Source organism: Corynebacterium variabile (assembly GCF_006539825.1).
Taxonomy (GTDB): Bacteria; Actinomycetota; Actinomycetes; order Mycobacteriales; family Mycobacteriaceae; genus Corynebacterium; species Corynebacterium variabile.
This window is the reverse complement of record NZ_BJNT01000009.1, coordinates 1-56329: the sequence shown is the minus strand read 5'-3', so window position 1 is coordinate 56329 and position 56329 is coordinate 1. Positions and strand designations below refer to the sequence as shown.

Below are 56329 nucleotides of genomic sequence, written 5' to 3'. Positions count from 1 at the left end.
TGTCACCGCCAGCATGAACGGTGAGGATCCCCTCGCTGCAGCCACTGGTGCGGCCCAGAGTTCCGCGGCAGAGTCCTACGGCTCACTGCCGGAAGCACCCTCCGGTGATGGGGAAGCCACCGGAACGCTTCCGGGGACGGGTGTCCAGCCCGGTGGCAGCGGCGATGTCTCCACTCCTGATGCCTCCGGCACCGCGTCCGAGAAGATCGAGCGGGTCATCGACCGCGGTATGAGCGCCCTCGGAACCCCGTACTCCTGGGGTGGAGGCAACGCTGACGGGCCCACGCTCGGTGTCCGGGACGGCGGTGTCGCTGACGCCTACGGCGACTACGCCAAGGTCGGTTACGACTGCTCTGGACTCATGGTCTTCGCCTTCGCCGCCGCCGGTGTGGAACTGCCGAAGTACTCGGGCTACCAGTACACCGCCGGCCCCCAGGTCCCGGTGGACCAGGCCCGCCGCGGCGACATGCTCTTCTGGGGCATCGGCGGCAGCAGCCACGTCGCGCTCTACCTGGGCGACGGCAAGATGCTGGAGGCCCCGCAGTCCGGAGACGTCGTCAAGGTCTCCGACGTACGGTGGAGCGGCGCCATGCCCTACGCCGTCCGGATGATCGAGTAAGAGCTCACCGCAACAATTCGCGCATCGCGTGGTCGACAGCCGTCGTCCGCGCGGTGCGCACTGCGCGTGACAGGGGGAGGATGCGCGGATCCAGTGAGGCGCCGGCCTCGGAGGTACGGGTCACCTCGATGATCGAGGCGACAACGTCGGCCCTGGCCATCAGCTTCGCGGCCCGTGGGCTGACCCCGACCGGTAGACCGGGCAAGCCGAAGTAGTCGCTGAGTGCCCCGACGGCCATCCGTGGCGCGCGGTGCCGGGCGGGCAACAGGCCGTCGGACTCGATGAGTCCGGCGGCCTGCTCCGTCGCCTCGGTGAGGAGCCGGTCCGCGTCCCCGGGCGAGTGGACGGCCAGCGCGGGGGCCCGTCCCTCTGTCCGGTACCAGGTCCACTGGACCATCGAACGGTCGAGCAGCTGCGGCACGAGGACGTGGAGCACCTCCGGGTCGGCGTCCGCCACGGTGATGCCGGCACCGGCAGCCGCCACCGCCGCAGCACCACGACTGCCGGCGGGGAGGGCCGGCACATCGCCGGGTCCGGCGAGGACGAGCCCGACCAACGGTCGGTCCGAGACGGAGACCGGGGCGTCAGCGGTGACGGCACGCACCGCGCGGAGCATGTCGACAAGGGAGGTGGGGCGTCCTGCGAACTCCCCGTCAAAGGGGTCGCCGGAGGCGACGTCCACCAGCAGGGTGTGCGCGGGGCCCTGGACCTCGGTGAAGGCGTCGATGACGTCGTCGGCGGACAGGAGGCCGTGCAGCCACCAGCCGAGCCACAGGGTGGAGTTCTGCACCGGGGACCAGAGCTGTTCGCGCAGCGAGGTGCCGAGTGCGGGCCTGGGTGTGGTCATTCGTCACAGCCTAGCGCTCTCCGCCTAGAATTCACGCCCATGGGTTACAGCGACAGATACGGACGGGACATTCTCGGCGGCTCGGGTAGTGCAGGAGGGGCCGGCGGACACCGGTCCCGGCGTACCGCCCCACCGGAGGTCCCGGCGACGCCCGGGCTGGTCGTGGAGACCGCGGACGGTGAGTGGGTGGGGGCGGTCACCGGCTTTGAGCGCACCTATGACGGTGACTTCGTACGGCTGGAGGACCGCCACGGCAGGGACCGGCTGTTCAAACTCCGTCCGGGGGCCTTCCGGCTGGAGGGACGCCCTGTCACGCTGGTGCGGCACGTGGAGAAGCGGGCACCCGAGCGCTCCAACTCCGGGTCCCGGAAGGTCGCGGACGTCCGGGCGAAGGTCGCCGCACCGTCCCGGATCTGGGTGGAGGGACTGCACGACGCCGCGATCGTGGAGCAGGTCTGGGGCCATGACCTGCGTGTCGAGGGTGTGGTCGTCGAGTTCATCGAGGGGCTCGACAATCTTCCGGAGATGCTCGCCGACTTCAACCCCGGTTCGGGACGCCGTGTCGGGGTGCTCGCCGACCACCTGGTGGAAGGTTCCAAGGAAACCCGTCTGATCGAGGGGCTCGACCGACGGGTCCGCGACCATGTCATGGTCACAGGTCACCCGTACATCGACATCTGGGAGGCGGTGAAGCCGGCGTCCGTCGGTATCCGGGAATGGCCGCGGGTGCCGCGTGGCGAGGACTGGAAGACCGGCGTGTGCCGGCGACTCGGCTGGGGGACGCCCAGGGACGGCTGGCACCGGGTGTACCCTTCGGTGAAGACCTTCCGTGATCTCGACGCCACCCTCATCGGCGCGGTGGAGCGGCTCGTCGACTTCGTCACCGAACCGGAGCACTGAGACGGCTGCCGGGACCGGTGGCGGTCAGACCAGCTCGGTGACCCGACGCAGCATGTGGACAGCCAGCGTCCACCCGGCCTGTTCCGCCTGCCAGCCGGCCGCGGCGAGCCGCTGGGACATGGCCTGCTTGGAAATGCCGACGTAGTCTGCCGCCTCGGTCTGGAGGTAGCCCTGACGCATGAGCGCCGTCGCCTCCCGACCTTCGGGGGTCCGCCGCGTCAGAACGTGGGCGAGAAGGGTGAAGGCGGCGGTGACATCGTCGGCGACATCCGCCGGTATGCCCGGGGCACGCACTCCGCCGGGACCGGGAAGCTCGACACGGGTCGTGACCGTCGCTGCCCGATGCTGGCGCCCGAAGGAGCGGGCGGCCGCCTCGAAGAGCTGGTCGTGCACGACCCCGGGATCCCCGACATCGTCCGGGTCGGCGACGACGGCGCCGATGCCCACCGCGAAATCACCTGCCTGCAGCAGGTTGAGAACCACGGTCGTGGCACCGTCGGCATCGGGGGAGACCACCGCGAACCCCTCAGCGCTGTAGATTCGGACGTCGGACACTGCACTGGTGGAGGCCAGCGCCTCGGCGACGTCTCGGATGTAGTCGGCCCGTCGTCTCGACCGACCGTGGTACAGGGCGTGGATGGCGAACATGGGTCCACGATACAACCATGGATGTCTACCCTGTCGACTTGACCCCTGCCCGGAGGAGCCGCATCTCCCGACCGGTGAGCAGGACGCCGAGGAGGATGACCACCACGCTGATCCCCAGTATCCAAGGGCTTCCGCCGCCCAGCAGTGCATCCGTGGCCAGTACCGTGGCCACCGTGTTTGGCGCCGAGCCGACGACAGTGGCGGCCAGGTAGGGGGCCAAGGGGATCTTCGTGACCGCGCAGGCGTAGTTGAGCAGACTGAACGGGACCGCCGGGATCATCCGCAGGCCCAGGACGCTGACCCAGCCACGCTGCGAGAGCATCTGCTGGAGTACCGCGAGTCGGGCGTGGTTGTCCGGGTCCGAGGTCCGTCTCACGGTCCGGGCACCGAGTCTGCGGACGAGCAGCAGTGAGACTGTCGCGGACACCGCCAGTGCGACCAGGGCCAGGACACTGCCGAGCAGGGCCCCGAACAGGGCTCCGGCGGAGATCGTCCAGACGGTCCGGGGGAACGGCAGCTGGGTACAGGCGACCATCAGCCCCAGCCAGGTCAGAGGCGCCCAGGCGCCCGTGGCGGAGACCGTGTCACGGACGCTGTCGGCGTCCGGCATCGGGACGACGACCATCATCGCGGCCAGGAGCACCAGGACCATGCCGAGGGCGGTGAGTCTGCGCCAGGGGAGCCCCCGGAGGTCGGAACGACGCATGTCAGGACACCTCTTTCCGTGACGCGGACCGATGATGAAAATGAGACAAGGCCCGCCATGCCGGCGGGCCTTGTCTCTTTCTGCGTGTCCGGAGGGGGACTTGAACCCCCACGTCCGTTAATAGGACACTAGCACCTCAAGCTAGCGCGTCTGCCATTCCGCCACCCGGACAGGGTAACTGCTGCACGGGCCATGGGAAGCGCCGTGCGGACTCGCATACTGTAGCCCGCGTGGTCAGAGGAGTCCAAATCGTCGTGGCACCTCCACCGGTTTGAGGCATACTGGAGCACATGAGCGTTCCAGAACAGAAGAACCACCAGCCCACGTACATCGATGACCGGTTCCCAGGCCCCGACCCCTACGGGCCACTGACAGACCTGCCGACCTTCACCGTCACCAGTGAGGACTTCACCGACGGTGGACGCCTTGCCGAGGGGCAGCTCGGCGGTCACGACATCTCCCCGCAGCTGTCCTGGTCCGGCGCTCCGGAGGGGACCGAGACCTATGCCGTGACCTGCTACGACCCGGATGCCCCGACCGGTGCCGGCTACTGGCACTGGGCCGTGTTCAACATCCCGGCCTCGGTGACATCCCTGGTCGCCGGCGCCGGCGACGATGAACTCGTCGGTCTGCCCGAAGGCGCTGTGGCCCTGCGCGGTGACAGTGATCGCCGCGGCTTCTACGGTGCCGAGCCGCCGGCCGGCCACGGTCCCCACCGTTACATCTACGCCGTCCACGCCGTCCCCCGGCGGCTGGATATCCCGGACCGGTCCACCCCGACCATCCTCGGGTTCAACCTGAACTTCAACGCCTCCGCCCGCGCCCTGCTGTGGGGTTGGGCGGAGAACTGACCGACCTCCGGGTCAGTCGATCCAGGGAAGCTCCGCGCCCACGGCCTCGGAGATACCCGCCAGTCCGTGACGACGCACCTGGTCGGCCAGACCCAGGTGGATGTCCCGGATCCAGTCCGGACCGCCGTAGATGAAGGCGGAGTAACCCTGCAGCAGCGTAGCACCGGCGCCGATGCGCTCCCACGCCTGCTGCGGGGTCTCGATGCCTCCCACACCGATGAGTACGAGTCGGTCGCCGGCCCGGCGGTGGATGCGCTGCAGTACCTCCAGGGCACGGGCGGCCACCGGGGCACCGGAGACGCCACCGGCACCGAGTTCACGGACACCGGGGGTGACCAGACCTTCCCGGCTGATCGTCGTATTGGTGGCGATGAGTCCGGTGACCCGCAGCTCCACCGCGAGATCGGTCACCGCGTCCACGTCCTCGTCGGAGAGGTCCGGGGCGATCTTCACGAACAGGGGACGCGCACTGACCTCACGCACGGCCTCGACGATGGGACGCAGCGACTCGACGGCCTGCAGGTCCCGCAGGCCGGGGGTGTTGGGAGAGGAGACGTTGATGACCAGGTAGTCGGCGACACCGTCGACGGCCTGCGCGGAGATGCGGTAGTCGTCTGCTGCCTTCTCCGCCGGGGTGACCTTGGTCTTCCCGAGGTTCACACCCAGCGGCTCCGGCTCGACACGGTCGCGCAGCCGCTCTGCGGCGGCCGCGGCCCCGTCGTTGTTGAAGCCCATGCGGTTGAGCAGCGCCCGGTCCGCCTTGAGCCGGAACAGCCGTGGGGTGGGGTTGCCGGGCTGGCCGGCGGCGGTGACGGTTCCGACCTCGGCGGAGCCGAAGCCCAGCGGGCCCCAGATGTCGGCCTCGGTGGCGTTCTTGTCGAAGCCTGCGGCCAGGCCCAGCGGGCGGGGGAAGTCGAGACCGGCGACGGTCTGGGCGAGCACCGGGTCATCGACGACCAGGAACCGACGCAGCAGTTTCCGGATCACCGGTACCTGGGACGCCAGGGACAGCCAGCGGTTCATCAGGACGTGGATCCGCTCCGGGCGGAGCCGGAACATGACCTTGAGGCTGGCGTCGTAGACGACACCGCGCACGGCACGGAACGAGGGGAGGGCAGACACGTCAGGAGTCCTTTTCTGGGGGAATTCTAGCAGGTTCTACTCGTGCTTCGGGCGTCACTTGCCGACGGGCAGGTCGGCGGCGTCGATGAGCTGGCGGGTGCCGTCCTCGCCGATGAGCAGCAGGTCGCCGTCGGGGTTGTCGGTGATCTGCCGGACATCGGCGACGGTGTCGACCTGACCGACCTCGACCGGGGTGCCGCTGGCGAGGCTGTAGCCGGTCAGCTTGTTGTCACCGGTGGTCGAGACCCACATGAGTTGACGCCCGGTGTCCCACTGGACCGCCCAGGGAGACGGGCCGGTGTGCACGGCCTGGGTGTGCCGGATGACGTCGGTGAGGGTGTAGACAAGTGCCTGGTCGGTCCGCGGGTCTGAGGCGACGAGCACTCCGTCGGGGTTCTGGCTCGCCGAAGCGGTACCCAGCCCCTGACCGACACGCAGGGCGGCGTTGTACTGCCGCTTGTCCATGTCGATGTCCGCCACCGAGGACTGCTGGGTGTCGAGGACGGCGACGCGCCACTGGGCGGTCCCGTCCTCGTCGGTGTTGCGATGGTTGCCGACCGGCACCATGCCCGAGGGGGTGGCGGTGGCGCTCTCTGAGTTCTTCTTGTCTCCCTCGGCGTCGTACCAGGTGACCTTGTCGGAGCCTTCAGTCGACACAGCCACCGTGCCGTCGGCGACCACGGCTGCGCCGGTGACGGTGGACCCGATGTCGAGACTGCGGGTCTCCTTGCCGGAGTCGTCGAGCACGCTGACGGTGTCGCCACAGGTGAGGATCACACCCTCGGGGGCGGAGACGACCCGGTCACACGTCGGGTCGACCGTGACTGTGTCGGCACTGCCGTCGGCGATCTCACTGAGGGTGCCCACCGCCAGCTCGCCGTCACCGAGGACGGCCACCGCGTCGGTGCCCGCGGCGTCCTCCCCGAGTCCGACACGGGCGAGGTCCGTGACGGTATCGCCCCTGGTCACCTCACCGACAGCGTCGCTGCCGGTTCCTGACGGGGAGGCTTCGGGGGTCGCGGCGACGCCGACGACGGTCTCACCGTCCCCGTCGTCGGAATCTCCGCCGCAGCCGGCGAGGGTGAGGGTGGCCGCGAGAGCGATCACCGAGGTACTGACGGTCTTGTGGGACAGGCGCTTCACCCGTCACACGCTACTACACCCTGTACCGGTAACCTCTCCACACATGACCCAGACTCTTCTCTCCGCCTCTGAGACGGCGACCACGGACATGGGATGGTTGCAGGTTGTCGTCCTGTCGATCGTCCAGGGACTCACCGAGTTCCTCCCGGTCTCGTCCTCCGGCCACCTCCGCATCGTCTCCGAGCTCTTCTGGGACGAGGACGCCGGCGCCTCCTTCACCGCCGTTGTCCAGCTCGGCACCGAGCTGGCCGTCCTCGTCTTCTTCGCCAAGGACATCTGGATGATCCTCACCGCGTGGTTCGCCGGGCTGTTCGACCGGCAGAAGCGCGACAACCTCAACTACCGGATGGGGTGGATGGTCATCGCGGGCACCATCCCGGTGGGGGTCCTCGGTTTCCTGTTCCAGGACGCCATCCGTGACGCACTGCGCAACCTGTGGATCACCGCGTCCGTCCTCATCCTGTTCTCCTTCGTGTTCATCGTCGCGGAGAAGGTCGGTACCAAGAAGCGCAGCTTCGATGAACTGACCATGAAGGACGCCCTTGTCATGGGCTTCGCCCAGTGCCTCTCCCTGATCCCGGGTGTCTCGCGGTCCGGCGGCACGGTCTCGGCGGGCCTGTTCCTCAACCTCGACCGTGAGGTCGCGACCCGGTTCTCCTTCCTGCTGGCGATTCCGGCCGTTCTGGCGTCGGGCCTGTTCAGCCTGCCGGACGCCTTCAACCCGTCCTCCGGCCAGGCTGCCAGCGGCCTGCAGCTGCTGGTCGGCACCGCCGTCGCCTTCCTCATCGGTTACGCCGCGATCGCCTGGCTGCTGAAGTTCGTCGCCAACCATTCCTTCGCCTGGTTCGCGGCCTGGCGTATCCCCGTCGGCCTGCTGGTCATGCTTCTGCTGGGTCTCGGCGTGATGGCCGCGTAACTCCGCGGGTAGTATCTGTGGCCATGCGTTCATGGCCTCTCCCTGAAGTCCCCACCCTGTCCGGGGACGGGGTTCCCCTGTCCCTGTACGACACCGCCGATGACGTCGTGCGGCCGGTCCGCACCGACTGGGCGTCCGGGGAGGTGGGGATCTACGTCTGCGGGATCACCCCCTATGACTCGACGCACCTCGGCCACGCGGCGACCTACGTGACCTTCGACCTGGTCCACCGGGCCCTGCTCGACAACGGGCACCGGGTCCACTTCGTGGAGAACATCACCGACGTCGACGATCCGTTGTTCGAACGCGCCGAGCGTGACGGCGTGGACTGGCGCGACCTGGGGACCTCCCAGATCGACCTCTTCCGCTCCGACATGGAGGCCCTGTCGGTCATCCCGCCGCGCGAGTACATCGGTGCGATGGAGTCCGTCGACGAGGTCATCGACCTCGTCAGCCGCCTGCTGGAGGTCGGTGCAGCGTACCGCCTCGACGGTGACGAGTTCCCCGACATCTACGTCGACCACACCTTCACCGAGCAGTTCGGCTACGAGTCCCGGTACACCGCCGACGAGATGGCTGAGTTCTTCGCCGAGCGCGGCGGCGACCCGGACCGTGCCGGCAAGAGGTACCCGCTCGACGCCCTCGTCTGGCGGGCCCGGCGCGACGGCGAGCCCTCCTGGGACGCCCCCTTCGGTGCCGGACGCCCCGGCTGGCACGTCGAGTGCTCGGCCATCGCCACCAACCGGCTCGGTGCGTCCTTCGCCGTCCAGGGCGGCGGCAGCGACCTGCGTTTCCCGCACCACGAGTTCTCCGCCGCCCACGCCGAGGCCGCCCACGGCTGCGACCGGATGGCCGACCACTACGTCCACACCGGCATGATCGGCCTGGACGGGGTGAAGATGAGCAAGTCCCTGGGCAACCTCGTCTTCGTCTCGAAGCTCACCGCCGACGGCCACGACGCCTCTGCGGTCCGGCTGGGGCTCTACGAGCAGCACTACCGCGCCGACCGCGACTGGTCGGACGCCGTGCTGGCCCGCGCCGAGGACCGCCTCGCCCGGTGGCGGGCTGCCGCGCAGACCGCTGCCTCCCGCCCGGCGTCTGCTGCGGCTCAGCTCGTCGCGGACGTCCGGGCGGCGCTGTCCGACGATCTCGACACCCCGCGCGTGCTGACGCTCATCGACTCCTGGTGCGCCCGGATCTCCGACACCGCCGCATCCGCCCCCTCCGACGCCACCGCGACCGTTCCCGCGGAGGGCGAGGACGCCGGGACCGTCCTGCGCACCGCCTGCGACGCCCTGCTGGGGGTCCGGCTGTGAGCAGTTCCGCCGACCTCATCGCCGAGTTACTGGACACGCTGAAGTCCTTGTCCACCGGCAGTTACCTCCGCGAGGAGGAGAGGGAGTTCTGGGAGCCCCCGTACCCGCCCGAGGTCGCCTCCGACGCCGCGGAGATCCTCCGACGGCTGACCGACGAGATCCGGCAGGAGCCGGCGGAGATGTCCCTGGCGGTCATCTCCGCCTACGGTGCGCTCAGTGCGCTGAGCGAACGTCACGGCGACGCGGTGTTCGAGGACGAGGAGCAGCAGGACTTCCGCGCCATCATCACCGAGCTGGCCTTCGAGCACGACCAGAACGCCGACGACGTCATCGACGACCTGGACCGGATCATCGAGCAGGACGACTAGAGCGGATTGATCATCAGCGCCTGGTTGCAGGTGCCGACCGGGCCTTCCTCGTCATAGAGCCGGGCCACGGTGAGTCCGACACCGTCGGGCCCGTAGTTGGCGTCCGCCACGATGCCGGTCCATTCACCGCGGGGGAGGCGGTGGAGACAGACGGTGATGTCGGTGTTCATGAACTGCCACTCCCGCGGGTTGAGGGTGGGGTTGGTGCCGTTGGCGGTGTCGGCGACGCCCATGAGCCGGACCCAGGGGGAGTCCGGGACACCCGCGACCACGGACATCGGGCTGCGCACCCAGGCCTGACCGGGGGCGGAGTAGACCTCGAGGGTGTCGATGTAGCCGGAGGCCCACATGCCGAGGAAGGATGTGGGGTCTTCAGGGTCCGAGACGGTGCACTCGTCGCGGGGAGTGACGGGATCAGCCACGGTCTTCTCCACGGCGGTGGTCTCGACGTGGTGGACCCACCAACCGGTGCCGCGGGCGACGTCGCGTCCTTCCGGATCGGTGACCACCGCCTCGACGAGACAGATACGACGTCCCGGACGGATGACCCGGGCGCTGGTGTGCAGCAGGCCCAGGGGGACCGCACCGAGCAGGTCGACACTCACCCGGGCGAGACGTCCGTCCGCGGGTGCGACGGACTCGAGCAGGTGGGTGACCAGGGCAGACGGGGGAGCGCCGTGCTGGAAACCGTGACCCCAGGGACTCTCGGTCTCCGGGGTGGCGGTGAAGTCGCGGTGCCGGGTGCCGTCGTCGTCGGTGGCTACGTCGCCCGGAAGGAAATACCCCTGTGTGATTTCTGTCATAGAGCCGAACTGTACCGGTGGTTCACCTGTCCGGAACCGTGGGGGCATGATGGGGAGTCATGAAGGCGATTCTCTGGGACATGGACGGCACGCTGGTCGACACCGAGCCGCGGTGGGGCGAGGCGACCTATGCGATGTGTGCGGAGATGGGCCGGGAACTCACCCCCGAGGTCCGCGAGACCACGGTCGGCGGTATCGCGGAGAACACCGTGCGGATCTGCGCTGACTGGGCCGGCCTGACGCTCGACGAGAAGTCGCTGTCCCGGTGGGTGGACCGGCTCTACGCCATCGTCTCCGGGCTCTTCTCCGCCGACCTGCCGTTCCGCCCGGGCATCCCGGAGCTCCTCACCGAGGGGACGGGGATGCTGCCGATGATGGTGGTGACGAACACCTACCGGTCCCTCACCGACCAGGCGCTGCAGACAATCGGTGCGGACCACTTCGTCGGCTCGGTGTGCGGTGACGAGGTCGACCACGGCAAGCCCGCCCCCGAGCCGTACCTCCGGGCCTGCCGGTACCTGGGCCTGGCCCCGGCCGACTGCCTGGTCGTGGAGGACTCGACCAACGGGATGCGCTCGGCGGTGGCGGCCGGATGCCGCGTCCTCGGCGTCCCGTCCCCGGGCAACGCCGTACCCGCCGGCGCAGTGGACATCGCCGATCTGCGTCCGGGACAGGGGAGCGATCTGCACGGCCTGACAATCGCGGACCTGCAGGACATGTGGGGTCGCATCACCGTGTCCACGGTTGATGTGCCACAATAAGTCCCGTGAAAAACTTCGACTCCCTGTTTGAGGAACTTGCCCAGCGTGCCGTCGACCGGCCCGAGGGCTCCGGCACTGTCAAGGCCCTGGACGGTGGACTGCATAACCTCGGCAAGAAGATCGCCGAGGAGGCGGGCGAGGTCTGGCTGGCCGCGGAGTACCAGTCCGACGACGAGCTCTCCGAGGAGATCTCCCAGCTCATCTACTGGCTGCAGGTCATCATGGTCAAGCGTGGCCTGACCCCCGCCGACGTCTACAAGTTCCTCTAGGAGTTCCGTCGTGAGTGCACCCGACGAGATGCTGCGCGTCGCCGTCCCCAACAAGGGTTCCCTGTCGGAGACGGCCACCGACATCCTCAGTGAAGCCGGCTACCGCGGGCGGGGGGACACGAAGTCCCTCACCGTCCGTGACGAGGCCAACGGCGTGGAGTTCTACTTCCTGCGCCCCAAGGACATCGCCATCTACGTGGCCAGCGGTCACCTGGACATGGGTATCACCGGGCGCGATCTGGCGGCCGACACCCGTGAGGAGACCGAGGAGCTCATGGAGCTCGGTTTCGGCTCCTCGACCTTCCGGTACGCCGCTCCGGCGGGGAAGAACTGGACCGTCGCCGACCTCGACGGCAAGCGCATCGCGACCTCGTACCCGAATCTGGTGCGTCGCGACCTTGAACAGCGTGGCTTTGACGCGAAGGTCGTCCGCCTCGACGGCGCGGTCGAGATCTCGATCCGTCTCGGTGTGGCGGACGCCATCGCCGATGTCGTCTCCACCGGCCGTACCCTGCGTCAGCAGGGCCTGGAACCGTTCGGTGAGCCGCTGATCTCCTCAACCGCCGTCGTCGTGGGTCGACGTGGCGCCGACGTCGACGAGCGGCAGCGCGTCTTCCTCAAGCGGCTCGAGGGCATCCTCCACGCCCGCAACTACGTCATGATCGAATACAACTGCCCCCGAAACATCCTGGAGCAGGTATCGTCGATCACGCCGGGCCTGTCCGGCCCCACCGTGTCGCCGCTGGCGCATGAGGACTGGGTGGCCGTCCGCGCGATGGTTCCGCGGAAGGACGCCAACTCCCTCATGGACAAGCTCTCGGCACTGGGAGCCAAGGCCATCCTGGCCAGCGACATCCGCATCGCCAGGATCTGACCCCACCCACCCGTCGTCTCCGGGCCCGGCGTTGATCCGAAAGGTCACGCAGTTCCGTGTCAGACACCCAGAACGATCCCCAGGTCGACCCGCACAACGACCCGAACGCCATGCCGACCGGGCGGACCTACCGACCGGTGACGTTGTCCACGGACATCATCACCTCTGCGGAGTCGATCTCCCGCCAGGCCCATTCCGCAGATTCCTTCCGTACCGAGGAGGATCTCCTCGGCACCATGGAGGTTCCGGCGGACGCCTACTACGGCATCCACGCGCTGCGTGCGGTGGACAACTTCCAGATCTCGCGGACGACCCTGAACCAGCTGCCGGAGTTCATCCGCGGCATGGTGCAGGTGAAGAAGGCCGCCGCGTTGGCGAACCGGCGGCTGCACACCCTGCCGGGGCACAAGGCTGACGCGATCATCTGGGCCTGTGACCAGATCCTCGACAGTCACCGGTGCATGGACCAGTTCCCGATCGACGTCTACCAGGGTGGCGCCGGTACCTCGACGAACATGAACGTCAACGAGGTGGTCGCCAACCTCGCCCTGGAGTACCTGGGGGAGGAGAAGGGGGCCTACGACGTCATCAACCCCAATGACGACGTCAACATGAGCCAGTCCACCAATGACGCCTACCCGACGGGTTTCCGGCTGGGTATCCACACCGCGTTCCAGGAGCTCATCAAGCACCTGGCGGCACTGGAGCGGTCCTTCGCCGCCAAGGGCGATGAGTTCCGGGACATCATCACCATGGGTCGCACCCAGCTGCAGGACGCGGTGCCGGTGAGCCTGGGTGAGGAGTTCACCGCCTTCGCCCGCAACCTGGCAGAGGAGCAGGCGCAGCTCGACCGGGCAGCGAACTTCATGCTCGAGGTCAACCTCGGCGGTACGGCGATCGGCACCGGGGTCAATGCCCCTGCCGGCTATCAGGCACAGGTCACTTCGGCACTGTCGGAGGTGACGGGGCTGGAGATCAAGCCGGCGCGGGACCTGCTGGAGGCGACCAGTGACACGGGCGCATACGTCAACGCGTCCTCGGTGGTTAAGCGTGCGGCGATGAAGCTGTCGAAGATCTGCAACGACCTGCGGCTGCTGTCGTCGGGGCCGCGGGCCGGGCTCAACGAGATCAATCTGCCGGAGCGGCAGGCGGGTTCGTCGATCATGCCGGCGAAGGTCAACCCGGTGATCCCCGAGGTCGTGAACCAGATCTGCTTCAAGGTCTTCGGCAATGACGTGACGATCTCGATGGCGGCGGAGGCCGGTCAGCTGCAGCTCAATGTCATGGAGCCGGTGATCTCGCAGTCCCTGTTCGAGTCGATCCGACTGCTGGCCCGGGCGTGCACCACGCTGCGCACCCTGTGTGTCGTTGACATCACCGCCAATCCGGAGGTCTGCCGCCGCTACGTCGACAACTCCATCGGCATCGTCACCTACCTCAACCCGCTCATCGGCCACCACAACGGCGACCTGGTGGGTAAGGAATGTGCACGGACCGGGAAGTCTGTGCCCGAGGTGGTGCTGGACATGGAGCTGCTGGACAAGGAGACCCTGGACAAGATGCTGAGCACCGAGAACCTGCTGCACCCGGTGTGGCACGGGGAGCTCTTCCTCGACTCCTAACTGGCCTGGTCGTCGGGCCTACAATAGACCGCATGGCTCTTCCTGATGCGGTCACTCTCGCCCACCGTTCCGCGTTGCGGTCCATTGCCCGGGTGGTCGAGGAGACCGGGACGCACTCTGATCCGGACGTCGCGCTGCGCTCGGTGGCGTCCCAGCTCCGACAGGGTGGCGTCCTCGTGATCACCGGGGCCGGGGTCTCCACGGACTCGGGGATCCCCGACTACCGGGGACCACAGGGCTCGCTGGGACGGCACCGGCCGATGACGTACCAGGAGTTCCGGCATGATCCGGCTGCGTCGCACCGGTACTGGGCGCGCTCCTTCGTCGGCTGGCGGGAGATGGCGTCGGCCCGGCCGAATGCGACGCACTACGCCGTCGCCGAGCTGGAGGACGCCGGCATGGTCAGCGGTGTCGTCACCCAGAATGTCGACGGTCTGCACGCCTCCGCAGGATCGCGGAATCTGCTGACCCTGCACGGCGATCTGGCCCGCGTGATCTGCCTGGAGTGCGGTCACACCGAAGACCGCCGTCTCTTCGATGCCCGCCTGGAGGCGGCCAACCCCGGGTATCTGGAGGAGATCCGCCTGGATCCCACGCAGGTCAACCCGGACGGCGACGTGACCCTGGACGCCGCCCACGTGGAGCAGTTCCGGATGGTCGGCTGTGAGGTCTGCGGTTCGGTTCTGCTGAAGCCGGACGTGGTCTACTTCGGGGAACCGGTTCCTGTCGCACGGCGTGAGCGGGCCGCAGAGATGGTGGAGAAGGCGTCCTCCGTGCTGGTGGCGGGTTCGTCACTGGCCGTGATGAGTGGTTACCGGCTGGTGCTCGCCGCCCAGCAGCAGGGTAAGCAGGTCAGCGTCATCAACGGGGGACCGGGGCGGGCGGATGCGAAGGTCGACGTCCTGTGGCGGACGTCGGTCGCGCCGGCGTTCCTGGATCTGCTCGATGAGTTGGGGCTGGAATGAAGACTCCCCGATCCTGCCCACCACGCTCCGGAACCGGCCCGTCTTGATACCGTGATGAGCATGCCCTCACCGAATGAGATGACCGCGCAGAACTACGACTAGTACCTGGAACTCCCGGGGTTCCGTGAGACCGGATACCACCTGACCAGGCAGAACCGGCTTGACCCGGAGGTTGCACTCGGCTGGTCCCTGTCGCTGCCCTATGAGCTCGGACCTGACCGCATCATCGACGGCCCCGGGCCCGCACCAGAGCCGAAGAAGGGCCTGAAGAAGCTCTTCGGCGGTGGCGGTGACGAGAGCCGCAACCGCCACATGCTCAACGGTTCCTGGAGCGTCACCGACGGGAAGGGGGCCCTGCAGACCGCGCTGGCCCTGCTCAATGACGCAGGAGATCCCGGGTACCGCGCTCTTCGCCCGACACTGTCTGACCTGGTGACCCTGCCGGTCGCCGAGCGTGGCCAGCACGTCGACGGCATCATCGCCGCAACCCGCCAGGCAGTGGATCCGGAGGTACCGGACGAGGCGGTCGCTGCCGAAGTCCGCCGGATCGTCGGACCGTTCCTCATGGAGGAATCGGTCATGGCACTACCCTCGACCCTGCCTGTCGACACGGTCGACTGGGACACCGCCCGTGCCCTGCGGATCCTGTGGATGGCGCACGGCGCCGGCTGCATCACCGAACAGGACGCCGAGCCCCTGGTCCGCGGCGCCCTGGACATCACCCGTCAGGCCCACGGTTCCTGGCGGGAGCACGCCGACGGATTCATCGTCGGGCGGACGCAGTGGTGCGAGACCATCGACGAGGGCTCCTTCGAGTACGTCGGCGGCATAGTGATCGCGCTTCACCACCCGGAGTCACCGTGGGTGACGACGCCACTTCGGTGACGCGTCCTCAATGACCGTTGCCAGGTTGGGAAACACGGGATAGCCTTGTGCGATACACGTATCGTAGGAGGTGATTCCGATGCCGATGTCCATCCGATTCTCGCCCGAGGAAGAGGCACGACTTGAAGCTCTGTCCACCAGGACAGGCCGATCCAAGAGCTTCTATGTCCGTCAGGCGGTTCACACCTATCTCGATGAGATTGAGCAAGCCTACTGGCAGGATGAGGCAGTCCGGAAATGGGAACAGGCTGGGAAGCCGTCCCGACCAGCTGAGGAACTCTGGGAGGAACTGGGACTGTGAACCAGAGGGGGAAGCCATGGGGGCTGGAAACAACGCCAGAGTTCGACCGCGCCGCACGCAAACTGGACCGGCAGATTCTCCGGAGAATCAAGACCTACCTGGATGAGGTCTGCGGGCTCGATGATCCGCGTGACCGGGGTAAAGGACTGACCGGGAATCTGTCCGGATACTGGCGCTACCGAATCGGTGACTACCGGGTCCTGGCGGAGATCCGCGACGAAGAGATCATCATCGTCGCCGTTGCACTCGGGCACCGCTCCAACGTCTACTGATCACCGTCACGCGAACTCGGGCGGCACCCCCGGGTACTCCGGCGGGGTGCCGTTGAAGGCGGGGCAGATCTTCTGGAAGGAGCACCAGCCGCACAGTTTCGAGGTCTTCGGCGCGAAGTTGCCGGACCGGGCGTCGGTTCCCACCGCGTCCCAGATCCGGCCGAGGTCCTTCTCCACGTAGTTGAGTTCCGCCGGGGTCGGGGAAAGGACCATGTCGTCTCTGACCTTGAGGTACATCAGCCGCAGCTGCTCGGGGATGTGGTCGTAGAGCCGCCACCACACCAGGGCGTAGAACCGCATCTGGAACATCGCCTGGCCGGCGAACCGGGGGATCGGCTTCTTCCCGGTCTTGTAGTCGACCACCCGGACCTCGCCGGTGGGGGCGACGTCCACCCGGTCGATGAACCCGCGGACCGGCACCCCGTTCGGCAGGGTGAGGTCGACGAACTTCTCCATCGAGTCCGCGTCGAAGGCCTCCGGATTCTCCATGAGGAAATAGCCCTTGACCAGGTCACGGGAGGCGATGAGGAAGTCCATGAAGTCGGACTCCGGCACCAGCTCATTGAGCTGGGGGTCCTTCGCCGTCATCGCCGCCCAGTGCGGCTTGAGCATCTTCACCGCCGTCGGGTAGGTGCGCTCCTCGCGTGGCAGCCCGTGCAGTTCCTCCAGGACGGCGTGGACGAGCGTCCCCTTGACCTGGGCGACGGTGCTGGGTTCGGGAAGCCGGTCGATCGCCCGGAAGCGGTAGAGCAGCGGGCACTGGTTGTAGTCGCCGACACGGGAGGGGGACAGGGCGAGCGGACGGCGTTTCGCGGGAGCGGGTGAAACAGACTCAGAAGTCACAGGTGGGACAGCATCTTTCCGGGGTTGAGGATGCCCGTGGGGTCCACGGCGTCCTTGATTGAACGGTGCAGGCGGCGGTTGCCCTCGTCGAGCTCCGTCGCCAACCACTCCGCCTTCAGCGCGCCGACACCGTGCTCGCCGGTGATCGTGCCACCGAGCTCCAGGCCCAGCCCCATGATCCGGTGGAAGGCGTCGTAACCGGCCGTGACGGAGGCCGGGTCATCGTTGTCGAAGAAGACCGAGGGGTGGGTGTTGCCGTCGCCGGCGTGGGCGATCACGGCGACCTGGATCCCGGTCTCCTTACCGATGCGGGTGATCCCGTCGCAGAACTCCGCCAGCCTGTCGCGGGGGACGCACACGTCGTCGAGCATCTGCCCGCCACCGTGGGACTGCGCGTGGTGCTCGAAGGCGGTCTGGGCGGAGCGGCGGGCGGCGACCAGCATCTCGGAGTCGTCCGGATTGTCGGCGAAGGCCACGTCGACGGCACCGTGGGTCTGCACGATGTCGGCGAAAGCCTCGGCATCGGCGGAGGCGGTGGTGGCGTCCGACTGCATGATGAGCACCGCACCGACCGTGGCATCCAGTCCGAAGTCAGTCATGTCCTGGATCATGCCGACGGTGGTGCCGTCCATCATCTCCAGCAGGGAGGGGGTGGCACCGGTGCGCATGTACGCGGAGACGGCGGACGCTGCGGCCGTGACCGAGGGGAAGGTCGCCAGGGCGGACAGGGGGTCAGGGCCCAGGGGCACGAGCTTGAGGGTGGCTTCGACGATGACGCCGAGGGTGCCTTCGGAGCCGGTGAACAGGGCGGTGAGATCGAGCCCGGCAACGCCCTTGACGGTGCGGTGCCCCAGGCGGGTGACGGTGCCGTCAGCCAGGACCACCGTGATCTCGCGGACGTACTCGCGGGTCACTCCGTACTTCACACAGCACATGCCACCCGCGTTGGTCGCGATGTTTCCGCCGATCGAGCACATCGCGTAGGAGCCGGGATCCGGCGGGTAGGCCAGCTCCTTCTTCTTCAGCGCGTCCTTGAGGTCTTTGTTGATGATCCCGGGTTCGACGGTGACGGTCTTGTTCTCCTCGTCGATCTCCAGGATCCGGTCCATGTTCCGCACGGACAACAGGATGCCACCGTCGACGGCGCAGGCACCGCCGGAGAGGCCGGAGCGGGCGCCCTGCGGCACCACGGGAATGCCGTGCTCATGGGCGAACCGCATGGTGGCGACCACGTCATCGACCGACTGCGCACGGACAAGCGCCAGGGGTCGGCCGTCGGCGCGGTAGACGGATTCATCCGTGGAGAAGGTCTCCAGGATGTCCGGATCGGTGGAAAGTGAGCCGGTCAGGTGGTCGGCAAGAGCGCTGAGAGAGGTGGAGTCAGACATAACCCAGCATTTTACCGGGGCTGAGGATACCGGTGGGGTCCACGGCCTCCTTGATGACGCGGTGCAGGTGACGGTTCCCTTCATCCAGTTCCCGGGCCAGCCACTCCGCCTTGAGGACGCCGACCCCGTGTTCACCGGTGATCGTCCCGCCCAGGGACAGGCCCAGGGCCATGATCCGGTCGAAAGCCTCGGTGGCCGCTGCCTGGGAGGCGGCGTCCTGCTGGTCGTAGAAGACCGAAGGGTGGACGTTTCCGTCACCGGCGTGGGCGACAAGGGCGATCATCGTGCCGGTCTCCTCGCGGATCGCCTCGACGCCGGAGCAGAACTCGGCGAGTTGGGAGCGGGGGACGCAGACGTCGTCGATGAGCTGGCCACCGCCGTGGGCGCGGGCGTAGTGCTCATTGCCGGGCTGGACGGACCGCCGGGCGGCGACCAGCATCTCCGAATCCTGGGCGTTGTCGGCGAAGGCGACATCGACGGCGCCGTGGTCCCGGGCAACCGCGGCGAAGGCCTCGGTGTCCGCGGCAGCCGTGGTGGAGTCCGACTGCATGATGAGGACAGCGCCGACGGAGTCATCCATGCCGAAGTCACCGATGGCGTTGATGAAACCGATGGAGTTGCCGTCCATCATCTCCAGCATCGACGGGGTCGCACCGGTGGCCATGTAGGCGGCCACGGCCTCGGTGGCGGTGCGCACATCAGGGAAGGTCGCCAGGGCGGACAGGGGGTCAGGGCCCAGGGGCACGAGCTTGAGGGTGGCTTCGACGATGACGCCGAGGGTGCCTTCGGAGCCGGTGAACAGGGCGGTGAGATCGAGCCCGGCAACGCCCTTGACGGTGCGGTGCCCCAGGCGGGTGACGGTGCCGTCAGCCAGGACCACCGTGATCTCGCGGACGTACTCGCGGGTCACCCCGTATTTCACGCAGCACATGCCCCCGGCGTTCGTGGCGATATTGCCGCCGATCGAGCATAGGGCCACCGATCCCGGATCCGGTGGGTAGGCGAGTCCGTAGGGACGCAGGGCGTTCTTCAGGTCGAGGTTGATGATGCCCGGTTCGACGGTGACGGTCTTGTTCTCCTCGTCCACCGCGAGAATCCGGTCCATGGCCTTGACCGACAGGAGGATGCAGCCGTCCACGGCACAGGCACCGCCGGAGAGGCCGGAGCGCGCGCCCTGCGGAATCACCGGAATGCCGCGCTCATGGGCGAACCGCATCGTGGCGACCACATCGTCGACGCAGGTCGCCCGGACGAGGGCCAGGGCCGCACCGTCGGGCCGGTGCTCGGACTCGTCGAGGGAGTAGGTGGCCAGCACGTCCGGGTCGGTGGTCAGCGAGCCGGCGAGGAGTCCAGCCAGCACAGAGAGATCGGCGGAATGGTCGGTCACAGGTGCTCCAGCATCTTTCCGGGGTTGAGGATGCCGGTGGGGTCCACGGCGTCCTTGAGTGAACGGTGGAGGCGGCGGTTACCCTCGTCGAGTTCCCTGGCCAGCCATTCCGACTTGAGGTTTCCGACGCCGTGCTCGCCGGTGATCGTCCCACCGAGTTCGAGTCCCAGCGCCATGATCTGGTCGAAGGCGTCCTGGGCACGGGCCACGGAGGCGCCGTCGGCGGTGTCGAAGAAGACGGAAGGGTGCATATTCCCGTCGCCGGCGTGGGCGATCACGGCGACCATCGCACCGGTGGAGTCGCTGATGGCGTCCACCCGGTCGCAGAATTCCGCCATCGCCGAGCGCGGGATGCAGACGTCATCGAGCAACTGGCCGCCACCGTGGGCCTGGGCGTAGTGCTCCCAGGCCGGCTGGGCGGAGCGTCGGGCGGCGACGAGCATCTCGGAATCCTGGGCATTATCGGCGAAGGCGACGTCATGGGCACCGTTGTCCGTGGCGACCGCGGCGAAGGCCTCGGTGTCCGCGGCAGCGGTGGTGGAGTCCGACTGCATGATGAGGACCGCACCGACCGACTCGTCGAGACCGAAGTCGCCGAGGGCGTTGACCATGCCGATGGTCTTCGCGTCCATCATCTCCAGCAGGGAGGGGGTCGCGCCGGTGGCCATGTACGCCGCCACGGTCTGCACTGCGGCCTTGACCGAGGGGAAGGTCGCCAGGGCGGAGAGCGGATCCGGCCCCAGCGGCACGAGCTTCAGGGTCGCCTCGACGATGACGCCGAGGGTGCCCTCGGAGCCGGTGAACAGCCCCGCCAGGTCGAGTCCGGCAACACCCTTCACGGTCCGGTGGCCCAGGCGGGTCAGTGTCCCGTCGGCGAGCACGACCGTGATCTCGCGGACGTACTCGCGGGTCACGCCGTACTTCACACAGCACATGCCGCCCGCGTTGGTGGCGATGTTGCCGCCGATGGAACACATCGCCACCGATCCCGGATCCGGGGGATAGGCAAGGCCGTAGGAGCGCAGCGCCTTCTTCAGGTCCAGGTTGATGATGCCGGGCTCCACGGTGACGGTCTTGTTCTCCTCGTCCACCGCGAGAATCCGGTCCATGGACTTCACCGACAGCAGGATGCAGCCGTCCACCGCATTCGCCCCGCCCGAGATACCCGAGCGCGCCCCCTGCGGCACCACCGGGATGCCGTGGGCGTGGGCGAAACGCATCGTCGTCACCACGTCGTCGACCGAATGTGCCCGGACCAGGGCGAGCGGCGTCCCGTCCGGGGAGTAGAGGGACTCGTCACGGGAGAAGGTGGCGAGAATGTCGGGATCGGTGGTCAGCGACCCGGTGAGGAGAGAACCGAGCTCAGCATCGAGGTCGGCGACGTCAACAGTGTCCACAGTGCTCATACACCTGACTGTAGTCCGCGGCCGAACACGCTTTTACAGCGGCAGCCCGGCGCGGCGACGCCCCTCCCGTACCACCTGGCTGACCACCGTGAGCAGCAGCATGTAGCCCGCGATGACGTACACGGTGGAAATCCCCAGAATCTCGAAGACCAGGGCGCCGCCCACGGCTCCTGTCGCGAGCCCGAGCCACAGCAGCAGGTGGGAGATCCAGCGGATATGCCCGCCACCGAAGAAGGAGTCCACCAGTCGCTGGCCCATCTTCACCAGGGTGCCGGTCATGTAGGTCAGCGGGACCGCGACCTCACCGTCGCGTTCGAAGACACTGTTCAGTGCACCGATACCGACCGAGAGCACCAGCATCGCCGCCCGCTCGGTATCGAGGGCGACCAGTAGTGCGGACAGTCCGAAGAGCGCGGTGACGGTGACCATCACCGCTTCCCGCCCCCGGGTGAGATCCCACAGGTTCCGGGCCAGCCGGTGGACCAGCGCACCGAGGATCACGCCGCCGAGGAACAGCCCGAGGCAGCTACCTGCGAGGACGGCGAGATTCCCGTCACCCTCAACCGCGGCGGTGGCGAATCGGGTGGTGTTGCCGGACATGAAGGACAGGAAGACACCGCCGAGGTAGAGGAAGCCGACGGAGTCGACGAATCCGGCGAGAACGGTGAGGGCGACAGCGAGCAGCTGTTCGCCACGGCGGTAGGTGTGCACGCGACCACGCTACCGTGGGGGCATGTCCAGCACACCGAACAGACTCGCTGACTCCACCTCCCCGTACCTGCGTCAGCACGCCGACAACCCGGTCGACTGGTGGCCCTGGGGCCCGGAGGCCTTCGCCGAGGCCCGCCGCCGGGATGTCCCTGTCTTCCTGTCGATCGGTTACGCCACCTGCCACTGGTGCCATGTCATGGCGCGGGAGAGCTTCTCTGATCCGGATATCGCCGCGCAGATCAACGCCGGTTTCGTGGCGGTGAAGGTCGACCGGGAGCAGCACCCGGGCGTCGACGCCGTCTACATGCAGGCCACCCAGGCGCTCACCGGGCAGGGCGGCTGGCCGATGACGGTGGTCACCGACGCCGACGGTCGGCCGTTCTTCGCCGGTACCTACTTCCGGCCCGACCAGCTCACGCAGCTCCTCGCAGCGCTGGTACGGACCTGGCGGGAGGACCGGACGCAGGTGGACGCTGTGGCCGGCAGGCTCACCGCGGCCCTGGCAGCAGCGTCGGAGGAGGGCGGGTCGGCGTCCTGGCACGCCGACGAGGACACCGAGGCGCTCCCGGCGCGGATCGTCGCCGCCGGTGCCGGGGTGGTCGAGGGTGCACCGACGTTCCCGCCGACGGCTGCGCTGCTGGGCCTGGTCCGCTACGCCGAGCAGGAGGGCGCACAGAACTCCGCGGTGAAGGACGCCGCCCTCGACCGGGTGGCCACGACTCTCCACGACATGGTCCGGGGTGGCCTGTTCGACCAGCTCGGCGGCGGGTTCCACCGCTACTGCGTGGACGCCACGTGGACCGTCCCGCACTTCGAGAAGACCCTCTACGACAATGCGCTGCTGGTCCGTGCCATGTCCGCGTACCTGGCCCACCGCCCCGGGGACAGGCTGGTCCGGCGGGCCATGGAGCTCACCTGCAGTTACCTCACCTCGGTCATGCGTACCGGCACCACCGGCGATCTCTTCGTCAGCAGTCTCGACGCCGACACCGACGGGGTCGAGGGCCTGACCTACACGTGGACACCCTCGGAGATCGCCGAGGTACTGCAGGCTCGGGGACAGGACGCCACGGCGGCGGCCACCGCCTACGGAGTGACCCCCGACGGCCATCTCGACGGCCGGTCCGTCCTCACGCTGCGCGGGGATGCCCCGGACGAACAGGTCCGTCAGGCCCTGCTGGCTGCGAGGGCGCAGCGTCCTCAACCGGGGATCGACGACAAGCTCATCACCGCCTGGAACGCCATGGCCGCCGTCGCCCTCACCGAGACCGGCGATCCGGAGGGGCAGCGCGCCACGGCCGCGCTCCTGGAACACGCGGTACTCACCGACGACGAGGGCACGGTCCTCGATGTGACCCGTTGTCCCGGCGCGCCGGGCACATTGGAGGACTGCGCCTGGCTGCTGCTGGCCATGGTCCGGGCCTGGGAGCACGGCGAGGATCTCGTCAGTGAGGTCAGTGAACTGGTCAGCTACACCCAGCTCGTCTTCTCCCGCGATCGCGGGACCTGGTACGACGGCGCCGAGGCCGTGGCAGGCACCGGCGTGCGTCCCCGGGAGCCCTATGACGGCGCCACTCCGGCTGCCGTGGGAGTGCTCGCTGAAGCACTCACCTATGCAGGACGCCTCGCCCAGTCGCAGGAGGACACCGACCTGCACGTCCTCGGGGACCGTTGGCTGGTCGAGGCACGCCGGATCCTCGACGCCCACGGTGAGGCCGTGGAGCGTCACCTGTCGGCGGCCGGTGGGTGGCTGTGTGCCCTGGAGGCGCATCTCGCCGGGCCGGTGACCGCGGTGACGCGCGGTGCGTCCGACGGTCAACTGGCCGCACTGAGGGCGGACCTGGGCACCTCCGCCCTGATCCTGCGCACCGAGGACGGGGCGGGGCTCATCGGTGCACTGTCTGACGGCGACGGCAGCGCCGCGCTGGTCCAGATCTGCCGCGCCGGGGTCTGCGGAGTGGCACAGAATCTGGGGGAGTGAGACGCGTGCTCTAGACTGTCCAGGTTCACGACTTCGACTCTTAAGGGGAACCCCGTGGCCTACTCCGGTCCGTTCCAGCCCGGCGACCGGGTCCAGCTCACCGACGCCAAGCGCCGGCACTACACCATCACCCTCGAGGAGGGCGAGAGCTACTTCACCCACAAGGGCCAGATCAGACACGACGACATCATCGGCAAGGACGAGGGCACCGTCGTCATGTCCCACGTCGGTGGTGAGTACCTCTGCTTCCGCCACCTGCTCGTCGACCACGTGCTCTCCATGCCGCGCGGTGCCGCGGTCATCTACCCGAAGGACGCCGCCCAGATCCTCGTCGAGGGCGACATCTTCCCCGGTGCCAAGGTCCTGGAGGCCGGTGCCGGTTCCGGCGCCCTGTCGATGACCCTGCTTCGTGCTGTCGGCGACCACGGCAAGCTCATCTCCTACGAGATCCGCGAGGACCACCTCGACTACGCCGAGGACAATGTCACCGAGTACATGGGTGGCCACCCGGAGAACTGGGATCTGCGCCTCGGCGACCTCAAGGATGTCACCGTGGAGGACACCGACGGTCCCGTCGACCGCGTCATCCTCGACATGCTCGCCCCCTGGGAGTGCCTGGAGACCGTCCGCGACCTGCTGATCCCCGGCGGCGTCTTCATGACGTACGTGGCCACCGTGCCGCAGCTGATGAAGGTCATGGAGGGCATCCGCGAGCTCAAGTGCTTCACCGAGCCGAAGGCGTGGGAGTCCCTGGTCCGCGAGTGGAAGGTCGAGGGCCTGGCCACCCGCCCGGAGCACCGGATGAACGCCCACACCGCCTTCCTCGTCTGGGCACGACGCCTCGCCGACGGCACCGTCGCCCCGCGTCCCCAGCGACGCGCACGGAAGTAGTACAGCGCCGGGGCACGGAAGCACCACCCCCTGTAAGCCGGTACCGGCCTACACAGGGTTACCTCCCTTGTAGACTGTGGGCATGACCAACGGCCCGGCTCACGACACCACAGCAGACGCCCGCCACGGCAGCCCCCCCGGTGGCACCGGCGGCCCCACCTCTCCCGTGGACTCCGGTCCCGAGTCCTACCGCCAGCTCCAGCTGGCCAACCGGACCCTCGGCACCCGCAACGCCAAGCTCACCGAGCTCCTCAAGGCCAGCCGCGACAAGCTCGACGAGCTCAACGGTCGGCTGGACGCCCTGGCGGAGCCGCCCAGCACCTACGGCACCCTCCTGGAGACCGGCCCGGACGCCTTCACCGCCGAGGTCCACACCGCGGGCCGCCGGATGCGCCTGATGGTCAGCCCCCGTGTCGACCGTATCGACCTCACCCCCGGCGCCCTGGTGCGCCTGGGGGAGGGTTCACAGGTCGTCGAGGTGTGCGGCACCACCGACACCGGTGATCTCGCCTCCGTCGTCGAGGTCGTCGACGCGTCCCGCATCGTGGTCGCCGACAAGCTCGGCGAGGAGTCCCTCATGAAATGCGCCGGGGCGCTTACCTCCGAGATCGAGGCGAAGCAGGTCGGTCCCGGGGACTCGGTCGTCGTCGACCGGCGCGCCGGGTACGCCTTCGAGGTCATCACCCGCGCCGAGGTGGAGAATCTGGTGCTCGAGGAGGTGCCGGACGTCGACTACTCCGACATCGGTGGCCTGACCAGCCAGATCGAGCAGTTGCACGATGCGGTGGAGCTGCCGTTCCTGCACCCGGAGCTCTACCGGGACTACGGTCTGCTGCCGCCCAAGGGCGTCCTGCTCTACGGCCCCCCCGGCTGCGGTAAGACGCTCATCGCCAAGGCCGTGGCGTCCTCGCTGGCGCGTCGGATGGACGCCGCGGGCGACGGCCCGACCGACGGGAACTCCCGCTCCTACTTCCTCAACATCAAGGGCCCGGAACTGCTCAACAAGTTCGTCGGTGAGACCGAGCGTCAGATCCGCCTGATCTTCGAGCGCGCCCGCAAGATCGCCTCCGCCGGCGCCCCGGTGATCATCTTCTTCGACGAGATGGAGGCCATCTTCCGCACCCGTGGTACCGGTGTCTCCTCAGACGTGGAGTCCACGGTCGTGCCGCAGCTGCTCGCCGAGATCGACGGTGTGGAGGGACTGCGCAATGTCATCGTCATCGGCGCCTCCAACCGTGAGGAGCTCATCGACCCGGCGATCCTGCGTCCGGGGCGCCTCGACGTGAAGATCCGGGTGCAGCGACCGGACCGGGAGGCGTCGCTCGACATCCTCGGCAAGTACCTCACCGACGATCTGCCGCTGGATCCCGCAGTCACCGCCGCCGAACTGCGGGAACGGGTGGTCAACGGCCTGTTCTCCCACGCCCGGCCGTTCCTCACCCTGCACTTCTCCGACGGCTCCGCCCGCGACCTGTTCTACGGCGACTTCGCCTCGGGGGCGATGCTGGCCAATATCGTCGACCGGGCGAAGAAGTTCGCCATCAAGGACGCCCTGCGCGGCACCGGGTCCGGCATCTCCGCCGAGCACATCGACCTGGCGGTCGCCCAGGAGTGCCACGACAACGACGACCTGCCGGACACCACCAACCCCGCGGAGTGGGCGCGGATCTCCGGCCACAGTTCCCGCCGCGTCGTCGACATCACCGTCCACCAGCAGGAGGCCACCGCATGACCCCGAAGCGGATCATCGGCACCGAGACCGAGTTCGGGATCATCGCCCCCGACGAACCCACCGCCAGCCCGATCGACACCTCCACCCAGGCCGTGATCGCCTATGCGGCGTCCTCCGGTGCCGGGGTGAACCGACGGACCCGGTGGGACTACGCACAGGAGTCACCGCTGCGTGACGTGCGTGGTTTCGACCTGCGCCGTTACCGCACCGCCCCGGTGATCGACCCGAACGCCCTGGGCAACGCCAACGTGGTCACCACCTCCGGGGCCCGGTTCTACGTCGACCACGCCCACCCCGAGTACTCCTCGCCGGAGACGACGGACGCCTGGGACGCGGTGATCTGGGACAAGGCCGGCGAACTGATGATGCATGAGGCCGCGGTGGCCTCCGGGCAGGTCGAGGACCAGCCCCGCCTGCAGATCCACAAGAACAACGTCGACGGCAAGGGCGCGTCCTACGGCGCCCACGAGAACTACCTCTACCCGCGCAGCTACGACGCCGAGGCGGTCCAGGCCGCCCTGATCCCGCACTTCGTCACCCGGCAGGTCTACACCGGTGCCGGACGCGTCGGGCTGGGGGAGTCCGGGCAGAATCCGGGCTTCCAGATCAGCCAGCGTGCCGACTACATCGAGACGACCGTCTCCCTGGAGACCACGCTGAACCGCGGCATCATCAACACCCGCGATGAGCCGCACTCCGGCTCGGACTGGGCACGGATGCACGTCATCATCGGGGACGCCAATCTTTCCGAGTTCGCGACTTTCCTCAAGATCGGAACCACCGCCCTGGTGCTCGACGCCGTCGGCGCCGGGGTCGACTTCTCCGACATCGCCCTCTACGAACCGGTGGCGGCGGTCCGCGAAATTTCCCGTGACCTGGAGTGCACCCACCCGGTGCGGCTCTACGGCAACCGGGAGATGACCGCGGTGCAGATCCAGCAGGAGATCCGGAACCGGGTCACCGAAGCGCTGGCCGACAGCCTCGTCGGGCACGACCAGCTGGTCCTCGACGTGTGGGGCGACATCCTCGACGATCTTGCCGGGGACCCGATGACCACCTCGGACCGTCTGGACTGGACGGCGAAGCTGTCGCTGCTCAACGCCTACCGGGCCCGCGGCCTGGAGTGGACCGATCCTCGCCTGGCGATGGTGGACATCCAGTACCACGACATCGATCCGGCGAAGGGCCTCTACAACGCGCTGGTGCGCAAGGGTCGGATCCGTACCCTGGTTCCGCCCGAGGAGGTCCGCGCCGCGGTGACCACACCGCCGACCACCACCCGTGCCTGGCTGCGTGGAGAAGTCGCCCGCCGGTTCCCGGAACAGCTGCTGGCGGCGAACTGGGACTCGCTGATCCTCGACGTCCCCTGCGCCGGCTCGTCCGCGACCCGCGTCCTGCTGCCGGACCCCTCCCGCGCCACGGCGGCGGAGCTGGAGGACGCCCTGGCGACTGTCACCGACGCCGCCGGCCTCATCGCCGTGCTCACGGAGATCATGCCGGAGAGTGTCCTCGGCCTCGATTGAGCGGCCGACTGCTAGCCTGAAGAACGTTGACACACACTAACCAGAACAACCGGGAGATGTTTCACAGATGACCAGCGGCGGACAGGGCCAGATCCACGGTGGACGAGGACGCGACGAGGGCACGACGCCCGATGACGTCACCGCCTCCGGGCAGGAGCAGCTCAAGGTCAGCGGTACCGACGACCTGCTCGACGAGATCGACGGGCTGCTCGAGTCGAACGCCGAGGAGTTCGTGAAGTCCTATGTGCAGAAGGGCGGAGAGTGAGCACCGTCCACACGCGCCGGATCACCGGTCTGGAGACCGAGTTCGGCATCACCAGTGTCCTGGACTCGCACCGCAGGCTCGGCCCGGACGAGGTGGCCCGCTACCTGTTCGCCCCGGTGGTCGACCGGTACCGCAGTTCGAACATCTACTGGCGCAACGGATCGCGCGTCTACCTGGATGTCGGCGCGCACCCCGAGTACGCCACCGCCGAGTGTGACTCCTTGCACCAGCTGGTCGCCTACGACCGTTCCGGGGAGGTCATCTTCCACCGGCTCGCCGAGCAGTGTGAGCGGACGCTCGCCGAGCGCGGTATCGGCGGCAAGGTCTACCTGCTGAAGAACAACACCGACTCCCTCGGCAACTCCTACGGCTGCCACGAGAACTTCCTGGTCAGCCGGGATGTTCCACTGAAGGCACTATCCGCCCAACTGCTGCCCTTCCTCGTCACCCGCCAGCTGATCTGCGGTGCGGGGAAGATCAGTGTGCCGGCCCCCGGTGCCCCCAACGAGAACTTCGGACCGGGGTTCTGCCTCTCGCAGCGCTCCGACCATGTCTGGGAAGGGGTCTCCTCGGCGACGACACGCTCCCGGCCGATCATCAACACCCGCGACGAGCCCCATGCGGACTCGGCCCGGTACCGCCGGCTGCACGTCATCGTCGGTGACTCGAACATGTCCGAGACCACCACGGCGCTGAAGGTCGGCTCCGCCCTCCTGGTCCTCGAAATGATCGAGGCGGGGGTGGAGCTGCCGGACTTCGAGCTGTCCAACGAGATCCGGTCGATCCGGGAGATCTCCCGCGACTTCAGCGGCTCCACCCCGCTGGACCTGCGCAACGGCGGCACTGTCACGGCACTGGCGATCCAGCAGGCCTTCCACGCCGCCGCCGTCGACTGGCTGGACCAGCGGGAAGAGGACGGCACCGGCACACCGAACTCGCAGCTCGCCGACGTCGTCGACCTGTGGGGACGCGTACTCGACTGCTTCGGCACCGGTGACTTCTCCCCGGTGGACACCGAGATCGACTGGGTGATCAAGAAGTCGCTCATCGACGCGGTCGCCGAGCGCGGCAACCTGGAGATCACCGATCCACGTCTCGCACAGATCGACCTGACCTACCACGACATCAATCCGGACCGCGGCCTGTTCCACCTGCTGGTGCGCCGTGGTCGGGCGAAGACTCTCATCGACCCGGCGGAGATCCTCGCCGCCACCGAGCAGGCGCCGGCGACGACCCGTGCCGCGGTCCGCGGAAAGTTCCTCCACGCCGCCGAGGAGTCCACCCGGCAGACGACGGTCGACTGGACCCGCCTGAAGGTCAACGGCGAGGGCGGGGGAGAGCTGCTGCTCCCGGACCCGTTCTGCACCGGGTCACCCGAGATCGACGCCGCCCTGGCCGACCTCACCGACCTGCTCGCCGAGGCGCCGGCATGAGTTCCCGCAACCGACCGGTCAAGGTCTACTGGGAGGACGCGGCCTCCCGGATCCTCAACCTGCTGATCACCCTGTCGGACGAGCCGAAGTTCCGGTCGACAGCGTGGATCGGTGCCAAAGTCGACGGCTACTCCGGGGCACCGGACACGGTCCGTAAGCAGCTGGAACGTGACCGGGCCCTGCTCGCCGACCTGGGTGTGCGGCTGGAGGAGAAGAGCACGCCTGACGATGACGGGCAGACCGAGAAGCTCTACCGGCTCGACACCGCCTCCTCCTACCTGCCCACCGTGCAGTTCACCCCGGGGCAGTGGGATGCGGTCGCCGCGGCCGGGCGCTGGGCGATGGAAGACAACCTGGCGGAGGCGGTACAGGCTGCGGTGGTCAAACTGACCCCGGCCAGTCCGCTGGACGCCGGTCACGGCGTCGCCCCGGTCGTCGGTGCGGTCCCGGACTCCACCGACCTCACCGACACGGATGTCCGTCGGCTGCGCCACGCCCTCGACCACCGGCTGCGGCTGCGGTTCCACTACTGGCCCCGGCTGACCGCCGACGCACAGGAGCGCACCCTGGAACCCTGGGGTGTCGCCGCCGTCGACGGCCGGCTGTTCCTCACCGGCCTCGACGTCGACCGGGGTGCCCAGCGCACCTTCCGGCTCTCCCGTATCGCCGAACTGGAGATCGTCGAGGAGTTCTGTGCCTGGCCGGTACCGGACAGGCCGGTCCGTGCCCTGGTCACGGAAGGACTTGAGGCGGCGTCCACCCTGGTCACCGCCCGTGTCCTCTTCCGCAGTGAGGGGGCACTGGAACTGCGTGCCCACGCCCACGGTGGCCCCGTGGCCCACGGCGAGGGCGAACTGCTCACCGTCGGCCCGGTCGACCGGACCTGGCTGGCACGCACCGCCGCCGCCTACGCACCGGACGCCGTCGTCCTCGATCCGCCGGACCTCGTCGACGACATCGTCGCCCGTCTGGAACGCGCCCACGATCTCCTGGGAGGAGCCCGATGACCACCCGCGCCGTACCACGGAAGGGGTCCCGGAAGAGCACCCTGATCCAGCTGCGCCGCGTTCTCTCGGTGCTGGCGTGGCTGCGTGCCCACCCGGACGCCTCCCTGATGACCACGGCGGACCGTTTCGGTGTCTCCGTGCCGCAGCTCACCGAGGAGCTGACCCGGGTCCAGGAGAGCGGACTGCCCGGGCTGCTGCCGGGCTCGCTGGTCGATCTCACGGTGACCGGGGCACGCGTCACGCTCAACGACACCTTCGGGCTGGACAGACCCCTGGCGCTCACGGACGCAGAGGCCGACACCCTGCAGCTGAACCTGGAGAAACTGGCCAGCATCCTCACCGACGGGGAACAGGATGATGCGGACACCGCGGCGACCAGGCTGCGGGCACTGGTGGAGACCGGTGAAGATTCCGGTGCAGATTCCGGGGACGTCGCCCCTGTGCGTCCGGCCGGCCCGGGAGCGGGTGTGCTCGCGCAGCTGCGCCGGGCGGTAGCCGCACGTCGGTGGGTGCGGTTCAGCTACCTGTCGGTCTCCTCCGACAGTCTCACCACCCGAGAGCTCATCCCCGATCAGGCCAGCGTCCTTGACGGTGTCGGTTACCTGTGGGGCCGCACCGACGCCGACCAGACAGCCGCGGACCAGCGGTGCTTCGCGGTGACCCGGATGGACACCGTGGAGATCCTGGACCGGCCCGCTCCCGCGGCGCTGCCCCGGGAGATCGACGCCGAGGACCCGTTCGGGTTCCGGACAGCCGAGCAGTGGGCGGAACTGGAGCTCACCGAGAAGGCGATGTGGATGCTGGAGTACCTGCCGGTGTGGCACATCGACGGCACCCGGGTGGAGATCCCGGACACCGGCGCCTGGCTGGAACGCTTCATCCTCGCCTACGCCCCGGAGATCACCGCCGTGGTCCCGGACACACTTGCCGGGCGGGTGGGGCAACGATCTTCCGCTGCATTGGCCGCCTACCGCCGACTGGCGTAGTCTGACCACTGTCACTTCCGGGTCCGACAGGTCCGGTCACCCCAATGAAAGGCACTGACCCCATGGGTAACCTCGGATGGGTTGAGATTCTCATCATCGTCGTGGTCCTGCTCCTGCTCTTCGGCGCGACCCGACTGCCCAACATGGCACGCTCCCTGGGCCGCTCCATGCGCATCTTCAAGGCCGAGATGAAGGAGATGAAGAACGACGACAAGCCGGCCATCGAGGCCCCCGCCGTCTCCCCGGAGGCCGAGGCCGCCCGCCGTATCGCCGACCCGTCCTCCGTGGTGAACGACGCCGCGAAGGACGCTGAGTCCCGGGAGTCCTAGACCCCGACAATGGCCACCACTGAACAGGCCGGAGGCCGCGCCACGCGACCCCGGCGCACCTCGCGACGCCGGGCCCGGGCAGAGGGCGCGAACATGTCGCTCGTCGAGCACCTCAAGGAGCTGCGACGCCGTCTGCTCATCGCGCTGGCCGCGATGCTCGTCGGCACGATTCTCGGCTACATCTGGTACGACGCCTCAGTGCTCGGCACCCCGAGCCTGGGCGACATCCTCAAGGAGCCGTACTGCAAGATACCCGCTGAAGATCGACTGGGAGGAGAACTTGGCGATTGTCGGTTCATCGCGACAGCTCCCTTCGACATGTTCATGCTGCGGCTGAAGGTCGGTTTCCTGGCTGGCCTGGTACTGTCCGCCCCGGTGTGGTTCGGGCAGCTCTGGGGCTTCATCACCCCGGGCCTGAAGAAGAACGAGAAGCGCTGGACCCGTGGCTTCGCCTCGGTCGCCACCCTGCTCTTCGTCATCGGCGCCGTGCTGGCCTACTTCGTCCTCTCCTTCGGCCTCGAGTTCCTCATGGGGATCGCCGACAATACGCAGATATCGGCCCTAAGCGGAATAGCATACCTGAGCTTCGCCCTGGGGCTACTACTCATCTTCGGTGTCAGCTTCGAGGTTCCGTTGGTGACCGTGATGCTGAACCTGGCGGGCATTCTGCCGTACCAGGTGCTCAAGGAGAAGCGACGGATCATCATCATGTTCCTGTTCATTTTCGCTGCATTCATGACCCCCGGTCAGGACCCGGTGTCGATGGTGATACTCGCGGTTTCGCTGTGCCTGATGATGGAGATCGCCACCCAGTTCGCCCGGGTCAACGACAAGCGCCGGGCGAAGCGGGCCGGGTTCTCCCCGGACGCCTTCTTCACCGACGACCTGGACGACGAGGAAGGGTCGACGATCTGCCGGGCCGCACCGTTGGGCGCGGCCGGAGGAGATCTGAAGGCACCGAGCCCCGTCGCGAGCTCCCGACCAGTCCACGCCAGCCGCAAGGAGCGCTTCCAGGACGACTCCGGACGACCGCCGGGAATGTCCTCTGACTTGAACGCCCGCTACGATTCCACAAACCTCGATGACATCCTTTAGCCCCAAAACCGTTAAGTTAATGTCTTCACTACCTCGAATCGGTGAGTGTCTGGCGGCTGACGTGGTTGCCTATGGCAGGGACGTTTCTCCTGCCAGTTCGACATCTTGCGCTTGACGACCCCGGGGTTGCATCGCCGCCGCAGCGGGTTGATCCGCCTGACAAGACGCCGCACGAACTGCACCCAACCTGGGCACAGCCCCGATCCCGTGGTCATCTCGTCAGGGGGGAAGAAGACCCCGGATGCTCAAGGGTGTTGCGGGTGATCCGCAGTGCGGCGGTAAACGACAGCCGTCTGGGGTCGGTGCCTGACTCGGCGGCGACCTACCCCATCAACCGGCAGACCGGGTCGGACTGCTCATCGCTGTCAACCGAGTCCGCCGTGTCGGCCGTGTCGGCCGTGTCAGCAGGGTCTGTGTCCAGGCGATAGTCGATCACCCGCACGGTGAACGGGTCAGCAGCTTTAGGCTTTGCGTTGGATTTGCCCTGCATCGTGGCGATCCAGGACCCGTCAGCCAGTTCGTGCACGAAGGTCGGTACCGGGGTCTTGGCATCAGTGCGCAGGCGGAACAGCAGGTCCACGCCGGTGGCTACCGACCACCGCCACAGCCGTACTCCCCGGCCTTGCCGGTGGCCAGCAGTCCGGTGATATCAGCGACATACTCGGTGTCGATATCGGTGACTCCGCCGTCTGCACCGGGGAGCAGGACTCCTTGTTTCACGTGCTCGGGCAGGGTGGAGTAGCTTCTGCCCTGGACAACCAGGGTCAGTATGCGTCGGTAGTCGGCTGGCATCAGCCGTCCTTCCTGCTTCGGGTGCGTCGACACCTCTGGTGGTGTCGATGTCCCAGTCAGGACAGCATGCCGGCTAACTCGGTACCAGCCCCTCGGAAGGTCGGTACCAGGTCCGCGGACCGGCGGTACCAACAACCGCTACGCTCCAGGCACCCGCCACAGCCGAAGCGTCGGACGACCTACACACCAATTACATATGTACTTAACTATATTTTTGGTACCCTCTCAGGTTCCACGGGGGAAACCCGGACCGAGCATCACTGCTGGTTAGAACTGCTCACGAACGATTTTGACGAAGCGTCAACCTTCCGATAGGTGCCAAAAATAGATGACTCATCAACTTTGTGTCTTAGAGGCCTCAGGTACCACACTGAGGATACCCCTGTTTTAGGGCAATTCTCTTTGGTTTTGCCGAGAGATTCAAAGTTTTTGTTGACCGATCGCTTCCGCACAACGTACTCTTAGTCAAGTACTGATACGCAACCCGAAGAAAGGACTCACATGAAGCGGAAGACCTTTGCCTCTGCCGCATTGGCACTTGGTGTTACACTTTCAGTGGCCGGTGCCAGCGAGGCTGCCGCAGACACCTCTGCCCCGTCCATTGCAAGTTCAACTGAACTGTCAGCCGCCATTACTGGATCCATCGACCAGCAGGGCCTCAACAAGGCCAATAAGCGCGGTGGCCCTTACGGCAACTGGTTCTCCTGCCGGTTCAACCAGATGAAGGTTGATGCTCTCGGAATCAAGATCACCAAGAGCTGCTACAAGAGCAACGGGAAGTACTACTTTAATTTCCGTGACTCTGCCTAAATTTTGGAGTTCCGACTGGCCCCCTCTTAGGAAGGGGCCAATTTCCTATTTGGGATAAGGTAGCGACATGACATCTTCAGTTGGTCTTCCTGAGTCGGTCACCGCGTTCGCCGGTGACTACGGCTTCCCGCTCGACGACTTCCAGTTGCGGGCGGCCTGCGCGGTCGATGCGGGACGCGGCGTCCTCGTGTGTGCTCCCACCGGATCAGGCAAGACCGTCGTCGGTGAATTCGCCGTCCATCTGGCACTGGAGCGCGGCGGCGCATGCTTCTACACCACCCCGATCAAGGCACTGAGCAACCAGAAGTACCACGACCTCGTCGCCCGCTACGGGGAGGACAAGGTCGGTCTGCTCACCGGTGACGTCAGCGTCAACAGGGACGCACCGGTCGTCGTGATGACGACCGAGGTGCTGCGCAACATGGTCTACGCAGACTCCGACCGGCTCGACAACCTCACCCACGTCGTCATGGACGAGGTGCACTTCCTCGCCGACCCGTCGCGGGGCCCGGTGTGGGAGGAGGTCATCCTCAACCTCGACCCGTCGGTGGTGCTGGTCAGCCTGTCGGCGACGGTGAGCAACGCCGAGGAGTTCGGCGGCTGGCTCACCACCGTGCGCGGGGAGACCGACCTCATCATCACCACCCACCGGCCGGTGCCGCTGAACCAGTTCATGATGGTCGACAAGCAGATCCTGCCGCTGAACGACCCGAAGCACCCGGAGGAGGCCAACCGGGCGGTCATCGCCGCCGCGGCACGGGCCGAGGAGACCGGACGACGCACCGGACCCAAGCGCACCGATGTCGTGCACCGGATGGGTGCGGCCGGGATGCTGCCGGCGATCTACTTCATCTTCTCCCGGGCGGGCTGTGACGGGGCGGTCCGTCAGCTCCTCGTCGACCGCGTGCGGCTGACCACGGACGCCGACCGGGACGAGATCCTGCGCACCGTCGACGAGGGCGTGCAGGACATCCCCACCGACGATCTCGGCGTCCTCGGGTTCCGTCAGTGGCGACGGGCGCTGTCCAACGGCTACGCCGCCCACCACGCCGGGATGCTGCCTGCGTTCCGGCACATCGTCGAGGACCTGTTCACCCGCGGACTGCTGAAGGTCTGCTTCGCCACCGAGACCCTGGCCCTGGGCATCAACATGCCGGCCCGGTCGGTGGTGCTGGAGAAGCTCGTCAAGTACAACGGCGAGGCCCACGTCGAGCTGACTCCCGGTCAATACACGCAGCTCACCGGGCGTGCCGGGCGCCGCGGCATCGACACCCAGGGCAATGCGGTGGTGCTGTGGAGCCGTGGTATCGAACCCCACTCCGTCGCGCATCTCGCAGGCACCCGCACCTACCCGTTGGACTCGACCTTCCGGCCCGGCTACAACATGGCGGTGAACCTCATCGCCACGAAGGGGTACACGGATGCCCAGCGCATCCTGGACCGTTCCTTCGCCCAGTACCAGACCGCGACACACGTGGTGGAGCAGGCCACGCAGCTGACCAGGCACCGCCGTGACCTCGCCGGCCTGGAGAAGGACCTGGCCGCCGAACTGCGCACGCAGCACTCCGACCTCACCGCCGCCGACGTCATCGCCTACGCGGGACTGCGTCGGGACCTGGCCCTGGCCGAACGCAAGGCCAAGCGGGACTCCGGCAACCAGCGGGAGAAGGAGATCTCCAACCTGCTGTCCTCGCTGAGCGTGGGGGACATCATCGCCCTGCCGACCGGCAACAACCCGGACATCGCCGTGGTGGTGCGTTCCGATTCGGACCACCGTCACCCGCGACCCTGGATCGTCGTCGAGGACGGCTGGTGCGGCCCGGTCGCGCCCGAGTCCTTCGGCAATGTGCCGGTGCCGCTGGGGCACATGAAGCTTCACAAGAACGCCGGACGCTCACCGAAGCGCAATGCCCGGGCGGTGGCGTCCAACCTGCGGCGTCAGCGCGTCGAGCGGCCGAAGAAACTGAAGATGAAGGCCGGTGGCGGTTCCTCACGCGAGGCCGCCGTACTGCGAGACAAGGTGCACATGCACCCGGTGCATTCGCTGCGCAACCGGGAGGACCTGGTCCGTCCAGCCGAGCGTGTCGTCGCCGCCCGCCGAACCCTGGACCGTGAGCTGGAAGCCGTCACGCCGGACTCCGAGACCCTCTCGGCGACCTTCGACCACATCCTCGACCTGCTCGTCGAACTCGACTACGTGGAGTACAGCGGGGCCGTCACCGCCGCCGACCGCGAAGGTCTGCAGGTCACCGCTGAGGGGCACCGACTGTCCCGGATCCACCACGAGTCGGATCTGCTGGTCGCCCAGTGCCTGCGCCGCGGGATCTGGGACGACCTGGATCCGGCGGAACTCGCGGCGGCGGTCTCGACCGTCGTCTTCGAGAACCGTCGTGAGGCCACCGGACGCCACACCACCGAGGTGCCGACCGAGGCCCTGGCTGCGGCGGTGACCGCGGTGGGGCGCATCCACGGCGAGCTCGTCAGTGACGAGGAACGCCACGGCCTGCCTCTGACCCGTGAACCGCAGACCGGGTTCGTCACCGCCCTGCACCAGTGGACCGCGGGAGCCCCGCTGGACTACTGCCTGCAGGCAGCCGAAGCGGCCGGGGCGCAGCTCACCCCGGGTGACTTCGTGCGCTGGTGCAACCGCGTCATCGACCTGCTGGAGCAGATCAAGCACACCGGCTACGCGGACTCGGTGAAGGCAACGGCACGTAAGACGGTGCCGGCGATCCGCCGTGGCGTGGTGGAGCTCGGCGCGAACTCGTAGAGCACACCGCAGCGCCGTAGAGTGGGTGACCATGACTGTCCCGTTCCCTCTGACGACCTACACCGCCCGGCTCGACGCCGTCGCCGCGCTGCTGGGGCAGCAGCACATCGACGCCGCGGTGCTCACCCCCGGCGCTGATCTGCGGTTCCTGCTGGCCAGCGACATCGACACCCACGAGCGGTTCTCCGCCCTCGTCATCACCCCGACCACCCGCCGCATCGTCGTCCCTGCGGTGGACGCCGGTGCGCTGCGCACCGGTGTCGCCGGGGCCGCCGGGGTGGAGATCGTGCCGTGGACTGACGGGCAGGACGCCCTCGCGCTCGCCGTCGGTGTTCTCGGTTCCGACGCCACTGTCGCCATCTCCGGGGAGATGCCGGCGAACCATCTGCTCAACCTCCAGGCCCGGGGTCTGAGCACGGTCAACGCGACCGCTGTCCTGCGCGACGTCTTCATGGTCAAGGACACGGAAGAGATCGCTGAGCTGCGCCGTGCCGGGGCCGCGATCGACGAGGTGCACCGTCAGGTCCCCGGCCTGCTGCGCGCCGGCCGCACCGAGCGTGAGGTCGCCGAGGACCTGGAGAGGCTCATCCTCGCCGAGCACGTGGTCGTGGACTTCATCATCGTCGGCTCCGGCCCGCACGGTGCTGACCCGCACCATGACGTCTCCGACCGCGTCATCGAGGACGGAGACATCGTCGTCATCGACATCGGCGGGACGCTGGACTCCGGCTACCACTCGGACTGCACCCGCACCTACATCGTCGGACCGGTAGATGCTGCCCGCGATGACCGGGCCGAGGCGTACCGTGTCCTGCATGAGGCCCAGCAGGCCGGACTGGACGCCGCGAAGCCCGGCATCACCGCCGGGGAACTGGACAAGGTCGTCCGGGACGTCATCGACGCCGCCGGCTACGGCAGGTTCTACACCCACCGCACCGGCCACGGAATCGGCCTGTCCGGCCACGAGGAGCCGTTCATCATCGCCGGCAACGACCTGCCACTGGCCGAGGGGATGGCGTTCTCGATCGAACCGGGGATCTACATTCCGGGTGACTGGGGCGCGCGCATCGAGGACATCGTCGTGATGACCGCCGACGGCTGCGAGCCGGTCAATCTGACCACCCATGACCTGGTCCCGGCCGGGGCCGCAGAATACAGAGGAGCCACCGCATGAGCCGCATCGTTCTGTTCGGCGCGACCAGTGAGATCGGTGGGGAGATCATCACCCGCCTGGCGTCCGGCAACGACCTCGTCCTCGCCGCGCGGCGTCCCGAGGCTCTGACGGAGCTGGAAGACGCCTGCCGCGCCGCTGGCGCGAGCGCCGTAGAGTCCATCTACTTCGATGCCGGTGATGTCGACACCCAGGCGTCCGTCATCGACGACATCGAATCCCGCGGGGCCGTTGACACGGCCATCGCCGCGTTCGGCGTCCTCGGTGACCAGGAGCTCGCCGAGCGTGACGGTGGGGAAGTGGCACGCATCCTGCACACCGACTTCACCGCGCAGGCGGTACTGCTCACGGAGCTTTCCGGGCGGATGAAGGCGCGTGGACACGGCGACCTGGTCGCGTTCTCGTCGATCGCCGGTGCCCGGGTGCGGCGTCCCAACTACGTCTACGGCTCGGCGAAGGCCGGGCTCGACGGCTTCTGCCAGGGCATGCAGGACGCCTTGCGCGGCACCGGAGTGCGGCTGACGGTCATCCGCCCGGGGTTCGTCATCGGGAAGATGACCGAGGGGATGGATCCGGCACCGCTGTCGGTGACCCCGGACGTGGTGGCCCACGCCGTGGTCACGGCGCTGAAAACCGGGACACCCGATGTGTGGGTGCCCCGGTCTCTGGGCGTGCTGGCGACAGTGATGCGCCTGGTGCCGCGGTTCCTCTGGCGGCGAGCGCCGCGGTAGAGCGGGAGCCCCGGATCAGAACCGGGTGATCTCGTAGAACACGGAACGCAGCAGGGCGAGGACCGAGAAGAGCACGGTCCCGCCACCGACCACGGCAACACCGCACTTGACGACCTCGCCGAAGTCAAGGTTGTCGGTGTCCACGCCACCGCAGTTGTCATCGAGGGAGCCCTGCACGGAACCCTCGACGTCAGCGGAGGAGGCCGGCAGGTCACCGGTGCTGGAGCCTGGAAGAGAACTGTCGACGGTGGAGGAGGTCGTCTCCGCGACGGCAGGGGCGGCCACGGCACCACCGAAAGCGGTGGCTGCGGCAAGGGTCAGGGCGAGGCTGCGGCGGCGCAGACCGGTCATTGGTGGACCTTTCGTCATAATTGTCTGTGAATCAGTTTTCCTATCGTATCCGGTCACGCCGGCGTTAGTACCCCCCGGTACAGTGGTGGGCATGCTGCGCGCCTTTCCCCTGATCTACCTCATTGCCGAAGTCGTGGTCTTCATCCTGCTCGGACAGTGGATCGGCTTCGGATGGGCGTTCCCGATCCTCATCTTCTCCCCGTTCATCGGGTTCCTCCTGGCGCGTGGGGCTTTCCGTCGGATGCGGGCGCGCATGCCCTCCCAACGGTCGACCTCGAAATCCACCGACACCTTCACCGCGGATATCGCAGTCACCGTAATCACCGGAATCCTGCTGGTCACCCCCGGCATCCTCACCTTCGTCCTCGGACTGTTCCTGCTGCTGCCACCGGTGCGCTCGCTGCTGGCGTCCCGCCTGGGCAATTCCCTGGGCCTGCGCGTCATGTCCCTGGGCGAGCGCTTCACGGTCGGCGGGGCGTCCTTCCGACGGGGAGGTACCGACAGGACCACGGGGGAGGACGCCACCTCCACCGGAGGATGGGGCGACATCATCGACCACCGGTCCACGGAGTTCGACGATGACTCCGGTGACGACGGGCGCGGCGACGACAGCACCGGCGGTACCCCGGGAATCGACCGGTGAGCCGGGGCGTCCGGTGGACCAGGCCTGACCGGCGCACCGTCTTCCGCCTGATCCTGCTGACGCTGGCCGCTGTCGTCGCCGGCATCGCCCAGTTCGCGTCCTACCAGCCGACCGGGCTGTGGTGGGCCGCGCCGCTGGGACTCGGCGTCCTGTTCGCCACTGTCGACCACATCTCGACCCGCACGGACCGACCGGTCCGGTGGATCATGTGGCTGACCTGGATCCAGGGTCTGACCTGCTACCTGTTCCTGTTGCCGTGGGTCGGCAAGTACGTCGGCGCGATCGCCTGGCTCGGGCTGTCTCTCCTGGAGTCGCTGTACTGCCTCGCCCTCGGCGCCGGACTGGCCTTCCTGCTGCGGAAGTGGCCCCGCCATCCGCTGCTGCTGCTCGCCGTGCCTGCCTGGTACGTCGCCGTGGAGTGGGTGCGCGTCAACTGGCCCTTCGGCGGTTTCGGCTGGGTCCGGCTGGCCTGGGGCCAGCTCGGCGGTCCGCTGGCCCAGTGGATCAGCATCGCCGGCCCCGCCCTCGTCGCCTTCGCCGTCGTCCTCACCGGCTACGCGCTGAGCCTGCTGGTGCACCGGCGGTGGGTGAGTGGCGCAGTTCCCGTCGCGCTGACCCTCGTCGGAGGACTGCTGATCCCGGTGGTCTCACCGGTGTGGTCTTCCGGTTCTGACGGTGACGACAGCCCCACCCTCAATATCGCCGCGGTCCAGGGCAATGTGCCCCGGCTGGGCCTGGACTTCAACGCGCAGCGTGAGGCGGTGCTCAACAACCACGTCCGTGTCTCCCAGGAGCTCGCTGACGAGGTCGCCGCCGGGAAGCGTGCCCAGCCGGACCTGGTCGTCTGGCCGGAGAACGCCTCGGACGTCGACCCGTACCGCAACCAGGAGGCCTACAACAAGATCCAGGATGTCGCCGCACAGCTCGGGGCGCCGATCCTCGTCGGTGCGGTGACCCGTGACGACGTCGGTGCCCGCAACGCGATCATCGTCTGGGATCCGCAGGACGGCCCCGGTCAGCAGCACGTGAAGAAGTACCTCCAGCCCTTCGGCGAGTACATGCCGATGCGTGACCTGCTTCGCCACGTCAGCTCCTACGTCGACATGGCCGGCGATTTCAAGCCGGGCGACGGCAACAACACGGTGGATGCCGCGGGGGAGACCCTCGGCGTCGCCACCTGCTACGAGGTCTCCTTCGACGAGGCCTACCGTGATTCGGCACACCACGGCGCGACCGTCTTCACCAGTCCGACGAACAACGCCACCTTCGGGACCACCGACATGACCTTCCAGCAGCTGGCGATCAACCGGATGCGGGCGATCGAATACGACCGTGCCGTCGTCGTCGCCGCGACCTCCGGTGTCTCCGCGATCGTCAATCCCGACGGTTCCGTCGACCAGCGCACGACGATTTTCCGGGAGGGTCTGTTGCAGGCGGATGTTCCGGTGCGAGATACTGAGACGTTGTCTGCACGTGTCGGCCCCGTCGTCGAGTGGATCCTCGTCGCCCTGGGCGCCGTCGCCGTCGCAGCCGCCTGCATCACGACCCGTTCCACCCGCTCCACCCGCAGAAACCCACCCATCCGCACGCGCACGAAGAGGTAGCCAGTGTCCAACCCCAGCGACAGAACCCTCGTCATCATCCCGACCTTCAACGAGAAGGAGAACCTGCCCCTGATCATCGGTCGGGTGCGGGATGCAGAGCCGGACCGGGTGGACGTCCTCGTCGTCGACGACAACAGCCCCGACGGTACCGGAGAGCTCGCCGATGAGATGGCCGCCGCAGACGGCCACATCAACGTCCTGCACCGTGCCGGCAAGGGCGGCCTGTGCGGCGCGTACATCGCCGGTTTCCGGTGGGGTCTGGACGCCGGATACGACGTCATCTGCGAGATGGACGCCGACGGCTCCCACGCCCCCGAACAGCTCCACCTGCTGCTGGAGCAGGTGGACGCCGGTGCTGACCTCGTCATCGGGTCCCGGTACGTCAAGGGCGGGAAGACCGTGAACTGGCCCTGGACCCGCTGGGTGCTGTCCAAGGGCGGCAACCTCTACATCTCCCTGGCCCTCGGTGCCGGACTGTCGGACATGACCGCCGGCTACCGCGCCTACCGTCGCGGCCTCATCGAGCAGTTCAACCTTGACGAGTTGTCCAACGCCGGCTACATCTTCCAGGTCGACCTGGCCTGGCGTGCGGTGCAGGCGGACGCGGACATCCGCGAGGTGCCGATCACCTTCACCGAGCGGGTCATCGGTGAGTCCAAGCTGGACGGCAGCTTCGTCAAGGACAGCCTGCTGGTTGTCACGAAGTGGGGTCTGGCCCACCGTCGGAGCCAGGCGAAGGGCCTCGTGGCGTCCCTGAAGAAGAAGCTGGGACGCTAGGCGGGTCTCCTCCTGGCGTGGAACAGCCCCCGCACCCTGTACCGGGTGCGGGGGCTGTTCCCGTGTGCTCCTGTGTGTGCAGGAACCGAGGTGCAGATGTCGCGGGGTGACCCTACGACTGCGCCTCCTGCTCCTTGAGCAGCTTCATGGCGTTACGGCGCCGCTTACGCAGCAGCTCGATACGCTCGTCGAGGAGGACATCGAGCTCCTCGATGGACCGCCGCTCGCGCAGCATGTCCCAGTGAGTACGCGGCGGCTTGACGGGCTTGGCCTCCTGGCCTTCACCCTCCACCAGCTTGCCCAGCTGTCCGTTCTTGCACATCCACTCGTTGGGGAGTTCGGCGTCATCGGCGAACGGGACCTCGAAGATCTCGCCGGACTCCGTCCGGTACTTCGCCATGTTGCGTGGGGCCAGGTCATGGTCACGGTCCGTCTCATAGGAGACGGCGCCCATCCTGCTTCCGCGGAGAACGCGATCTGCCATCGCTGCATCATCCTTCCGGTCTCTCGCGTATTGTCAACCCCATAATGTTACCCCATATTCCCGAGAGTTCCCACCGTCGTGCCGAGGACGCACAGCACTGTGCCTGGTGCGGTCGGGAGATCGTACAGACCGGAAGTGGGCGTCGTCGTCGGTACTGCGGCCAGTCCTGCCGCCAACGCGCCTATGAGCAGCGCCGGGACCTCGCCGGGACGACGGTGCCGGCCGACGCACTGATCCTGCCGCGGTCGGCCGCCGAGGACCTCACTGACCGGCTCTTCGAGCTGCGGTGCGGTGCCGAGGACATCGCTGCGGCGGTGGAGGCGGGGGAGGACCCCGGGGACATCTCCGAGCTGTGCCGGGAACTCGTGGCCCTCGCACGGGCCGCGGAGAAGATCCGGGGTCGCGTGGATGACGCCCGTGGCGCAGGCGACGCCGGTGACACATAAGGGGTGATAGGGGGGATGATGTCCCGATGCAGCTCCGCGAGGGGGTGGCAGATAGCATGGAACCCATGCGGAAGGGATTAATCGCGCTGTTCGTGGTCGCCGTGGTCGCGGTGGCGGTCGGCCTCGTGGCGCCACCGGTATACAAGCTGCTCAGCAGTAACGGACTCCAGACGGCGTCCATCGCCGAAGGCTCCGGGGAACCGGCCACGGTAGGTGTCGACGGCCACTGGAAGATCGTCTCCGGTGAGGGGAAGAACCGCACCCAGGCCGGCTACACCTTCGACGAGGTCCTGCCCGGTCAGCGCAAGTCCACCTCCGGACGCGGTGAAGGTGTCACCGGCGGCCTGGTCGTCAACGACGGAAAGCTGACCGAGGGCGACATCACCGTCGATGTCGAATCCATCGGCTCCGACATCGAGAAGCGTGACATCAACGTCCGCCGGCACATCCTGCAGACCGACGACTACCCCGAGGCGACCTTCGAGATCACCGAGCCGGTGGACCTGTCCGGACTGCCCGACGACGGCACGGTGGACACGGTCACTCTCACGGGCGATCTGACGATGCACGGGCACACCAACCCGGTGACCGCCGACCTCTCGGTGTTGCGGACCGGCGACCACGTCATCGTGGAAGGTAAACTCCCTGTTGTCCGCGAGGACTTCGGTCTTCAGTCACCGCAGTTCGTCGCTTCCCAGATCGCAGCGGAAGGCACCATCGACCTGCTGCTGGTCTTCGCCCAGAAGTAGACCCGGGGACACGCCCGGAAGTAGCCGGCAACGGCCCGAACCAAGGAGAACCCTGTGGACCGCACCGTGATGGTCACCACCCGCTGGATCCGGCTGGTGACCCTTGTCGCCTTCATCATCGTCCTGCTCTTCCTCGACGGCTGGGTGCCGTTGGTGTGCATCGGGCTCTGCGTGATCTTCCTCGGATTCACCGGGTGGCAGTTGTGGAAGCTCTACAACGACGAGAAGTACCGGCAGTAGGTCTGCGATGGACATCGTCGATCTGCAGACCGGACTCGGCGAGTTGACCACCGTCGAGATCGCCGAAGAGATGTCCCGCCTGGGGTCTACCGACCAGGCTGTCCTGTTCCGGCTCCTGGACAAGGACCGGGCATCCCAGGTGTTCGAGTACCTTGATGTCGCACACCAGGCCGAACTCCTCGACGAGTTCCGCGAGGGCCGGTCCGCCGAGCTGCTGCTCGACCTGCCCGATGACGACCGGGCCCAGTTGCTCGGCGAAATGCCGGCGAAGGTCGCCGCCCGGATGATGGCCGGCCTGCCGGAGGACCGTCGCCAGGTCACCGCACAGCTGCTGGGCTACCCGGAGGAGTCCGCGGGACGCGTGATGACCCCGGTACCCACGGTGATCTCCGCGGATTCGACGCGCGAACAGGCGCTCCAGAAGCTCCGGGGCCGGGACCTGCGCAACCGGGACATCGCCGTGCTGGCCGTCACCGACCACACCCGGCATCTCGTCGGACTGGTCAACCTCTCGACCCTGGTCACCTCTGCGGCGGACACACCGATCGCGGAGCTGATGAACAAGGAGACCCACGCGGTCAACGCCACCGACGACCAGGAGAAGGCGGCGCGTCTGGTCCAGGAGGCCGACCTGCTAGCCCTGCCGGTCGTCGACGACGAGAACCGGTTCCTCGGCATGCTCACCGTCGATGACGCGATGGAGATCCTCGAGGAGGAGGTCACCGAGGACGCCTACCGCGCCGGTGGTTCCGAGCCGCTGGAGCAGCCCTATCTCACGGCGACGGTGTTCCACCTGGCCCGGAAGCGTGGCGTCTGGCTTCTGGTGCTGATCCTCACTGCGGTCCTCACCGTCAACGTGATGAGCTTCTTCGAGGCCACTCTCGCGTCGGTCGTGGTCCTGGCGACCTTTGTCCCGATGATCACCGGTACCGGTGGTAACGCCGGGTCACAGGCGGCGTCCTCGGTGGTCCGTGCCCTGGCTGTCGACGAGGTCCAGCCCCGTGACATCGGCCGGGTGATCTGGCGTGAGGTCCGGGTGGGCCTGCTGCTGGGGGTGTTCCTCGGCGCCCTGATCTTCCCGTTCATCTCGCTGATCTACGAGTGGCGGATCGGTGCGGTGATGTCACTGACCATCATCTGCATCTGTGCCTGGGCCTGCATTGTCGGCGGGGTGCTGCCGCTGGTGGCGAAGAAGATCGGGGTGGACCCGGCAGTGTTCTCGACCCCGGTGGTCTCCACGTTGGTGGACGCCACGGGCCTGGTCATCTACTTCTCGATCGCGCAGGTCATTCTCGCGAGCATGCTCTGAGGTCCACCATGATCACCGTCACCGGCGCCCGCACGCACAACCTGCGTGACATCGACGTGGAGATCCCGTCCCATGCGCTGACCGTGGTCACCGGGCTGTCCGGGTCGGGGAAGTCTTCCCTGGTCTTCGACACGATCGCAGCGGAGGCGCAGCGGGCGACGGCGGCCGGATACCCGTCGTTCGTCCGTACCCGTCTGGCCCAGTACCCGCCGGCGGACGTCGACCGGATCGACGGACTCACTTTCACGACCGTGGTCGACCAGAGACGGTTCACCGGCAAGCCCGTTCGACGGTCGCCACGGCCGTTGATCTCTCGACGCAGCTGCGGATGCTCTTCTCCCGGTTCGCTGTGCCGTCGGCGGGATTCTCTCCGGCGTACTCGCCGAATGATCCGGCAGGTATGTGCCTGACCTGTGAGGGGCTGGGGACGGTGTCCGTCATCGACGAGGACGCGCTGATCGACCTCCGACCTGTCCCTGAATGACGGTGCCGTGCGGTTCCCGACTTTCGCACCCGGGACCTACCGGTGGAAACGCCTGGTCACCTTCGGTCTCTGCGACCCGTCCGTACCCTGGTCGCAGCTGCCGGACGAGATCCGCGATGTGCTGTTGCACGCCCGCGACCTCCCGCTGGAGGATCCGTTGCCCGGATACCCGGACCACGGTCGCTTCGACGGGATCATTCCCCGCCTGCAGGATTCCTACCTGCGTAGGACGCCGTCCCGGCTCACCACCGCAGAACGTACCGGCCTCGATGCCGTGGCAAGTCACTCGACGTGCCCGGACTGCGCCGGCGCGCGGCTGAACACAGCGGCACGGAACAGTCTCATCAATGGCCGTTCCATCGCCGACTGGGCCGCAGTGTCCGTCTCTGACCTGTGCGAACTAGTGGTTGAAGCGACAGAGTCGCTGGGGGAGAGTGCCGCCCCTCTGCTCACGGACATCTCCCGCCGGGTGGACGCCCTGGTCGAGGTCGGGCTGGGTTACCTCAACCTCGACCGGTCGTCGCCGACCTTGTCCGGCGGTGAGCCACAGCGGGTGAAGATGGTCCGCCACCTGGGGAGCCCACTGACCGAGGTGACCTATGTCTTCGACGAGCCGGCCGCCGGGCTGCACCCCAGTGACGTTCAGCGACTGATCACGCTGCTCACCGGCCTGCGGGACCGGAAGAACACCGTCCTCGTCGTCGACCACAATCCGGCGGTCATCGCCGCCGCCGACCATGTGATCGGCATGGGGCCGGGGGGAGGGGAGTCCGGTGGCAGGATCACGTTCACCGGAACACCCGCCTCTGTGAGCAATGCTGAAGCTCCGGGCTCAAGTCGTCGGTCCGCACACCGACCGGTTCCGCCACGGTGGAGCACGCCCGGAGCAACAACCTCCGGGATCTCCCGTAACGGTCCCGAGCGGCGTCCTCACCGTGGTCACCGGAGTCGCCGGAAGCGGTAAGTCCTCGCTGATCACGGCTGATTTCTCCGTACAGCATCCCGAGTTCACCGTGGTCGGCCAACGGCCGCTGCACGGCGGTCGCCGGTCCTCGCTGTTGACGGTGACCGGCGTCGCTGACGGTCTCCGGTCACTGTTCGCGGCGTCCGGTGATCTGTCGTCGTCCTGGTTCTCCCGCAATGCGAAGGGCGGCTGTCCGGAGTGCCGTGGTACCGGGGAGATCACCACCGACCTGGCCTTCATGGAGGACACGAGGACACCCTGCGAAGCCTGTGCAGGGACGGGTTTCAACGAGAAAGCTCTGTCCGTGACCATAGGCGGATACACCATCGCCGAGGTGGAGGCGCTGCATCCCGCTGATGCCGCCGGGCTGCTCGGACCGGCGGACACGGCACGGCTACGCTGGGTCGACCGGGTCGGGCTCGGGTATCTGACGGTCGGTCGGACACTTGACGGCCTGTCTGGTGGCGAACGTCAACGGCTGCTCCTGGCCCGGCATCTGGGATCGATCAACGTCGATGAACCACTACGCCTGATCCTCGATGAGCCGACGACAGGACTGCACGCTGCCGATGTCCGCCGACTGCTGGAGCTCTTCGATGAGCTGGTGGACGCCGGCGGAACACTCGTACTCATCGAGCATAGTCAGCAGGTCATGGCGCATGCCGACCATGTGATCGACATCGGTCCGGGCGCCGGTGACGCCGGTGGACAGGTGGTCTTCGAGGGCACTCCCGCCGAGCTCGCGCACTCCGGGGCCAGGACGGTCACCGGCCGTTGTCTGGCGGACGCGCTCAGGGGTGACTGATACGCCAGGTCGCCTCGATGAACTGACCGATCTGCCGGGCCTGGACCAGAGTCAACCGGTCGGAGGCCAGGTCGCGCGGGAACAGTGACTTTCCCTTCGCGAGGAAAACCGGGCTGAGATGGAGGGTGATCTCGTCGAGAAGTCCGGCGTCGAGGAACTGGCCGGCCAGGTCGCCGCCACCCATGACCCAGACGGTACCGTCGCCCGCAGCGTCCTGCAGCATGTCGGCGTTGTCGCCGACGATACCGTCGGCGAAGCGGACATCGGCGCCCTGGGGCGCCGGAAGGTCACGTGAGGTGAAGACGATGACAGGTCGGGTGCCGAAAGTTACGGTCCACGCCTCAGGCTGCGTGATGAGATCCTGGTCGCGCAGCAACCATTCGTAGGTGCGGGAGCCCATGACGACAACTGACGTGGTATCCATGAGATTGCCGAGATCCGGGGTCTCACCACCGACAGCCATGAGCCAGTCGAGTGAGTCGTCCTCGGTGGCGAGGAATCCGTTGACGGTGGTCGCGGTCGTGTAGGTCACGTGCATGGTGTCCAGTATGACGCAGCGGGGCAAGACCGTGTCGGGGCATCAGAATCCGAGGTTCCTCTGGAGGGGAATGTGCCACCATAAACGTCACTGTGACGTAAAAAGGGACTACCGGAGGGTGAGCGGAGAACGGGAGATTGAGGCTCAGAAATCGCCGACGGCCCGGCGACGAAAGAACAGAGCCATCGGGTTCGGCTCGGCGCCATCCGACTGAGACGACCGGGACATACGAATCACCACAGACCGATGGCGCCAGACGCAGCCGGATGGCGCAGCAGTCCGCACCGGCCGCACGACAGGCGCAGTCACGAATGAGCGGGACGGACATGTCGGCGGAATACAGCGCCGGCATGCCGTCGGCACACCGTCGGCGGCACCGTTGAGCCACCTGCTCAGCCACCTACCTCCGATTAGCCGATAATATACATTATGACATTTTAACGGGACCAGGCCCGCCGGTCCCTGCCCCGCCTGACCTGTCTCAGTCTAGTTGGCAGAAATCGCAGTCAATCTGGCAGAACACGGATCACGCCTTCCCCTCTCACTACAACTGGCATAGACTTGCACGCACCCCCAGTCGCCGACACTGAGAGTCAGGGACATGTCGCTACGGCAGCTACCGAGGAACGGCACCGACCGTCCGCGCGCCCTGGTGAGCCTCGACGGCGACGTCCAGAACTCTGCCGCCGACGTCACACTGTCCAACGTCCCGTTCGAACGAGCTGACCCGATCCGCGGCTTCTACGCCTGGTCGCACAAGCGGAACTACGAGGGCCACTGGTTCTCCACGACTACAGGTAGTCACGTCCGCTTCGAGTCCCTACTAGAACGACAGTTCCTCCTCGCCGCGGACCACACCCCCTCCATCGTCTCCCTCAGCGCCCAACCTCTCGCTTTCCTCTGGCCTGCAAAAACCACCTCCGATGCAGGGAAGTCTCTCCGCTCCCATGTTCCGGACTTCTTCTGCCGCTATGCCAGCGGCAACGTCGGCCTCGTCGACGTCCGGCGCCCGGACAAGGTCGACGACCCGCACTTTGAGCTCACCCGCCAACTCTGCGACGAACTCGGCTGGAAGTACACCGTATTCACCGGGCTGGAATCGCCACAGGCGGAAACGCTGGAATGGCTGGCCGGCTACCGCACGGACCGCTACGCGCCCACACCTGAGGCCCACGGCATCCTGCTCGGGATATTCGATACGGAAACCTCACTACGCTCAGGCGTGCGCGCTGCGTCACGACGTTCGGAACGGACCCGTGACGTCGTCCTCGGCAACGTGCTGCATCTGCTGTTCCACGGCGAGCTTCACTTTGACCCGCTACTGCCGCTGACCATGGAGTCCACCATCCGACGTCGCCTGGAGGCGTCACCATGAAGAGCGTCCGACTTCTCGACTACATCAGCTTCGACGGCACTTCCTGGCAGGTCACAGACCAGAACGGTGCACTGCTCACCCTCACTGACCTGTCCAACGGAAACACTCGGCAGATCACTGTTGCAGACCTGCTGACTGACGATTCCTACACTCCAGATACCCCAGGCCGACTCCCCGACCTGGACGCAACCGCTGTCCTCGACACTCTCGATGAGAAGGCCAGGGAACGCACCGAGTTTCTCCACCGACATGTCTACGAGCTGATCAACGGCGTGCCTCCCGTAGTCGGTGACAAACCCGTCGCGTCCGACCCGCGGTTTTCCCTCGACATCCCCATGGAGCATCGGATCGACGCCAAGTTGGAACAGCTGGCAAGCGAAGGTCACCCCATGGGTAAACGCACGCTACGCCGACATCTCAAGAACTTCCGATCACTCGGCATTGCCGGGCTCGTGGATCATCGACGCACCCAGAGTTCCACCGTCCCCGGCCGCACCGATCCCCGGGTCGTCGCCCTGCTGGAAGAAGAGATCGCCGGTCAGACGAACCTGTCCACCGGCACCCGGTCCCGGGCAATCATGCGCGTCACCCACGCTGCACAGGACAACGGCTGGGAAGTCCCGTCCCGGGCCACCCTGTACCGCATCCTGCGGAAACTGGAGCGCGACCGCTCCCCCTTCGGCTCTGCCACCACCCGCCGGTCCAAGTCCAACCGTCCCGACCGCGCCTGGGGCACCCGGCATCCGCAACGCCCCGGCGAGCTCGTGGAGATCGACTCCACTCCCCTGGACCTCATGGTCATCTACCCCGACGGGTCCACCGGCCGCATCGACGTCACCGCTGCGGTCGACATCGCCACCCGCACCGTCCTGGCCGTCATTGCCCGTCCGGTGGCGACAAAGGCCGTCGATGCTGCGGTCCTGCTCGCGAAGGCGATGACCCCACTGACCCTGCAGCCCGGTTGGCCTGAGTCGCTGGCGTACTCACGCTCGATCCTCCCCACTGGGATGCTGCCCGACGACGCCGAGGTTTCGGCCCAGGTTGCGGCGAAGCCCGTCATCGTCCCGGAGTCGATCACCATGGACCGCGGCAAGGCATTCAAGTCCACCACCTTCCTTTCCGCCTGCGAGCGCCTGCAGATCAACCTCACGCTGGCCGCGCCCCGGACCCCGACCGACAAACCGCACATCGAGTCGTTCTTCCGTGGCCTGCGTACCGGTTTCGTCCAGCACCTGGACGGCTACGTCGGCCCCAACGTCGTCCAGCGGGGCAAAGACCCCGCCGAGCAGGCGATATGGACGATGGCCGAGGTCCAGAATCTCATGGACATGTGGGTCGTCGGTGTCTACCAGAACCGGACCCAGGAGGGATTGCGGATCGCAGCGATGCCCAAGCGCAAGCTGACCCCCAATGAGATGTACGCCGCGCTGGCATCGGTAGCCCCGCAGGCTTCGGTGACCTTCGAGCGCGACGACTACATCGCCCTGCTACCAGTGGCCTACCGGTCGATCCAGCCCTACGGGATCAACTTCGACGGGTTGCACTACACCGCTCCCGAGCTCGCCGAGTACCGCGGTATGTCCTCGGGCCTTCCGGCACCGGCATCGGGTAAGTGGGAGGTTCGCTACGATCCGCACCGGATGAACCGGATCTGGGTCCGAGACCATGTGAAAGGCCGTTGGATCGAGGCGACGTGGGTGATGAACGCCCAAGTCTCAGCACCGTTCTCCCAGGACGTTCTGACCGCGGCGAAGCGGGTACTAACCCGGACGGACAATCAGTTGGCAGGTAAGGATGTCGCCGAGCAGATCAACCGGATTCTCACCACGCCGGCCACGGCCAAGGAACGCAGCGCGTCCAAGCGCTCGCGGACCGCTAAGGGCAGCGTCCCTGAGGAACTGGAAGTGGCGGCGAGCAGACCTTCAGGGGATGATCCTGCGCCGCTACGAGCAGTCGCTGACGAGCCAGTTCCACCTACTTCGCCGCCACGGCGCGTTGCCCGCCGCGTCGACGAAGACTGAGCCCTCCTTCCCCACCACCCACCACACCCGCGAATGCCGAGGCCACCGCATGCCTGTCCCAGATTCACTCACCGCCTGGCGGGAGTTCGTCGCTCGCCGCAACGTCGAGCCCGAACAGCTGAGCCGCGAGAAGATCGCGGCACTATCCGAGGAGGACAAGGCGGCCTACGACAAGTCACGGTTCGCCTGGATCGGTGCTGACGTCGTCATCGAGACCAAGGACCTGGCTTCGATCGAACGCCAGGTCCACATCATCCGTGCCCGCCTGGCCGCCCGTCGTTCCACCGCAGGCCGGACACTTGCGTTGTCGGGTCGCGCTGGCGTCGGAAAGTCCACCATCGCCATGCTCATGGGTAAGCGTCATGAGCGTATCGAGAGACAGAAATTGGGGCTTCCCACCGATGCCCCCGATGTTGCCCCGGTGCTCTACCTGGTCGTTCCTCCTGGTAGCACACCGAAGATGCTCATGGTCGCTATCGCCCGGTGGATCGGCCTCCCCGTCCCTCGCGGATGGGACGCACCGACGGTCATGGATCACGTTGTCTCCGTGCTGAAGACTCTGAAGACCTCCATGATCATCGTCGACGAGGTGCACAACCTGAAGACAAACAAGTCCGCCGGCGCGGACGCTGCCAGCACACTGAAGTCGTTCACCGAACGCCTGGACGCCGCGGTGATCTTCTGTGGAATCGACCTGCTCGACACTGATCTACTGGCCGGTGAGATGGGCCGGCAGATCCGGGCGAGGACCAAGGTCTACGACATTCGTACCTACAGCTACGGCAGTGCCGCAGCGCGCGAATCATGGGTGGAGCTGGTCGCTGGCATGGAGGCTCTGCTGCCGCTGGCGGCACACCCGGTAGGTTCACTGACGACCCCGGAGATGTCCGACTACCTGTGGAACAGGACCGGTGGGTCCATCGGTAGCCTATGCAACTTACTGGGGGACGCCGCCATCAACGCGATCTTCACCGGAACGGAACTGGTGGACCGGGCAGGGCTCGACGAGGTGCTCCTCGATCAGGAGGCGGTGCGGGGGCAGACCGACACACCGTTGAGTGCGAGAATGGATACGAAGCAGGAGCGCGGGGCTGTATGAGCGTCAACTCGGGTGGTCCCCCTCCACTTCCGGTGAGGGTGCGGTGTTTCCCAGGTGAGGGACTCATCTCGTACGCACGGCGGCTCTCAGCAGCCAACCACCTCACGGTAGAGGACGTGGAATCTGCCCTGCGCTCGCAGGGGTATGTGTTCCCGTATCGGCGAGACAGTGAGGAGCGTCAACGGATCTGGCGGAACCTGGGCCTCCTGCACGCCTTCGCCTTCACAGAGACGGAGCCGGATGTCACCATCCCGATCTCCTACCGCCGGCTGTGTGCCAAATGCTCCGCAGGGAGGGAGGCCGACGGGCTGCTCTCTGCCACCGCCGGTGACGTCTGTCTACGGCACCACCGGTGGCTCGGCGACGGGGTACAGGTGGATGTCTCTAGAGTGCCTGAGTTCCTGACTGCTGAGCGGGCCTTCCGCCGCGTGCTGATGAGACGCGGTGTGTCGCTGGGCAGCGTGGTGCTGATGAACTGTCGTAGCATCGGTCAGTGTCTTCCTGAGCACGTGGTGCAGCCCCGACTTCGCCGGCTACGTCTCCGTGAGGCAGGTACGGTGATGCTGGGATACCCGGAGACAGTCGCCCTCGCGGCGATGCTGACCGATGATGCTTTCCTGAATCAGGTGCTGTCCCCTGCCCGCCCCGAGTCGCGTCGAGCGTTCCTGGACGAGAGCATCAAGGCTGCGGTGCACCATATGGAGCTTGTCGAGTCGTGGCGGATCCGCAACGTACTCTGGCGCTCCCTGAAGATGGACTATGAGCACCTCACGTCCGCCAGGCTGCGTGGCGTAGCGCCCGATCCGAGCATCGCCGTGACGACGCCGTTCTGGACGAGCCGCCCCAGGTGGGAGGAGGACTGAAGTCTCACCCACCTGTCGTGTGTCGTGCCCGACTTGCTGTTCTTCCGGACGAGTCACCAGGACGCTGAGAAAAGCCCCGGGCCGCTTCCCTGGCGTCTTGGTCGCTGACTCTGACCGGCCCGTCTACCAGTCGCGCCGCCTCTGCGAGGGTAAGTCCTGGAAATATATGCGACAGAGCACGAACATGCCGCTGCTCAGCGTACCGACGCTTCGCCTCCGTCTTGTGCCGCTTTCTGCTGGGCGCCATATCGTCGATGGCTGCCAGCCCCTGGCGATGGCGAGCCATCTCTGCACGGACCTGTTGATGCTGGTGTGGGGTAAGTACTGGCATACTATTAAGAATACAGGCTACCACCTTTGGAAATCAGCACACATAATTATATCACATAGCGACGTCCGTCCGAAAAACATGCTTGCTCGCTTTCTTTCAGTCACCTCTATATGTCCAATTGTCGACAGAGCGGACCAGTACCCACCGGACAAACGGCAAAAGCGACCACCGCGCTTAAATGATAGAAACTGCCCACCAGTGCGAACCATCACCCATCGGACTAATCCAACCATTAACGCTAACTAATCGCCATCTGTATGCTTAATTTTAAAACCGAATTGACTACGCTTTTCTTGACGGTCAAGCTCGGCAATCATCTCTCCCCAGAGCTTAAGCGGCGCAGAGATACGTTCACGCTCACTATCGGTAAGATTCATCCATTTACGATCGCTGTTCTTTGCCATAAAACTCACCAACTCTCAAAATATGCAATCTGCGGCGGGGAACCTGTCGACAGGGGACGTGATACCGCAGTACTCGTTCCATCTGCAACGGAAGGGGCTATGACCTGTGTATTTGGGAGAAGTAGGACGCGGCCAGCTCCTGAGGCATGGCACCCCTCAGCAGGTTGTACACGTCATCCTCCGATGCTCCTTGCTGCAACATCCAGTGCATCTGCAGAAGAAGGCTCTTATCCATCAATGGTCGGAGAAGTTTCCTCTCCGAACCCGTCCACATTTTTCCTCTACCTTCTTCTAGGAGCGAGTGCTGCACCTCAGACAAAATCTGGTATTCGGTGCCAACCGCTTTATCTTCAAGTTCAGATATTCTCCTCTCTTCCTCCAGGCACCATTCAAAATCGCTTCCACCATTCTGACCTATTATCATTTGCTATTTTTTGACGAAAGGAAAGGAGACCGACAATACATGCCACAAGCGTGACAATTGAAGTGATTTTTCTAGACGGATCTTCTTCTCCGGTTAATATAAAGAGAATGGCGTAACTTAAGGCGCCACTCACCGCCAAAGAAACAGTGAAAATACTCACTTTTAAAGGATGTTTCAACAGGTACACTCTTCCTGAAACGATTACGCCATTGCCTTTCGAGTAACCAAGTTTACCGGGGCTCCGAAGAGCCGTACCGTCCTCCCTGCATATACAGACATAAACACGCCCTGAACTGCGCAGAACTGGCCACAAGAACTAGCCATCGTCCTGCCCAGACCCCTACCCTCACCCCCATGAGCACCACCCCGGACCCGAACCGCATCGCCTTCATCGGCGACCTCCACGACAACATCGACGCGTTCATCCACACCACCGACCTCGCCGTGTCCGCCAGTGCGGCGACGATCATCCAGACCGGCGACTTCGGCTTCCACCACCCCGCCGACCTCGAACTCCTGCAACTCATCCTCGATGAACGCGCCCCGGGCGTGGACTACCGGATCATCGACGGCAACCACGAGGACTTCACCCTCCTCACTCCCGACACCGCCGAACCCACCGCCCTGACCCGGTCGATCACCCACATGCCCCGCGGACTGCGCAGCACCGTTGCTGGGGTCGACATGCTGTTCCTCGGCGGGGCGACCTCCACCGATCGACGGTGGCGCACCGAGGGCGTGGACTGGTTTCCCACCGAGCACATCACCGACGCCCAGATCGACCGCGCCATCACCGCCGCCGGCACTACTCCCAGCCCGGTGGACATCCTCGTCACCCACGAGACCGGGGCAGCAGCGTTCACCGCCCTGGCCGCCGGCAGTGCACACGCCCAGGACAAGGCCACCGACCCACTCAGCCAGGCAGACCGTGCCCGCATCGACCGGGTGCTCACCGCCGTGCACCCGGCCGTCCACATCC

The 56329-nt window shown here is 66.7% G+C and carries 61 protein-coding genes and 1 tRNA gene (1 of these 62 cut by a window edge); 43 read left to right on the top strand and 19 right to left on the bottom strand.

Annotated features, from left to right (window positions below):
* Positions 1-619, top strand: partial view of a DIP1281 family NlpC/P60 protein gene (locus tag CVA01_RS06580; protein WP_244938184.1) — the 3' portion only. It extends 1169 nt beyond the left edge of the window; the window shows 619 of its 1788 coding nt (coding positions 1170-1788); its start codon lies off the left edge, out of view; the stop codon is at positions 617-619.
* 4 nt (positions 620-623) lie between these two features.
* Here CVA01_RS06580 and CVA01_RS06575 read toward each other — a convergent pair whose 3' ends face one another.
* A complete protein-coding gene (locus CVA01_RS06575; RefSeq protein WP_141329521.1) occupies positions 624-1466 on the bottom strand; it encodes an Rv1486c family protein in 843 nt (280 codons plus the stop codon).
* Positions 1467-1505: 39 nt separating this feature from the next.
* On the opposite strand from CVA01_RS06575, the gene CVA01_RS06570 reads away from it, so the two are divergent.
* Positions 1506-2366, top strand: a complete 861-nt coding sequence (locus CVA01_RS06570; protein WP_141329519.1) for a DUF3097 domain-containing protein — start codon at positions 1506-1508, stop codon at positions 2364-2366.
* 24 nt (positions 2367-2390) lie between these two features.
* On the opposite strand, the gene CVA01_RS06565 is transcribed toward CVA01_RS06570, so the two are convergent.
* From CVA01_RS06565 to CVA01_RS06555, 3 genes are all read right to left on the bottom strand, one after another.
* Positions 2391-3014, bottom strand: coding sequence for a DNA-binding protein (locus CVA01_RS06565; protein ID WP_141329517.1), 624 nt, complete (start codon positions 3012-3014; stop codon positions 2391-2393).
* A gap of 25 nt (positions 3015-3039) precedes the next feature.
* Positions 3040-3720, bottom strand: coding sequence for a TVP38/TMEM64 family protein (locus CVA01_RS06560; protein WP_014009967.1), 681 nt, complete (start codon positions 3718-3720; stop codon positions 3040-3042).
* Between the two features lie 85 nt (positions 3721-3805).
* Positions 3806-3891: transfer RNA gene (locus tag CVA01_RS06555), tRNA-Leu, on the bottom strand.
* A 119-nt stretch (positions 3892-4010) separates the two neighbouring features.
* Here CVA01_RS06555 and CVA01_RS06550 point away from each other — a divergent pair.
* Positions 4011-4571 (top strand): YbhB/YbcL family Raf kinase inhibitor-like protein, encoded by a 561-nt coding sequence (locus tag CVA01_RS06550; RefSeq protein ID WP_141329515.1) that lies wholly within the window; start codon positions 4011-4013, stop codon positions 4569-4571.
* A gap of 12 nt (positions 4572-4583) precedes the next feature.
* On the opposite strand, the gene CVA01_RS06545 is transcribed toward CVA01_RS06550, so the two are convergent.
* Both CVA01_RS06545 and CVA01_RS06540 read right to left on the bottom strand, forming a co-directional pair.
* Positions 4584-5693 (bottom strand): quinone-dependent dihydroorotate dehydrogenase, encoded by a 1110-nt coding sequence (locus CVA01_RS06545; protein ID WP_014009965.1) that lies wholly within the window; start codon positions 5691-5693, stop codon positions 4584-4586.
* A gap of 54 nt (positions 5694-5747) precedes the next feature.
* Complete coding sequence (locus tag CVA01_RS06540) at positions 5748-6836, bottom strand: hypothetical protein (RefSeq protein WP_014009964.1); 1089 nt, start codon at positions 6834-6836, stop codon at positions 5748-5750.
* A 43-nt stretch (positions 6837-6879) separates the two neighbouring features.
* Between CVA01_RS06540 and CVA01_RS06535 the strand changes: the two genes are divergently transcribed.
* The 3 genes from CVA01_RS06535 to CVA01_RS06525 are packed head-to-tail and all read left to right on the top strand — an operon-like array spanning position 6880 to position 9436.
* On the top strand, positions 6880-7752 hold the full coding sequence (locus CVA01_RS06535; RefSeq protein WP_014009963.1) for an undecaprenyl-diphosphate phosphatase: 873 nt from the start codon (positions 6880-6882) through the stop codon (positions 7750-7752).
* A 23-nt stretch (positions 7753-7775) separates the two neighbouring features.
* Complete coding sequence (gene mshC, locus CVA01_RS06530; protein WP_041630562.1) at positions 7776-9068, top strand: cysteine--1-D-myo-inosityl 2-amino-2-deoxy-alpha-D-glucopyranoside ligase; 1293 nt, start codon at positions 7776-7778, stop codon at positions 9066-9068.
* Positions 9065-9436, top strand: coding sequence for a hypothetical protein (locus CVA01_RS06525; RefSeq protein ID WP_041630005.1), 372 nt, complete (start codon positions 9065-9067; stop codon positions 9434-9436). Before mshC ends, CVA01_RS06525 begins: the two co-directional genes overlap by 4 nt.
* On the opposite strand, the gene CVA01_RS06520 is transcribed toward CVA01_RS06525, so the two are convergent.
* Positions 9433-10239: a thioesterase family protein gene (locus CVA01_RS06520; protein WP_170209717.1), complete on the bottom strand. Its 807-nt coding sequence runs from the start codon at positions 10237-10239 to the stop codon at positions 9433-9435. The genes CVA01_RS06525 and CVA01_RS06520 overlap by 4 nt on opposite strands.
* Positions 10240-10298: 59 nt before the next feature.
* Here CVA01_RS06520 and CVA01_RS06515 point away from each other — a divergent pair, with 59 nt between their 5' ends.
* The 8 genes from CVA01_RS06515 (at position 10299) to CVA01_RS06480 (ending at position 16188) form a co-directional block, all read left to right on the top strand.
* Complete coding sequence (locus CVA01_RS06515) at positions 10299-11000, top strand: HAD family hydrolase (protein ID WP_014009954.1); 702 nt, start codon at positions 10299-10301, stop codon at positions 10998-11000.
* A 5-nt stretch (positions 11001-11005) separates the two neighbouring features.
* A complete protein-coding gene (locus CVA01_RS06510) occupies positions 11006-11269 on the top strand; it encodes a phosphoribosyl-ATP diphosphatase (RefSeq protein WP_014009953.1) in 264 nt (87 codons plus the stop codon).
* 28 nt (positions 11270-11297) lie between these two features.
* Positions 11298-12143, top strand: a complete 846-nt coding sequence (hisG, locus tag CVA01_RS06505) for an ATP phosphoribosyltransferase (protein ID WP_041630560.1) — start codon at positions 11298-11300, stop codon at positions 12141-12143.
* Between the two features lie 110 nt (positions 12144-12253).
* Positions 12254-13765 (top strand): aspartate ammonia-lyase, encoded by a 1512-nt coding sequence (aspA, locus tag CVA01_RS06500; protein WP_052302596.1) that lies wholly within the window; start codon positions 12254-12256, stop codon positions 13763-13765.
* A 32-nt stretch (positions 13766-13797) separates the two neighbouring features.
* Positions 13798-14730 (top strand): Sir2 family NAD-dependent protein deacetylase, encoded by a 933-nt coding sequence (locus CVA01_RS06495; protein WP_014009950.1) that lies wholly within the window; start codon positions 13798-13800, stop codon positions 14728-14730.
* Between the two features lie 312 nt (positions 14731-15042).
* Positions 15043-15615: a DUF1266 domain-containing protein gene (locus CVA01_RS06490; protein ID WP_014009949.1), complete on the top strand. Its 573-nt coding sequence runs from the start codon at positions 15043-15045 to the stop codon at positions 15613-15615.
* A 79-nt stretch (positions 15616-15694) separates the two neighbouring features.
* Complete coding sequence (relB, locus tag CVA01_RS06485; RefSeq protein ID WP_041629998.1) at positions 15695-15916, top strand: type II toxin-antitoxin system RelB family antitoxin; 222 nt, start codon at positions 15695-15697, stop codon at positions 15914-15916.
* Complete coding sequence (locus CVA01_RS06480; protein ID WP_014009948.1) at positions 15913-16188, top strand: type II toxin-antitoxin system RelE family toxin; 276 nt, start codon at positions 15913-15915, stop codon at positions 16186-16188. The genes relB and CVA01_RS06480 overlap by 4 nt, the downstream gene beginning before the upstream one ends.
* 6 nt (positions 16189-16194) lie before the next feature.
* Here CVA01_RS06480 and CVA01_RS06475 read toward each other — a convergent pair whose 3' ends face one another.
* Genes CVA01_RS06475 through CVA01_RS06455 form a run of 5 tightly spaced genes read right to left on the bottom strand, consistent with a single transcriptional unit; the run spans position 16195 to position 21923 of the window.
* Positions 16195-17031, bottom strand: coding sequence for a RecB family exonuclease (locus CVA01_RS06475; RefSeq protein ID WP_014009947.1), 837 nt, complete (start codon positions 17029-17031; stop codon positions 16195-16197).
* Positions 17028-18419, bottom strand: coding sequence for an FAD-binding oxidoreductase (locus CVA01_RS06470; RefSeq protein ID WP_141329511.1), 1392 nt, complete (start codon positions 18417-18419; stop codon positions 17028-17030). Before CVA01_RS06470 ends, CVA01_RS06475 begins: the two co-directional genes overlap by 4 nt.
* Complete coding sequence (locus tag CVA01_RS06465; protein WP_141329509.1) at positions 18412-19806, bottom strand: FAD-binding oxidoreductase; 1395 nt, start codon at positions 19804-19806, stop codon at positions 18412-18414. The genes CVA01_RS06470 and CVA01_RS06465 overlap by 8 nt, the downstream gene beginning before the upstream one ends.
* Positions 19803-21212, bottom strand: a complete 1410-nt coding sequence (locus tag CVA01_RS06460; protein WP_041629997.1) for an FAD-binding oxidoreductase — start codon at positions 21210-21212, stop codon at positions 19803-19805. The genes CVA01_RS06465 and CVA01_RS06460 overlap by 4 nt, the downstream gene beginning before the upstream one ends.
* Positions 21213-21245: 33 nt before the next feature.
* Positions 21246-21923, bottom strand: a complete 678-nt coding sequence (locus CVA01_RS06455) for a YoaK family protein (protein WP_014009944.1) — start codon at positions 21921-21923, stop codon at positions 21246-21248.
* A gap of 22 nt (positions 21924-21945) precedes the next feature.
* Between CVA01_RS06455 and CVA01_RS06450 the strand changes: the two genes are divergently transcribed.
* The 10 genes from CVA01_RS06450 (at position 21946) to tatC (ending at position 33165) form a co-directional block, all read left to right on the top strand.
* The gene (locus tag CVA01_RS06450; RefSeq protein ID WP_141329507.1) at positions 21946-23904 is read left to right on the top strand and encodes a thioredoxin domain-containing protein; all 1959 of its coding nucleotides are present in this window, start codon (positions 21946-21948) and stop codon (positions 23902-23904) included.
* A gap of 54 nt (positions 23905-23958) precedes the next feature.
* A complete protein-coding gene (locus CVA01_RS06445; RefSeq protein WP_014009942.1) occupies positions 23959-24795 on the top strand; it encodes a tRNA (adenine-N1)-methyltransferase in 837 nt (278 codons plus the stop codon).
* 82 nt (positions 24796-24877) lie between these two features.
* Positions 24878-26527, top strand: a complete 1650-nt coding sequence (gene arc / locus CVA01_RS06440; protein ID WP_244938183.1) for a proteasome ATPase — start codon at positions 24878-24880, stop codon at positions 26525-26527.
* Positions 26524-28050 (top strand): depupylase/deamidase Dop, encoded by a 1527-nt coding sequence (gene dop / locus CVA01_RS06435; protein ID WP_141329505.1) that lies wholly within the window; start codon positions 26524-26526, stop codon positions 28048-28050. The genes arc and dop overlap by 4 nt, the downstream gene beginning before the upstream one ends.
* Before the next feature lie 67 nt (positions 28051-28117).
* The gene (locus CVA01_RS06430; RefSeq protein WP_014009939.1) at positions 28118-28315 is read left to right on the top strand and encodes a ubiquitin-like protein Pup; all 198 of its coding nucleotides are present in this window, start codon (positions 28118-28120) and stop codon (positions 28313-28315) included.
* A complete protein-coding gene (pafA, locus tag CVA01_RS06425; RefSeq protein ID WP_141329503.1) occupies positions 28312-29748 on the top strand; it encodes a Pup--protein ligase in 1437 nt (478 codons plus the stop codon). Before CVA01_RS06430 ends, pafA begins: the two co-directional genes overlap by 4 nt.
* The gene (locus tag CVA01_RS06420) at positions 29745-30755 is read left to right on the top strand and encodes a helix-turn-helix transcriptional regulator (RefSeq protein ID WP_041629994.1); all 1011 of its coding nucleotides are present in this window, start codon (positions 29745-29747) and stop codon (positions 30753-30755) included. The genes pafA and CVA01_RS06420 overlap by 4 nt, the downstream gene beginning before the upstream one ends.
* Positions 30752-31741 (top strand): helix-turn-helix transcriptional regulator, encoded by a 990-nt coding sequence (locus tag CVA01_RS06415; protein WP_141329501.1) that lies wholly within the window; start codon positions 30752-30754, stop codon positions 31739-31741. Before CVA01_RS06420 ends, CVA01_RS06415 begins: the two co-directional genes overlap by 4 nt.
* Before the next feature lie 62 nt (positions 31742-31803).
* Positions 31804-32070: a Sec-independent protein translocase subunit TatA gene (tatA, locus tag CVA01_RS06410; protein ID WP_141329499.1), complete on the top strand. Its 267-nt coding sequence runs from the start codon at positions 31804-31806 to the stop codon at positions 32068-32070.
* Between the two features lie 9 nt (positions 32071-32079).
* Positions 32080-33165, top strand: a complete 1086-nt coding sequence (gene tatC / locus CVA01_RS06405; protein WP_170209716.1) for a twin-arginine translocase subunit TatC — start codon at positions 32080-32082, stop codon at positions 33163-33165.
* 322 nt (positions 33166-33487) lie between these two features.
* On the opposite strand, the gene CVA01_RS06395 is transcribed toward tatC, so the two are convergent.
* Both CVA01_RS06395 and CVA01_RS06390 read right to left on the bottom strand, forming a co-directional pair.
* The gene (locus CVA01_RS06395; protein ID WP_141329495.1) at positions 33488-33745 is read right to left on the bottom strand and encodes a hypothetical protein; all 258 of its coding nucleotides are present in this window, start codon (positions 33743-33745) and stop codon (positions 33488-33490) included.
* Positions 33746-33753: 8 nt separating this feature from the next.
* Positions 33754-33957, bottom strand: coding sequence for a hypothetical protein (locus CVA01_RS06390; protein WP_141329493.1), 204 nt, complete (start codon positions 33955-33957; stop codon positions 33754-33756).
* A 501-nt stretch (positions 33958-34458) separates the two neighbouring features.
* On the opposite strand from CVA01_RS06390, the gene CVA01_RS06385 reads away from it, so the two are divergent.
* The 4 genes from CVA01_RS06385 (at position 34459) to CVA01_RS06370 (ending at position 39439) form a co-directional block, all read left to right on the top strand.
* Positions 34459-34767, top strand: a complete 309-nt coding sequence (locus CVA01_RS06385) for a hypothetical protein (RefSeq protein WP_141329491.1) — start codon at positions 34459-34461, stop codon at positions 34765-34767.
* A 67-nt stretch (positions 34768-34834) separates the two neighbouring features.
* Entirely contained in the window at positions 34835-37537 is a 2703-nt protein-coding gene (locus CVA01_RS06380) for a DEAD/DEAH box helicase (protein WP_170209715.1), read from the top strand.
* 31 nt (positions 37538-37568) lie between these two features.
* The gene (locus CVA01_RS06375; protein ID WP_141329489.1) at positions 37569-38711 is read left to right on the top strand and encodes a M24 family metallopeptidase; all 1143 of its coding nucleotides are present in this window, start codon (positions 37569-37571) and stop codon (positions 38709-38711) included.
* A complete protein-coding gene (locus CVA01_RS06370; protein WP_141329487.1) occupies positions 38708-39439 on the top strand; it encodes an SDR family NAD(P)-dependent oxidoreductase in 732 nt (243 codons plus the stop codon). The genes CVA01_RS06375 and CVA01_RS06370 overlap by 4 nt, the downstream gene beginning before the upstream one ends.
* A 15-nt stretch (positions 39440-39454) precedes the next feature.
* On the opposite strand, the gene CVA01_RS06365 is transcribed toward CVA01_RS06370, so the two are convergent.
* Complete coding sequence (locus CVA01_RS06365) at positions 39455-39790, bottom strand: hypothetical protein (RefSeq protein WP_141329485.1); 336 nt, start codon at positions 39788-39790, stop codon at positions 39455-39457.
* A 91-nt stretch (positions 39791-39881) separates the two neighbouring features.
* On the opposite strand from CVA01_RS06365, the gene CVA01_RS06360 reads away from it, so the two are divergent.
* Genes CVA01_RS06360 through CVA01_RS06350 form a run of 3 tightly spaced genes read left to right on the top strand, consistent with a single transcriptional unit; the run spans position 39882 to position 42814 of the window.
* Positions 39882-40433: an FxsA family protein gene (locus CVA01_RS06360; protein ID WP_073884762.1), complete on the top strand. Its 552-nt coding sequence runs from the start codon at positions 39882-39884 to the stop codon at positions 40431-40433.
* Positions 40430-42037, top strand: a complete 1608-nt coding sequence (gene lnt, locus CVA01_RS06355; protein WP_244938182.1) for an apolipoprotein N-acyltransferase — start codon at positions 40430-40432, stop codon at positions 42035-42037. The genes CVA01_RS06360 and lnt overlap by 4 nt, the downstream gene beginning before the upstream one ends.
* 3 nt (positions 42038-42040) lie before the next feature.
* On the top strand, positions 42041-42814 hold the full coding sequence (locus CVA01_RS06350; RefSeq protein ID WP_073884751.1) for a polyprenol monophosphomannose synthase: 774 nt from the start codon (positions 42041-42043) through the stop codon (positions 42812-42814).
* A 112-nt stretch (positions 42815-42926) separates the two neighbouring features.
* Here the strand turns inward: CVA01_RS06350 and CVA01_RS06345 are convergent, their stop codons facing one another.
* Positions 42927-43298 (bottom strand): RNA polymerase-binding protein RbpA, encoded by a 372-nt coding sequence (locus tag CVA01_RS06345; RefSeq protein ID WP_014009928.1) that lies wholly within the window; start codon positions 43296-43298, stop codon positions 42927-42929.
* Positions 43299-43342: 44 nt separating this feature from the next.
* Here CVA01_RS06345 and CVA01_RS06340 point away from each other — a divergent pair, with 44 nt between their 5' ends.
* From CVA01_RS06340 to CVA01_RS15235, 7 genes are all read left to right on the top strand, one after another.
* Complete coding sequence (locus CVA01_RS06340) at positions 43343-43744, top strand: hypothetical protein (protein ID WP_141329483.1); 402 nt, start codon at positions 43343-43345, stop codon at positions 43742-43744.
* A gap of 65 nt (positions 43745-43809) precedes the next feature.
* A complete protein-coding gene (locus tag CVA01_RS06335) occupies positions 43810-44493 on the top strand; it encodes a YceI family protein (RefSeq protein ID WP_073884753.1) in 684 nt (227 codons plus the stop codon).
* Positions 44494-44547: 54 nt separating this feature from the next.
* Entirely contained in the window at positions 44548-44733 is a 186-nt protein-coding gene (locus tag CVA01_RS06330; protein ID WP_014009925.1) for a hypothetical protein, read from the top strand.
* A gap of 7 nt (positions 44734-44740) precedes the next feature.
* Positions 44741-46042, top strand: coding sequence for a magnesium transporter (mgtE, locus tag CVA01_RS06325; protein WP_073884754.1), 1302 nt, complete (start codon positions 44741-44743; stop codon positions 46040-46042).
* A gap of 8 nt (positions 46043-46050) precedes the next feature.
* The gene (locus CVA01_RS15245; protein WP_244938181.1) at positions 46051-46452 is read left to right on the top strand and encodes a P-loop NTPase family protein; all 402 of its coding nucleotides are present in this window, start codon (positions 46051-46053) and stop codon (positions 46450-46452) included.
* 81 nt (positions 46453-46533) lie between these two features.
* Positions 46534-47490 carry an excinuclease ABC subunit UvrA gene (locus CVA01_RS15240; RefSeq protein WP_244938180.1) on the top strand — a complete coding sequence of 319 codons (957 nt, stop codon included), beginning with the start codon at positions 46534-46536 and terminating at the stop codon, positions 47488-47490.
* Complete coding sequence (locus CVA01_RS15235; protein WP_244938179.1) at positions 47462-48295, top strand: excinuclease ABC subunit UvrA; 834 nt, start codon at positions 47462-47464, stop codon at positions 48293-48295. Before CVA01_RS15240 ends, CVA01_RS15235 begins: the two co-directional genes overlap by 29 nt.
* Here the strand turns inward: CVA01_RS15235 and CVA01_RS06315 are convergent.
* Positions 48282-48833 carry a dihydrofolate reductase family protein gene (locus CVA01_RS06315; protein ID WP_141329481.1) on the bottom strand — a complete coding sequence of 184 codons (552 nt, stop codon included), beginning with the start codon at positions 48831-48833 and terminating at the stop codon, positions 48282-48284. The genes CVA01_RS15235 and CVA01_RS06315 overlap by 14 nt on opposite strands.
* Positions 48834-49434: 601 nt before the next feature.
* Between CVA01_RS06315 and CVA01_RS06310 the strand changes: the two genes are divergently transcribed.
* From CVA01_RS06310 to CVA01_RS06295, 4 genes are all read left to right on the top strand, one after another.
* Positions 49435-50208 carry a TnsA-like heteromeric transposase endonuclease subunit gene (locus tag CVA01_RS06310; protein ID WP_141329479.1) on the top strand — a complete coding sequence of 258 codons (774 nt, stop codon included), beginning with the start codon at positions 49435-49437 and terminating at the stop codon, positions 50206-50208.
* On the top strand, positions 50205-52229 hold the full coding sequence (locus tag CVA01_RS06305) for a TnsB C-terminal domain-containing protein (protein WP_244938178.1): 2025 nt from the start codon (positions 50205-50207) through the stop codon (positions 52227-52229). Before CVA01_RS06310 ends, CVA01_RS06305 begins: the two co-directional genes overlap by 4 nt.
* On the top strand, positions 52138-53328 hold the full coding sequence (locus CVA01_RS06300; RefSeq protein ID WP_141329477.1) for a TniB family NTP-binding protein: 1191 nt from the start codon (positions 52138-52140) through the stop codon (positions 53326-53328). The genes CVA01_RS06305 and CVA01_RS06300 overlap by 92 nt, the downstream gene beginning before the upstream one ends.
* Positions 53329-53444: 116 nt before the next feature.
* Positions 53445-54191: a hypothetical protein gene (locus CVA01_RS06295; RefSeq protein ID WP_041629989.1), complete on the top strand. Its 747-nt coding sequence runs from the start codon at positions 53445-53447 to the stop codon at positions 54189-54191.
* A gap of 573 nt (positions 54192-54764) precedes the next feature.
* On the opposite strand, the gene CVA01_RS14895 is transcribed toward CVA01_RS06295, so the two are convergent.
* Positions 54765-54926: a hypothetical protein gene (locus CVA01_RS14895; protein WP_158307494.1), complete on the bottom strand. Its 162-nt coding sequence runs from the start codon at positions 54924-54926 to the stop codon at positions 54765-54767.
* Between the two features lie 97 nt (positions 54927-55023).
* A complete protein-coding gene (locus CVA01_RS06290; protein WP_141329475.1) occupies positions 55024-55350 on the bottom strand; it encodes a hypothetical protein in 327 nt (108 codons plus the stop codon).
* 354 nt (positions 55351-55704) lie between these two features.
* Here CVA01_RS06290 and CVA01_RS06285 point away from each other — a divergent pair.
* Positions 55705-56329, top strand: a 625-nt coding sequence (locus tag CVA01_RS06285; RefSeq protein ID WP_141329473.1) for a metallophosphoesterase family protein, incomplete at its 3' end; no start/stop codon positions are given.

Coding starts and splice junctions, on each gene's coding strand:
- CVA01_RS06575 (WP_141329521.1), bottom strand. CDS start 1,466: ATGACCACACCCAGGCCCGCACTCGGCACCTCGCTGCGCGAACAGCTC.
- CVA01_RS06570 (WP_141329519.1), top strand. CDS start 1,506: ATGGGTTACAGCGACAGATACGGACGGGACATTCTCGGCGGCTCGGGT.
- CVA01_RS06565 (WP_141329517.1), bottom strand. CDS start 3,014: ATGTTCGCCATCCACGCCCTGTACCACGGTCGGTCGAGACGACGGGCC.
- CVA01_RS06560 (WP_014009967.1), bottom strand. CDS start 3,720: ATGCGTCGTTCCGACCTCCGGGGGCTCCCCTGGCGCAGACTCACCGCC.
- CVA01_RS06550 (WP_141329515.1), top strand. CDS start 4,011: ATGAGCGTTCCAGAACAGAAGAACCACCAGCCCACGTACATCGATGAC.
- CVA01_RS06535 (WP_014009963.1), top strand. CDS start 6,880: ATGACCCAGACTCTTCTCTCCGCCTCTGAGACGGCGACCACGGACATG.
- mshC (WP_041630562.1), top strand. CDS start 7,776: ATGCGTTCATGGCCTCTCCCTGAAGTCCCCACCCTGTCCGGGGACGGG.
- CVA01_RS06520 (WP_170209717.1), bottom strand. CDS start 10,239: ATGACAGAAATCACACAGGGGTATTTCCTTCCGGGCGACGTAGCCACC.
- CVA01_RS06515 (WP_014009954.1), top strand. CDS start 10,299: ATGAAGGCGATTCTCTGGGACATGGACGGCACGCTGGTCGACACCGAG.
- hisG (WP_041630560.1), top strand. CDS start 11,298: ATGCTGCGCGTCGCCGTCCCCAACAAGGGTTCCCTGTCGGAGACGGCC.
- aspA (WP_052302596.1), top strand. CDS start 12,254: ATGCCGACCGGGCGGACCTACCGACCGGTGACGTTGTCCACGGACATC.
- CVA01_RS06495 (WP_014009950.1), top strand. CDS start 13,798: ATGGCTCTTCCTGATGCGGTCACTCTCGCCCACCGTTCCGCGTTGCGG.
- CVA01_RS06490 (WP_014009949.1), top strand. CDS start 15,043: ATGCTCAACGGTTCCTGGAGCGTCACCGACGGGAAGGGGGCCCTGCAG.
- relB (WP_041629998.1), top strand. CDS start 15,695: ATGCCGATGTCCATCCGATTCTCGCCCGAGGAAGAGGCACGACTTGAA.
- CVA01_RS06470 (WP_141329511.1), bottom strand. CDS start 18,419: ATGTCTGACTCCACCTCTCTCAGCGCTCTTGCCGACCACCTGACCGGC.
- CVA01_RS06460 (WP_041629997.1), bottom strand. CDS start 21,212: ATGAGCACTGTGGACACTGTTGACGTCGCCGACCTCGATGCTGAGCTC.
- CVA01_RS06450 (WP_141329507.1), top strand. CDS start 21,946: ATGTCCAGCACACCGAACAGACTCGCTGACTCCACCTCCCCGTACCTG.
- arc (WP_244938183.1), top strand. CDS start 24,878: ATGACCAACGGCCCGGCTCACGACACCACAGCAGACGCCCGCCACGGC.
- dop (WP_141329505.1), top strand. CDS start 26,524: ATGACCCCGAAGCGGATCATCGGCACCGAGACCGAGTTCGGGATCATC.
- CVA01_RS06430 (WP_014009939.1), top strand. CDS start 28,118: ATGACCAGCGGCGGACAGGGCCAGATCCACGGTGGACGAGGACGCGAC.
- CVA01_RS06420 (WP_041629994.1), top strand. CDS start 29,745: ATGAGTTCCCGCAACCGACCGGTCAAGGTCTACTGGGAGGACGCGGCC.
- CVA01_RS06415 (WP_141329501.1), top strand. CDS start 30,752: ATGACCACCCGCGCCGTACCACGGAAGGGGTCCCGGAAGAGCACCCTG.
- tatA (WP_141329499.1), top strand. CDS start 31,804: ATGGGTAACCTCGGATGGGTTGAGATTCTCATCATCGTCGTGGTCCTG.
- tatC (WP_170209716.1), top strand. CDS start 32,080: ATGGCCACCACTGAACAGGCCGGAGGCCGCGCCACGCGACCCCGGCGC.
- CVA01_RS06390 (WP_141329493.1), bottom strand. CDS start 33,957: ATGCCAGCCGACTACCGACGCATACTGACCCTGGTTGTCCAGGGCAGA.
- CVA01_RS06385 (WP_141329491.1), top strand. CDS start 34,459: ATGAAGCGGAAGACCTTTGCCTCTGCCGCATTGGCACTTGGTGTTACA.
- CVA01_RS06380 (WP_170209715.1), top strand. CDS start 34,835: ATGACATCTTCAGTTGGTCTTCCTGAGTCGGTCACCGCGTTCGCCGGT.
- CVA01_RS06375 (WP_141329489.1), top strand. CDS start 37,569: ATGACTGTCCCGTTCCCTCTGACGACCTACACCGCCCGGCTCGACGCC.
- CVA01_RS06370 (WP_141329487.1), top strand. CDS start 38,708: ATGAGCCGCATCGTTCTGTTCGGCGCGACCAGTGAGATCGGTGGGGAG.
- CVA01_RS06365 (WP_141329485.1), bottom strand. CDS start 39,790: ATGACCGGTCTGCGCCGCCGCAGCCTCGCCCTGACCCTTGCCGCAGCC.
- CVA01_RS06360 (WP_073884762.1), top strand. CDS start 39,882: ATGCTGCGCGCCTTTCCCCTGATCTACCTCATTGCCGAAGTCGTGGTC.
- CVA01_RS06345 (WP_014009928.1), bottom strand. CDS start 43,298: ATGGCAGATCGCGTTCTCCGCGGAAGCAGGATGGGCGCCGTCTCCTAT.
- CVA01_RS06340 (WP_141329483.1), top strand. CDS start 43,343: ATGTTACCCCATATTCCCGAGAGTTCCCACCGTCGTGCCGAGGACGCA.
- CVA01_RS06335 (WP_073884753.1), top strand. CDS start 43,810: ATGCGGAAGGGATTAATCGCGCTGTTCGTGGTCGCCGTGGTCGCGGTG.
- mgtE (WP_073884754.1), top strand. CDS start 44,741: ATGGACATCGTCGATCTGCAGACCGGACTCGGCGAGTTGACCACCGTC.
- CVA01_RS15245 (WP_244938181.1), top strand. CDS start 46,051: ATGATCACCGTCACCGGCGCCCGCACGCACAACCTGCGTGACATCGAC.
- CVA01_RS06315 (WP_141329481.1), bottom strand. CDS start 48,833: ATGCACGTGACCTACACGACCGCGACCACCGTCAACGGATTCCTCGCC.
- CVA01_RS06310 (WP_141329479.1), top strand. CDS start 49,435: ATGTCGCTACGGCAGCTACCGAGGAACGGCACCGACCGTCCGCGCGCC.
- CVA01_RS06305 (WP_244938178.1), top strand. CDS start 50,205: ATGAAGAGCGTCCGACTTCTCGACTACATCAGCTTCGACGGCACTTCC.
- CVA01_RS06300 (WP_141329477.1), top strand. CDS start 52,138: ATGATCCTGCGCCGCTACGAGCAGTCGCTGACGAGCCAGTTCCACCTA.
- CVA01_RS14895 (WP_158307494.1), bottom strand. CDS start 54,926: ATGGCAAAGAACAGCGATCGTAAATGGATGAATCTTACCGATAGTGAG.
- CVA01_RS06290 (WP_141329475.1), bottom strand. CDS start 55,350: ATGATAATAGGTCAGAATGGTGGAAGCGATTTTGAATGGTGCCTGGAG.